This window comes from Schleiferilactobacillus perolens DSM 12744 (assembly GCF_001435585.1).
Classification (GTDB): domain Bacteria; phylum Bacillota; class Bacilli; order Lactobacillales; family Lactobacillaceae; genus Schleiferilactobacillus; species Schleiferilactobacillus perolens.
Genome location: NZ_AZEC01000011.1, coordinates 1 through 57671 on the forward strand (window position 1 = coordinate 1; position 57671 = coordinate 57671).

The 57671-nt window shown below is 50.2% G+C and carries 57 protein-coding genes (1 of these 57 running past the window's edge); 13 read left to right on the plus strand and 44 right to left on the minus strand.

Going from position 1 to position 57671, the window contains the following annotated elements; translation table 11 throughout:
* Nucleotides 1-19 precede the first annotated feature (19 nt).
* The 4 genes from FD09_RS11005 to FD09_RS11020 all read right to left on the minus strand — a co-directional run bounded on the left by FD09_RS11005 (nucleotide 20) and on the right by FD09_RS11020 (nucleotide 1533).
* Complete coding sequence (locus FD09_RS11005) at nucleotides 20-289, minus strand: hypothetical protein (protein ID WP_057821310.1); 270 nt, start codon at nucleotides 287-289, stop codon at nucleotides 20-22.
* A gap of 19 nt (nucleotides 290-308) precedes the next feature.
* On the minus strand, nucleotides 309-686 hold the full coding sequence (locus FD09_RS11010; protein WP_057821312.1) for a hypothetical protein: 378 nt from the start codon (nucleotides 684-686) through the stop codon (nucleotides 309-311).
* The gene (locus tag FD09_RS11015; protein ID WP_057821314.1) at nucleotides 686-1084 is read right to left on the minus strand and encodes a DUF4176 domain-containing protein; all 399 of its coding nucleotides are present in this window, start codon (nucleotides 1082-1084) and stop codon (nucleotides 686-688) included. Before FD09_RS11015 ends, FD09_RS11010 begins: the two co-directional genes overlap by 1 nt.
* Nucleotides 1085-1239: 155 nt before the next feature.
* Nucleotides 1240-1533: a WXG100 family type VII secretion target gene (locus tag FD09_RS11020; RefSeq protein ID WP_057821316.1), complete on the minus strand. Its 294-nt coding sequence runs from the start codon at nucleotides 1531-1533 to the stop codon at nucleotides 1240-1242.
* Between the two features lie 412 nt (nucleotides 1534-1945).
* Between FD09_RS11020 and FD09_RS11025 the strand changes: the two genes are divergently transcribed.
* Complete coding sequence (locus FD09_RS11025) at nucleotides 1946-3310, plus strand: HD domain-containing protein (protein ID WP_057821318.1); 1365 nt, start codon at nucleotides 1946-1948, stop codon at nucleotides 3308-3310.
* Entirely contained in the window at nucleotides 3303-4118 is an 816-nt protein-coding gene (yidA, locus tag FD09_RS11030) for a sugar-phosphatase (RefSeq protein WP_057821488.1), read from the plus strand. Before FD09_RS11025 ends, yidA begins: the two co-directional genes overlap by 8 nt.
* Nucleotides 4119-4121: 3 nt before the next feature.
* On the opposite strand, the gene FD09_RS11035 is transcribed toward yidA, so the two are convergent.
* From FD09_RS11035 to FD09_RS11050, 4 genes are read right to left on the minus strand one after another with little or no spacing between them, the layout of a single operon-like run.
* Nucleotides 4122-4580, minus strand: coding sequence for an NUDIX domain-containing protein (locus FD09_RS11035; protein ID WP_057821490.1), 459 nt, complete (start codon nucleotides 4578-4580; stop codon nucleotides 4122-4124).
* Between the two features lie 5 nt (nucleotides 4581-4585).
* Nucleotides 4586-6841, minus strand: coding sequence for a transglutaminase TgpA family protein (locus FD09_RS11040; RefSeq protein ID WP_057821320.1), 2256 nt, complete (start codon nucleotides 6839-6841; stop codon nucleotides 4586-4588).
* Entirely contained in the window at nucleotides 6838-7872 is a 1035-nt protein-coding gene (locus FD09_RS11045) for a DUF58 domain-containing protein (protein WP_057821322.1), read from the minus strand. Before FD09_RS11045 ends, FD09_RS11040 begins: the two co-directional genes overlap by 4 nt.
* A gap of 5 nt (nucleotides 7873-7877) precedes the next feature.
* Entirely contained in the window at nucleotides 7878-8825 is a 948-nt protein-coding gene (locus tag FD09_RS11050) for an AAA family ATPase (protein ID WP_057821493.1), read from the minus strand.
* A 145-nt stretch (nucleotides 8826-8970) separates the two neighbouring features.
* Here FD09_RS11050 and mscL point away from each other — a divergent pair, with 145 nt between their 5' ends.
* Entirely contained in the window at nucleotides 8971-9354 is a 384-nt protein-coding gene (gene mscL, locus FD09_RS11055) for a large conductance mechanosensitive channel protein MscL (protein ID WP_057821323.1), read from the plus strand.
* 64 nt (nucleotides 9355-9418) lie between these two features.
* Here mscL and FD09_RS11060 read toward each other — a convergent pair whose 3' ends face one another.
* The 11 genes from FD09_RS11060 to metG all read right to left on the minus strand — a co-directional run bounded on the left by FD09_RS11060 (nucleotide 9419) and on the right by metG (nucleotide 21327).
* Nucleotides 9419-10402: a ribose-phosphate diphosphokinase gene (locus FD09_RS11060; protein WP_057821325.1), complete on the minus strand. Its 984-nt coding sequence runs from the start codon at nucleotides 10400-10402 to the stop codon at nucleotides 9419-9421.
* 29 nt (nucleotides 10403-10431) lie between these two features.
* Complete coding sequence (gene glmU / locus FD09_RS11065) at nucleotides 10432-11820, minus strand: bifunctional UDP-N-acetylglucosamine diphosphorylase/glucosamine-1-phosphate N-acetyltransferase GlmU (protein ID WP_057821326.1); 1389 nt, start codon at nucleotides 11818-11820, stop codon at nucleotides 10432-10434.
* Between the two features lie 426 nt (nucleotides 11821-12246).
* Nucleotides 12247-13110, minus strand: a complete 864-nt coding sequence (gene purR, locus FD09_RS11070) for a pur operon repressor (protein ID WP_057821328.1) — start codon at nucleotides 13108-13110, stop codon at nucleotides 12247-12249.
* A gap of 248 nt (nucleotides 13111-13358) precedes the next feature.
* Nucleotides 13359-14903, minus strand: coding sequence for a multicopper oxidase family protein (locus FD09_RS11075; RefSeq protein ID WP_057821330.1), 1545 nt, complete (start codon nucleotides 14901-14903; stop codon nucleotides 13359-13361).
* A gap of 174 nt (nucleotides 14904-15077) precedes the next feature.
* Nucleotides 15078-15449 (minus strand): ArsR/SmtB family transcription factor, encoded by a 372-nt coding sequence (locus FD09_RS11080; RefSeq protein WP_057821331.1) that lies wholly within the window; start codon nucleotides 15447-15449, stop codon nucleotides 15078-15080.
* Entirely contained in the window at nucleotides 15439-16332 is an 894-nt protein-coding gene (ispE, locus tag FD09_RS11085) for a 4-(cytidine 5'-diphospho)-2-C-methyl-D-erythritol kinase (protein WP_057821333.1), read from the minus strand. The genes FD09_RS11080 and ispE overlap by 11 nt, the downstream gene beginning before the upstream one ends.
* Nucleotides 16333-16683: 351 nt before the next feature.
* Nucleotides 16684-16935, minus strand: coding sequence for a Veg family protein (locus FD09_RS11090; protein WP_057821335.1), 252 nt, complete (start codon nucleotides 16933-16935; stop codon nucleotides 16684-16686).
* A 101-nt stretch (nucleotides 16936-17036) separates the two neighbouring features.
* Nucleotides 17037-17915 carry a 16S rRNA (adenine(1518)-N(6)/adenine(1519)-N(6))-dimethyltransferase RsmA gene (gene rsmA, locus FD09_RS11095; protein WP_057821337.1) on the minus strand — a complete coding sequence of 293 codons (879 nt, stop codon included), beginning with the start codon at nucleotides 17913-17915 and terminating at the stop codon, nucleotides 17037-17039.
* Between the two features lie 5 nt (nucleotides 17916-17920).
* Nucleotides 17921-18487, minus strand: coding sequence for a ribonuclease M5 (gene rnmV, locus FD09_RS11100; RefSeq protein ID WP_057821339.1), 567 nt, complete (start codon nucleotides 18485-18487; stop codon nucleotides 17921-17923).
* Nucleotides 18480-19268, minus strand: coding sequence for a TatD family hydrolase (locus FD09_RS11105; RefSeq protein WP_057821341.1), 789 nt, complete (start codon nucleotides 19266-19268; stop codon nucleotides 18480-18482). The genes rnmV and FD09_RS11105 overlap by 8 nt, the downstream gene beginning before the upstream one ends.
* A 22-nt stretch (nucleotides 19269-19290) precedes the next feature.
* Nucleotides 19291-21327: a methionine--tRNA ligase gene (gene metG, locus FD09_RS11110; RefSeq protein ID WP_057821343.1), complete on the minus strand. Its 2037-nt coding sequence runs from the start codon at nucleotides 21325-21327 to the stop codon at nucleotides 19291-19293.
* A 241-nt stretch (nucleotides 21328-21568) separates the two neighbouring features.
* Here metG and FD09_RS11115 point away from each other — a divergent pair, with 241 nt between their 5' ends.
* A complete protein-coding gene (locus tag FD09_RS11115) occupies nucleotides 21569-21964 on the plus strand; it encodes a type II toxin-antitoxin system HicB family antitoxin (RefSeq protein ID WP_057821344.1) in 396 nt (131 codons plus the stop codon).
* A 52-nt stretch (nucleotides 21965-22016) separates the two neighbouring features.
* Here the strand turns inward: FD09_RS11115 and FD09_RS11120 are convergent, their stop codons facing one another.
* Genes FD09_RS11120 through FD09_RS11130 form a run of 3 tightly spaced genes read right to left on the minus strand, consistent with a single transcriptional unit; the run spans nucleotide 22017 to nucleotide 23637 of the window.
* Nucleotides 22017-22253: a cytochrome b5 domain-containing protein gene (locus FD09_RS11120; RefSeq protein WP_057821346.1), complete on the minus strand. Its 237-nt coding sequence runs from the start codon at nucleotides 22251-22253 to the stop codon at nucleotides 22017-22019.
* A gap of 15 nt (nucleotides 22254-22268) precedes the next feature.
* Nucleotides 22269-23105, minus strand: coding sequence for a DUF72 domain-containing protein (locus FD09_RS11125; RefSeq protein WP_235812273.1), 837 nt, complete (start codon nucleotides 23103-23105; stop codon nucleotides 22269-22271).
* Between the two features lie 13 nt (nucleotides 23106-23118).
* Complete coding sequence (locus FD09_RS11130; RefSeq protein WP_057821348.1) at nucleotides 23119-23637, minus strand: NUDIX domain-containing protein; 519 nt, start codon at nucleotides 23635-23637, stop codon at nucleotides 23119-23121.
* Nucleotides 23638-23802: 165 nt separating this feature from the next.
* Here FD09_RS11130 and FD09_RS11135 point away from each other — a divergent pair, with 165 nt between their 5' ends.
* Nucleotides 23803-24927, plus strand: coding sequence for an ABC transporter ATP-binding protein (locus tag FD09_RS11135; protein WP_057821349.1), 1125 nt, complete (start codon nucleotides 23803-23805; stop codon nucleotides 24925-24927).
* A 354-nt stretch (nucleotides 24928-25281) separates the two neighbouring features.
* On the opposite strand, the gene FD09_RS11140 is transcribed toward FD09_RS11135, so the two are convergent.
* Nucleotides 25282-26538: an IS110 family RNA-guided transposase gene (locus tag FD09_RS11140; protein WP_057821351.1), complete on the minus strand. Its 1257-nt coding sequence runs from the start codon at nucleotides 26536-26538 to the stop codon at nucleotides 25282-25284.
* Between the two features lie 691 nt (nucleotides 26539-27229).
* On the opposite strand from FD09_RS11140, the gene FD09_RS11145 reads away from it, so the two are divergent.
* Nucleotides 27230-28117 carry an Rgg family transcriptional regulator gene (locus FD09_RS11145; protein ID WP_057821353.1) on the plus strand — a complete coding sequence of 296 codons (888 nt, stop codon included), beginning with the start codon at nucleotides 27230-27232 and terminating at the stop codon, nucleotides 28115-28117.
* Nucleotides 28117-28944 (plus strand): helix-turn-helix domain-containing protein, encoded by an 828-nt coding sequence (locus FD09_RS11150; RefSeq protein WP_057821355.1) that lies wholly within the window; start codon nucleotides 28117-28119, stop codon nucleotides 28942-28944. The genes FD09_RS11145 and FD09_RS11150 overlap by 1 nt, the downstream gene beginning before the upstream one ends.
* Nucleotides 28945-29041: 97 nt before the next feature.
* On the opposite strand, the gene FD09_RS11155 is transcribed toward FD09_RS11150, so the two are convergent.
* The 5 genes from FD09_RS11155 to FD09_RS11175 all read right to left on the minus strand — a co-directional run bounded on the left by FD09_RS11155 (nucleotide 29042) and on the right by FD09_RS11175 (nucleotide 35941).
* Entirely contained in the window at nucleotides 29042-31105 is a 2064-nt protein-coding gene (locus tag FD09_RS11155; RefSeq protein ID WP_057821357.1) for an immunoglobulin-like domain-containing protein, read from the minus strand.
* A 66-nt stretch (nucleotides 31106-31171) separates the two neighbouring features.
* On the minus strand, nucleotides 31172-31561 hold the full coding sequence (locus FD09_RS11160; RefSeq protein WP_057821359.1) for a hypothetical protein: 390 nt from the start codon (nucleotides 31559-31561) through the stop codon (nucleotides 31172-31174).
* A 402-nt stretch (nucleotides 31562-31963) separates the two neighbouring features.
* Complete coding sequence (locus FD09_RS11165; RefSeq protein ID WP_057821361.1) at nucleotides 31964-34558, minus strand: immunoglobulin-like domain-containing protein; 2595 nt, start codon at nucleotides 34556-34558, stop codon at nucleotides 31964-31966.
* A 367-nt stretch (nucleotides 34559-34925) separates the two neighbouring features.
* The gene (locus FD09_RS11170; protein WP_057821363.1) at nucleotides 34926-35234 is read right to left on the minus strand and encodes a chorismate mutase; all 309 of its coding nucleotides are present in this window, start codon (nucleotides 35232-35234) and stop codon (nucleotides 34926-34928) included.
* Nucleotides 35235-35248: 14 nt separating this feature from the next.
* Nucleotides 35249-35941, minus strand: coding sequence for an NAD-dependent protein deacylase (locus FD09_RS11175; protein WP_057821365.1), 693 nt, complete (start codon nucleotides 35939-35941; stop codon nucleotides 35249-35251).
* Nucleotides 35942-36029: 88 nt separating this feature from the next.
* On the opposite strand from FD09_RS11175, the gene FD09_RS16345 reads away from it, so the two are divergent.
* Entirely contained in the window at nucleotides 36030-36173 is a 144-nt protein-coding gene (locus FD09_RS16345; RefSeq protein WP_157053781.1) for a hypothetical protein, read from the plus strand.
* Here the strand turns inward: FD09_RS16345 and FD09_RS11180 are convergent.
* Nucleotides 36170-37126: a hypothetical protein gene (locus FD09_RS11180; protein WP_057821368.1), complete on the minus strand. Its 957-nt coding sequence runs from the start codon at nucleotides 37124-37126 to the stop codon at nucleotides 36170-36172. The two genes, FD09_RS16345 and FD09_RS11180, sit on opposite strands and share 4 nt — an antisense overlap.
* A 131-nt stretch (nucleotides 37127-37257) precedes the next feature.
* On the opposite strand from FD09_RS11180, the gene FD09_RS11185 reads away from it, so the two are divergent.
* Nucleotides 37258-37767 (plus strand): YbhB/YbcL family Raf kinase inhibitor-like protein, encoded by a 510-nt coding sequence (locus tag FD09_RS11185; RefSeq protein ID WP_057821370.1) that lies wholly within the window; start codon nucleotides 37258-37260, stop codon nucleotides 37765-37767.
* 57 nt (nucleotides 37768-37824) lie between these two features.
* A complete protein-coding gene (locus FD09_RS11190; RefSeq protein WP_057821372.1) occupies nucleotides 37825-38385 on the plus strand; it encodes a dihydrofolate reductase family protein in 561 nt (186 codons plus the stop codon).
* 52 nt (nucleotides 38386-38437) lie between these two features.
* Here FD09_RS11190 and FD09_RS11195 read toward each other — a convergent pair whose 3' ends face one another.
* Nucleotides 38438-38881 (minus strand): MarR family winged helix-turn-helix transcriptional regulator, encoded by a 444-nt coding sequence (locus FD09_RS11195; protein WP_057821374.1) that lies wholly within the window; start codon nucleotides 38879-38881, stop codon nucleotides 38438-38440.
* A gap of 101 nt (nucleotides 38882-38982) precedes the next feature.
* Here FD09_RS11195 and FD09_RS11200 point away from each other — a divergent pair, with 101 nt between their 5' ends.
* Nucleotides 38983-39549, plus strand: coding sequence for an NADPH-dependent FMN reductase (locus tag FD09_RS11200; protein WP_235812274.1), 567 nt, complete (start codon nucleotides 38983-38985; stop codon nucleotides 39547-39549).
* Nucleotides 39550-39815: 266 nt separating this feature from the next.
* Here the strand turns inward: FD09_RS11200 and FD09_RS11205 are convergent, their stop codons facing one another.
* From FD09_RS11205 to FD09_RS11245, 9 genes are all read right to left on the minus strand, one after another.
* On the minus strand, nucleotides 39816-40397 hold the full coding sequence (locus FD09_RS11205; protein WP_162261511.1) for a Fic family protein: 582 nt from the start codon (nucleotides 40395-40397) through the stop codon (nucleotides 39816-39818).
* A 90-nt stretch (nucleotides 40398-40487) separates the two neighbouring features.
* A complete protein-coding gene (locus tag FD09_RS11210; RefSeq protein WP_057821378.1) occupies nucleotides 40488-41744 on the minus strand; it encodes a hypothetical protein in 1257 nt (418 codons plus the stop codon).
* A complete protein-coding gene (locus tag FD09_RS11215; protein ID WP_057821379.1) occupies nucleotides 41741-42652 on the minus strand; it encodes a hypothetical protein in 912 nt (303 codons plus the stop codon). The genes FD09_RS11210 and FD09_RS11215 overlap by 4 nt, the downstream gene beginning before the upstream one ends.
* Entirely contained in the window at nucleotides 42649-43335 is a 687-nt protein-coding gene (locus FD09_RS11220; protein WP_057821381.1) for an ABC transporter ATP-binding protein, read from the minus strand. Before FD09_RS11220 ends, FD09_RS11215 begins: the two co-directional genes overlap by 4 nt.
* Before the next feature lie 25 nt (nucleotides 43336-43360).
* Nucleotides 43361-44287 carry a Ppx/GppA family phosphatase gene (locus FD09_RS11225; RefSeq protein ID WP_057821383.1) on the minus strand — a complete coding sequence of 309 codons (927 nt, stop codon included), beginning with the start codon at nucleotides 44285-44287 and terminating at the stop codon, nucleotides 43361-43363.
* A gap of 4 nt (nucleotides 44288-44291) precedes the next feature.
* Complete coding sequence (locus FD09_RS11230) at nucleotides 44292-46463, minus strand: RNA degradosome polyphosphate kinase (protein ID WP_057821386.1); 2172 nt, start codon at nucleotides 46461-46463, stop codon at nucleotides 44292-44294.
* The gene (locus FD09_RS11235; protein WP_057821389.1) at nucleotides 46450-47991 is read right to left on the minus strand and encodes a Ppx/GppA phosphatase family protein; all 1542 of its coding nucleotides are present in this window, start codon (nucleotides 47989-47991) and stop codon (nucleotides 46450-46452) included. Before FD09_RS11235 ends, FD09_RS11230 begins: the two co-directional genes overlap by 14 nt.
* A 102-nt stretch (nucleotides 47992-48093) precedes the next feature.
* Nucleotides 48094-50499, minus strand: coding sequence for a glycoside hydrolase family 3 C-terminal domain-containing protein (locus FD09_RS11240; protein WP_057821391.1), 2406 nt, complete (start codon nucleotides 50497-50499; stop codon nucleotides 48094-48096).
* 22 nt (nucleotides 50500-50521) lie between these two features.
* A complete protein-coding gene (locus FD09_RS11245) occupies nucleotides 50522-51991 on the minus strand; it encodes an alpha-L-fucosidase (protein WP_057821392.1) in 1470 nt (489 codons plus the stop codon).
* Between the two features lie 118 nt (nucleotides 51992-52109).
* Here FD09_RS11245 and FD09_RS11250 point away from each other — a divergent pair, with 118 nt between their 5' ends.
* Nucleotides 52110-53186, plus strand: coding sequence for a hypothetical protein (locus FD09_RS11250; protein WP_057821394.1), 1077 nt, complete (start codon nucleotides 52110-52112; stop codon nucleotides 53184-53186).
* A gap of 54 nt (nucleotides 53187-53240) precedes the next feature.
* On the plus strand, nucleotides 53241-54158 hold the full coding sequence (locus FD09_RS11255) for an aldo/keto reductase (protein ID WP_057821396.1): 918 nt from the start codon (nucleotides 53241-53243) through the stop codon (nucleotides 54156-54158).
* Between the two features lie 168 nt (nucleotides 54159-54326).
* Here the strand turns inward: FD09_RS11255 and FD09_RS11260 are convergent, their stop codons facing one another.
* The 5 genes from FD09_RS11260 to trpS all read right to left on the minus strand — a co-directional run.
* Nucleotides 54327-54932 (minus strand): hypothetical protein, encoded by a 606-nt coding sequence (locus FD09_RS11260; protein WP_057821398.1) that lies wholly within the window; start codon nucleotides 54930-54932, stop codon nucleotides 54327-54329.
* Nucleotides 54933-54934: 2 nt separating this feature from the next.
* Complete coding sequence (locus FD09_RS11265) at nucleotides 54935-55708, minus strand: TPM domain-containing protein (protein ID WP_057821401.1); 774 nt, start codon at nucleotides 55706-55708, stop codon at nucleotides 54935-54937.
* On the minus strand, nucleotides 55683-56297 hold the full coding sequence (locus FD09_RS11270) for a LemA family protein (protein ID WP_057821403.1): 615 nt from the start codon (nucleotides 56295-56297) through the stop codon (nucleotides 55683-55685). Before FD09_RS11270 ends, FD09_RS11265 begins: the two co-directional genes overlap by 26 nt.
* 80 nt (nucleotides 56298-56377) lie before the next feature.
* Nucleotides 56378-57241, minus strand: coding sequence for an SAM hydrolase/SAM-dependent halogenase family protein (locus tag FD09_RS11275; protein WP_057821405.1), 864 nt, complete (start codon nucleotides 57239-57241; stop codon nucleotides 56378-56380).
* A 15-nt stretch (nucleotides 57242-57256) separates the two neighbouring features.
* Nucleotides 57257-57671, minus strand: partial view of a tryptophan--tRNA ligase gene (gene trpS, locus FD09_RS11280; protein WP_057821407.1) — the 3' end only. The gene runs 608 nt beyond the window's last position; the window shows 415 of its 1023 coding nt (coding positions 609-1023); its start codon lies beyond the right edge, outside the window; its stop codon occupies nucleotides 57257-57259.

A 57671-nucleotide genomic window follows, 5' to 3' on the forward strand; every position in this document is an offset into this window, starting at 1 on the left:
TTGCCATGTCATCACCCTCTTATTTGGCGTACTGCGTGTCCAATTCAACTTTGTTTTGGCCGACTTGATCAACCCGCTTCAAGTCGCCTAGCAAAAGCGACTCCAGCGCATTGATTTGGTTAGTCAGTTGATCGTAGGTAGCCCAAATGTTCTTGACCTCTGGGACCTGCAAACCGGTAGATGATTTCTGCATGCCATTCTTGGAGTGGAGTCCACTCGCAGCCGCTTTCGCCAACGATAATTGACTCCCAAATTCGCCTTGATCAATACTGATTGGTCCAACACCCATGGCAATTTCCTCCCCTCAGTTAAAACGGTAATAACACATGTGTCTCGTTCTGGGACTGTAATGTCACAATGGCATCCTGAATGTCGTACTGCACCGCGCTAATATCTTGGGTGGTGGTCTGCTGATGATCTTCCGTGTTATGCAATGCTTGCAAGTAGTCTTGCTGATAATGATCTCCCGCCCAGACATTTGGACTGGCATGATCCAGACTGCTAATCTTGACGGCATTCCATTCGCCAAATAACTCGTTGATTTGACTCAGGGCTGCCTCTAATCGGGCAATCTTTTCGGCACGAATAGCATTGCGCCGGTCAATAGCCGCATTTTCGTCACTGACATCTTGCATCCTTTTCGCCAAATCCTTGGCGGCAGCTTCAACGCCTTCTAATAACCCCATTACTCATCATCCTCTCGTACTGCCGCAAAGGGATCATCATCGTTGTTTGGCTTTGGTGTTGTTGCCGCTTGACCGTTTTTTTCAGGGACTTGACCATCAAGTGAACCTTTTCCCGCATCAGCTAAAACAGCCAATGCCTCATTTAGCTGTTCAACCATGATTGTATCGTCATCGTCACTAAACCCTTTAAAGATTAAGCGGCTAATGTCTTCCTGATTGAAATAGACCAACTGATCTTCAACCAGCCCCTCTGGGTAAAGAATCGCGCCGTAATCATAATACTTGGTGCCGCCGTCTTCTTGGTTCAATTCAATCGCTCGTTGGACGATCACGATCCGCTTGATAACACCTGTTAACATCACCACAGAGCCTAGTGGCAAAAATTCTGTCTTCTCCATTTTTTGTTCCCCCATTTTTTCCTTCGGTAAGTGGATTCAACCAAATGTGCAACCGTAATTGGTATCGCTTTTACTGGGACTTTTAAAAAATGCCGATGCGGGTCTTATACCGCACCGGCATTTCAGCCCACCGTTAAAACGGTACCATTCGAATCTTATAAGTGAAACGACTGGGCATCCTGGGCATCGCGTTCTGCAACAGTCTGTGCGTATTTCACAAGCTGTTGATTGATCGATGCCAGCAACTCTTCAAATTTCTTCACTTCGCCCTCGAGTTGTGCATATTGCTCCAGGTATGCCTGGAAGGCTTGGCCCTTCCATTCTTCGGCAATTGTGTTGTTCATGTTGCCGACTTTTTGCAATGCCTGTTCAATTTCATCACGTGCTTGAAGGTAAACCTGAGCCTGCTGTGTGAGCTCTTCGGGTGTCACGGAAATTTGTCCGGCCATACTTGTACCTCTTCCCTTCATATTTCTAAGCAGTTTCCCCAAAAGTTCTCCTGAAAGTTGATTACGCCAACCGGATATCACAAGTGATTCAGTGAACATCCTCGAAATCATTCTATTCCAAATCCAGGAATATATAAAGCGCTTTTTTAACCCTTTTAGATTCTATTTTTACAAGTTATTTTTACAAAAAATGAATCATCTTATTGCCTATCCACGTCAGGTTTTCGGATAACGTATCGATCGTCGCTCCGGTCTAGTCCAAAGTATATTTTCAAATCGTTTTTACATATTTATAAAAAGGTCCGGACCATTTTCACAAGGTAATGATGATTTTTGCAAGGCAAAAAACCGTTTCCCGCTCGTGCTATAATAAACTAAGTATTTATCGTCCAATGTTTAAGGAAGGAAAACTATGTATACTTCGCCTTTGCTGCCCCGGGAAAAAGTATTCAGAGACCCGGTGCATAATTATATTCATGTCGAGCACAAAGTTATTCTCGACCTCATCAATACCACGGAATTCCAGCGGCTGCGCCGGATTAAGCAGTTGGGCACCAGCTCCTTCACGTTCCATGGTGCTGAGCACACGCGATTCACTCATTCTTTGGGTGTTTACGAATTAACCCGCCAGATCTGCAACAATTTCCAACAGAATTACCCGTCAAAGCACCCTGGTGACGGGTTGTGGAATGACGACGAAAATCGCTTAGTCGCGCTGTGTGCTGCCTTGCTCCACGATATCGGTCATGGGGCTTATTCGCATACCTTTGAGCATATCTTCGGGACGAACCATGAACATATCACGACGGAGATCCTCACTTCTCCGGAAACTGAAGTGAACCAGGTGCTTTCTTCCGTCGCCCCTGATTTCCCAGAAGCAGTAGCCAGTGTGATCGATCATACGTATCCCAATCCCCAAGTCGTCCAAATGATTTCCAGTCAAATTGATGCGGATCGAATGGACTATTTGCTGCGGGACGCTTATAACACGGGCACCAAATATGGTCTATTTGACGTGACGCGAATCTTGCGGGTAATGCGACCTTATGCCCAGGGTATTGCCTTTGAAAGTGACGGGATGCACGCGGTGGAAGACTATATCATTTGCCGCTTCCAGATGTATCAGCAGGTTTACTTCCATCCGGTTTCCCGGGGAATGGAGGTTGTCTTGGCCCACTTGCTGCAACGGGCTAAATATCTGTATGAACACCATCAGCTGGGTGAGCTGACCCCGACGCTGTTGATTCCGTTCTTTGAGAGCAACTTTAGTTTGCATGATTATCTCAATTTGGATGACGGTGTGCTTAATACCTACTTTATCTATTGGCGGGAAGATCCCGATGATGCGCTGCGGGATTTGGCCCATCGCTTCTTGGACCGTAAACCCTTCAAGTCCGTCACGTATTCCCAAGAGACGCGGGAGCTGATCCCCAAGATGCGCGAATTGATCGGGGCCGCTGGTTTCAATCCGGACTATTACTCGGCGCTCAATGACAGTTATGATTTACCCTATGATGCCTATGATCCGTCATCCAAAGAGCCAAAGACCCAGATTGAAATCATGGCGGAGGACGGCACGTTGAATGAGCTGTCCACCTTGAGTATGCTGGTGGCGGCCATCGCGGGCCGGTCCACGGGTGATGAGCGTTTCTACTTCCCTAAAGAGATGCTGGCGAAACAAGACGACAGCCTCTTCTCCCCCATTTATGACCAATTCCAGCGCTACATCCATAACGGTGCGCTGTCTTTTCCCAGAAAGGATGCTGATGATGAGTAAGTACCAAATCGTGGCCGTTGATCTGGACGGTACCTTGTTGAATGAACATAGTCAATTGAATCCGCGGACCATTGCCGCCGTGAAGGCTGCCAAGGAGCAAGGGGTCCATGTGGTCGTCTGCACTGGCCGGCCGCTCGCCGGGGTGCGGGACTTTCTGGCGCAATTGGATCTGCTTGATCCGGATGATTATGTGATCACCTTCAATGGGTCGTTGGTGCAAAAGACCAGCGATGAGGCCGTCTTGGTACGCCACACAATCTCCTTTACCGATTTCTTTGACCTGGAATATTTGGGCCGCAAGATGGGCGTGCACATGCACGCGGAGGACGACCATCATATGTACACCACCAATAAGAACATTTCTCCTTATTCTGTGGGTGAGAGCTACCTGACCCATATGCCGATTCGGTATCGGGCCATTGACGATTTCCCGGCCAGCAAACGTTTCTCGAAGGTCATGTTCATTGACGATCCGAAGCTGCTGGACGCCATGCAGGGTCAGATCCCGCAGAAATACTTAGATCGCTTCCGCTTTGTGCGCAGCGAGCCCTTCTTCCTGGAAGTCATCAACCCCAATGCCAGTAAAGGCAATGCCCTACGTGATCTAGCCAAACGGTTAGGGGTCGCCAAGGAAGCCGTCATGGCCTTCGGGGACCAGGGTAACGATATTAGTATGTTAGAGTTTGCCGGCACCGGGGTCGCTATGGCCAACGCCATTCCAGAGGTCAAAGAAACAGCCCAGATCACCACCGCCTCCAACATTGAAGACGGGGTGGCCCAGGCCATTGAAAAGTATGTGCTCAATTAATTATCATGAGGGCCGCACGCCCTGGGTTTGTAACCACTGATCCAGTGCCCAGCGGTGGGATGCCCGTTTTAACGCAAACTGTGCCGTAATAATCGGCTGCCACGTCAGTATATTAAAGTCCTCCAACGGGGGGGCTATTTTTTTATACCCGGTTGTGGCAAAAAAGTAGCCAGGATTGTAAAAAGCGGTGCGCCGATGGCGGGAATAGTAGTAATCCGCCGCCTCGCCCAAGTAAGTTGCGGGCGGGATGGCAATGCCGAATTCCTCCCGTAATTCCCGGGTCAATGTTGCCTGCTGGTCTTCCCCGGCCTCCATGCCGCCGCCGGGTAAAATCAATGCGCCGTTGGGCGCAATCAACACCAGAATCCGCTGCCGATCGGCGTCGGGAATCACCACATAAGCACCGGTCCGGGTGGCATAAGACATGCCCGCTGGCAACTGGCCAAAAGTCGGTATCGCCATCTGCATCACTTTCCTTTCTTCGTCCGCAAACTGGTCTGGAGAATCCGCAACACTTGTTGCAGTTTCTCCAGTGTGGACTGATCCACCATTTGTTTTGCCCCGTTTTGTCCACTGTAAAGCAGGTCATTCACATTTTCAACTAACCCGGTCAAACTATCCGGCGGCAGATCATAGGTCGTGGTGAACCGCTGGTAATAGGCGGTGATTGTCTCGCCGACTGGGCGGGGCAAGAAGGCCGTGACGACCCGGTCAAAGAGACGGAAAACGCGGGCCAAATCGCCATTTGTCAGGTGGCGCAACCGCCAGCTGGTCCACATGATCAACACCCGCCGCCGCTGCCAGAACAAGAGCCCCGCACTGAGGGCCGCTACTCCCGCCGCAATCCCGGCGATGAGCCAGCCAGAATAATCATTGGTGGTCGTGGTGGTGTCACTGGTACTGCTGACGCTGCTGCGGGCGGCCTGTGAGACGCTGCGACTGACTGAACTGGTACTGCTGCTGGAGCTGGCTGAACTGGCGGTACTGCTGCTGCTGGCCGATGGTGTATCAGATTCATTCGCTGTTTGCTTCCGCTCGTCAGGATTGGTGAATCCGGGGGTCGGCTCAAAGGGCACCCAGCCGATATCGGTAAAGTAAACCTCTGGCCAGGAATGGGCGGCAGAATTGAGAATTTGATACTGGGAGCGGCCGCCGCTGGCGATACCCACCGGATTGCCGCCGTTAAACCCTTTGGCCCATCTTGCCGGAATCCCGAGACTGCGCAGCATCACGATCATGGCCGTAGAATAGTTGTCGCAGTACCCAGTTTTACTATCGAACAGAAAATAGTCCACATAATCTCGCCCACTGGGCGTTCGCGGGGTATCCACTTTGGAATATAGCAGATCCATATTATCCCGCAGGTAATCGCGGATCGCCGTCACTTGACTATAATAAGTTGTCTTATTCCGCACAATCCGGGCCGCCAGATCCTTAGTGCGTTTCGTCACACTACGGGGCAGTTCCAGATCTCGGGAAAAAGCACTGGTTCCTTGGTCAATCGTAGGGTTCGGCGCATTGACGAGCTGGCTGGTGGTGTAATTGTATTTTTCATAGGTGGCAGTAATACGATTCACCGCCGCAAACGACCGACTGCGCCCGCCGGTGAACAATCGATTGCGGTTCCCTGCCCAGCCGACAAACACATTGGTGGTTTGCCGATCAACAGAATTCAGCGTAATGGCGCCATAGGGCAGCGGGACAAAATCGCTGGCGTCGGTGAACGTCATGGATAAGTTGTGTTTGGTGGCGGCCGTCTTCGACGTCATCCCGGCAATCGGCAATTGCGCCGGTAACCCCCGCAACCGCTCATAATCAGTCAGCACGCTGGTTTCCCAGCCCTTCCCGGTGTAGTCGTCCTTGGTCTCCACTCGCCAATAATGATCTTCATAATCCACTGCGGTGAAGACCACTGAATTATCATCAAATAGCGGGCCGCCTAAAGTTGTATCGTTCTCGCTGAAACCGGTCCGGGCTGAACCGGCACCAAACCGTTCCAACGATTGGAAAAAGCCGGCGGTGTTCAATCGATCCCGCAAAGCGCTGGTGTTATTCACCAGCGGCGCCGTGACGTTGGCCAAATAAGTATTTTGATTGGCCGCCAGCTGCATCAGCCCCACTGCCGCTAGCGCCGTGACCACCCCGGCAATGGTGACCGGCCAGCGGGGCCGATCTGCCATCAACTGGCGCACCACGGCCAGGACACTGGCCACAGTCATTAATAACATCACCGTGGTCGTCAAGTCATCGCCGTTGAACACATTCACGGCCACAAGATAGGCCACCAACGCTAACGCCGTGACCAACCAGATATCGTAACGCACATAGAGAATCGTGAGTGCGGCAATGGCCAGTAAAATGAGCACTAAACTCAACAGTGACGGCACTGTCGCGGCGGTCGCCCCAAGATAACTGGCAATACTGTCACTCAGCCGGTTAATCGTTTGCTCGGCCCAGGCCACTGTGATGCCGCCCCGGCCGGGAAACAACGCGTACACAATGCCGATCATGGCCAGGGGCAGCGTCAGGAAAGTGAGCGGCCACCACCGTCGGCCCAATCGCCACGGCAGGACGCAGACAATCGCCACCAGAACAAAGAGCATGAGCGGCCACTCGGCGCGCAAGTGATTGACCCGGACAAATGTCGGCATGGTGATCATAATCATCGCCGCATGTAAAAGAATGCCCCCGACGACTAAGAAAGGCTGGCGTAATTGTCTCATACCGCACTCACCTGCTTTCTCCGATCTGGCCAAACCAGCGTGCCATCAGTCCCAATTTGAATTTGCACAGGGTGGACGCCGGCCGGCAGTTCGGGGCGTCTTGACCCCAGTGTAACCACTTTGGCCCCCTGCATTTGGCCCGTACCGGCTCCTGCCCAGGCAGCCAATTTTTCCGCCGGCTGATAAGCCGCCGCAACAGCCGGGGCCAGGCGATGGGCTGTTTGCCACACTCCCTGGTCATCCGGCCACCAATATTGGACATTGGTCCAATTGGCCGTGGCTTGTTGGAGGGTATAAAACAACGCCCAGGTTTGTTCATCAAAGTGAGGACGATCCTGACTGAACAAAATGTGGATAAAAGGCGTCGGTTCCGGCAGCAGTTCCCGAATCATCGGATGGCCGGTGCGGGCAGTGATCTGCCAATCAATGACCCCCAACGGATCACCAGGGACATAGGGTCGAAACCCTTTTAAACTATACGGGTCTGCTAGCCCGCTTTGCTGCCGGGCGCGTAATGCATTCAAAGCGGGCAATACCTTGGCAGCTAAAGCCGGCTCGGCGGCCGGGACGACCATAATATCCACCGGTACCCGCAATCGCCGGCCGCGGCGCAACAGGCCAAACAGATCGCTGGCGGCAGTATCCACCGTTAAATGACTGAAGACCCCCCGGGGCAACTGGGCGTGCCACTGATCCGGTACCGGTCGTTTACCCAGTAGCAACAATGGGGACTGCCACCCCTGCTGATCCCGGACTTGCACTTGAGTCAGCCACTGCCACCAATGCTTCATGCGCACCTGCGCCGTGAGTTGGAAGGGCTGATTAGCCACAGCTTGGCGCGGGGCCACCTGCCAATGAATGCTCCCCAGCGGCCACACCATCTGACTAACGCAGAGGATAAAAATGAACACCATGCCATACCAGATGGCCCACACCATGGCCGAGTTAAAAATAGCCGCCAAAAAGAAGCTGGCGACCACGACCAGGATAAAAAATATGTTGCCGAGCCAGTGCTTGATTCGATTCCTCATGGCATTCACTCCACTGGGACAGTGGTGGTACGCAGAATATCCTGCAAAATTGCGGGCACCGGATCGACCTCGCCATTACTGCCTTGGTTGAGGATCAACCGGTGATGGAAAGTCGGCGCCAAAACGGCCTGCACGTCATCCGGCAGGACATACTCCCGCCCCATGCAAAGCGCGTACGCCTTAGCGGCACTGACCAGGGCCATGCCGCCCCGGGGAGAGATTCCCAGGCGGACCCGGGGATCTTGGCGGGTGGCATCAATCAGCCGCCAAATGTAGTCGATCAATGCATCGCTCACATGGACCGTCGCCGCCATTTGCTTCAAATTCTTCAGATCATCGGTGGCAATCACCGGTGCAATATCGTGAATGTGGGCGGCCGGATCGGCGCCGATAAGCAGCTGCTGCTCCGCACGGCGATCGGGGTAACCCAATGACAGACGGAACAAGAACCGGTCGATTTGGGCTTCCGGCAATGGATAAGTACCCTCATAATCTGTGGGATTCTGGGTCGCCAGCACAAAGAAGTCCGGGCTTAAATCATACGTGGTCCCATCCACCGTCACCCGCCGCTCCGCCATAGCTTCCAGCAAGGCCGCTTGTGCACGGGGCGTGGCCCGATTAATTTCATCCGCTAAGAGGACCGTGGTAAACACAGGTCCCTCGCGGAAGGAAAAGTCGTGGCGGCTCTCATCGTAAATGGTGACCCCAATGATGTCGCTGGGCAGTAAATCCGGTGTAAATTGAATCCGCTGAAAAGGGAGCTGGAGGGCATTGGCCAAGGAGCGCACCAGCGTGGTCTTTCCCACCCCGGGAATATCTTCAAACAACACATGTCCGCCCGCCAGCATCGCCGCAATGGTCAACATAATTTCATGGGGTTTGCCAATGACCGTCTCGGCCACGTTGGCGGCAATTTGATCGATACACTGCTTTGCACTGACACTATCTGAAATAATCACGGCCCGCACTTCGCTTTCTGATAAATTCTCTTCGATACTCTTATTGTACCGGATTTATTTAAAAATGTGGCATTTACGGATGCGCCATCCCCGCTCGACTCGATATACTATAGATATACAATAGAAGGAGGCAAAATAAATGATCAAGGAATTCAAAGAATTCATTTCCCGAGGCAGTGTGATCGATCTGGCCATCGGGGTATTAATCGGCGGTGCGTTCAATGCCGTCGTCGCCGCATTGAATACGACATTACTGTCACCGCTAATTGGCTTGTTTTTAGGCGGCGTTAACTTACAAAACAGCTTAATTTTCAAGGTGGGATCGGCCCAATTCAAAGTCGGAGCCTTCCTGCAATCCGCCATCACCTTTTTAATCACTGCTTTCGTCATCTTCCTGATCGTCAAAGCGATGAATAAGTTGCGACCACCTAAAGAGGCCGCTCCGGTTGGACCCACCGAAACAGATTATCTCAAAGAAATCCGCGATCTGCTGGCCACCAAAGAAACCAATCAGCCAGAATAAAAAACAGCCTCTTCCCAGCAAATAATTTGCTTGAAAGAGGCTGTTTTCATATCCCAGATTCAAATTAGGACTGATTTTGCAACTGGTGCTGAATCCCAAACAACGGGCTGACCGGTTCATTTTCGTAAATGCGGACAATGGCTTCGCCGAGCAGCTTAGCGACAGAAACAATGACCATCTTGTCGATCATCTTTTCTGGCGGCAACTGAATGGAGTCTGTGACGACCAAGCGCTTAATCGCTGAGTTCTTGATCCGCTCAATGGCTGGGCCGGACAGTACCGGGTGGGTACAGCTGGCATACACTTCAGTCGCACCGGCATCGGCCAGTGCTTGGGAAGCTAAGGTGATTGTCCCGGCGGTATCAATCATATCGTCGATAATGATTGCTCGCTTACCTTCGACATGGCCGATGATATTCATGACTTCGGCCACATTGGCCCGGGGCCGGCGTTTATCAATAATTGCCAGCGGTGTCTTCAAGAATTCGGCCACTTTCCGGGCCCGGGTCACACCACCATGATCCGGTGAAACAACGACCGCATTCTCATTCAGATGATGCTGCAAGAAGTAGTTCGCTAACAGCGGGGCGCCCATCATGTGGTCCACTGGAATATCGAAGAACCCTTGGATTTGAGCAGCATGCAGGTCCAGTGCCAAAATTCGATCGGCCCCCGCCCGTTGCAGCATGTTGGCCACCAATTTGGCGGTAATCGGCTCCCGGGCGCGGGACTTGCGGTCCTGGCGGGCATAACCATAATACGGGATGACCGCATTGATGGTGCGGGCACTGGCCCGGCGTAATGCATCAATCATGATCAACAATTCCATCAAATTATCATTGACCGGACCAGAGGTGGACTGAATCAAGAAAACGTCCGCACCTCGGATACTCTCATCGATGTTGATTTGGATCTCCCCATCTGAAAAACGATTGACAGATGATTTACCCAACTGGACACCCACGGCCTTGGCAATTTTTTCTGCCAATGGCTTATTGGAGTTCAATGCAAAGATCTTTAACTTCTCACCGAAGCGATTCGTAACCATGTTAGCCTCCATACATTTTGTCAACGCTGCTACTTCCACTCGTCACTCTGGCTGAGCGGCAACTTATCCCAGTAGTTATCTTTGTTTACTTGCCGCGCCCGGGCAATGCCCATGGCGTGGTATGGTAAGTCTTTGGTAATGGTCGAGCCGGCGGCGATAAACGAGTGGTCGGCAATGTCCACCGGCGCCACCACGTTAGAGTTACTGCCAATAAAGGCTTTATCGCCCACCTTGGAATGCCACTTCTTGACCCCATCGTAGTTCACGAAGACCACACCGCAACCAATGTTAATGTCTGTCCCGAGAGTTGCGTCACCGACATAGGACAAGTGACCCATCTTGGTGCGGGCCCCCAGGGTCGCATTCTTCACTTCGCAGAAGTTGCCGATGTGCACATCCTCACCGATGTCGGCTTGGGGCCGCAAGTGTGAATGCGGTCCAATGTCGCTGCCCTTGCGCATAATGGCATGTTCGATCGTGGAGCTAGTGATTTTTACATTATCCTCAATGGTGGCATCAATCAGTAGAGAGTGCGCACCCACCACACAGTGACTGCCAATGGTGGTATTTCCTTGAATTTGGACACCGGGTTCAATGATGGTATCCTGGCCGATTTTAGCCCCCACATCAATGTAGGTGGTATCGGGGTCGATCATGGACACACCAGCCATCATGAATTCAGTGTTGATCCGATGCTGCATCACCTTAGTGGCGTTAGCTAATGCCACCCGGTCGTTAACACCCATGGACTCTTCAAAGTCTTTCATGCGGTAAGCGGCAATAATCCCGCCCGCCTGACGAATGATACTGATCACATCGGTCAAGTAATATTCACCCTGAGCGTTATTATTTTTCACCTGGCGCAGTGCTTCGAAAAGAGCCTGGTTGTCAAAACAGTAGACCCCGGTATTGATTTCTTGGATGGCGGCTTCTTCGTGGTTGGTATCTTTTTGTTCCACGATACGTTCAACGATACCCAAATCATTCCGAATGATCCGGCCATAGCCAGTCGGATCAGGGGCGGTGGCGGTCAAAATGGTCGCCTTGGCCCCCTTTTCCGTGTGGTACTGCAGCAGTTTGTTAAATGTCGCCGCCGTGAGGAGCGGTGTATCACCGCTGACCACGAGTGTCACGCCGTGTTTGTCGGCGAGCACCGGCGCTGTTTGCAATACCGCGTGGCCGGTCCCGAGCTGTTCCGGTTGATCGACATATTCTGTCCGATCGCCCAGTGTGTCTTTGACTGCTTGGGCGCCGTGGCCAACAACTGTAATGATCTTCTTCGGTTGGACTTGGCTCACTTGTGTAAGCACGTGTTCGACCATCGTCCGGCCGCAAATCTTATGCAGCACTTTGTGGACATCCGACTTCATGCGAGTGCCCATACCTGCGGCTAAGATGACGACATACCTTGGTTCCATTAAGAAACCCCCTAAATTTAGAAAGAGTGTGGCGTTGAGGCAAAAGTTGGTATCCCGAGTGCCGTGTCAATGCTGCGCAAGCTCCGGTGAAATGGGGCTGCGACGCGCAGCTAGTGCGTAGCCGCAGGCGTAGCAAGTGGTGACGGCGGTTTGAGCCCGCAAAGTGCGCGGTCTCAAACACGCCTAACAGCATATAATCTTGGCCAAAACCGGGCCAAGATTATATGCTGTTTCCACCACTGAGCCCCATTTCACCTCCGATTGCTCCGCATTGCCACTAATCTTGTTGGGATTCCTACTTTTGTCGCAACTCCGATACTAGTTTGGACATACATCCTTATAATACAGGAAAACTGAGTGGTCTGCCATACGAAGCAGGCTCTGTCAACGGTTTCCTGAATGGAAAACATCGGCAGAGCCTGGTGATTATGAATGAGTGGCGACTGGTTGGGCTAATTCATCTAAGAAAGTTGTGTTGTCCAAATAATTACCAGGATTGGCCACAATGGTTTGTTCTTGGGTGTTCACATCATCGACCCGTAAGAGTGACGAATAGTTGGAGACCATTGGTTTGCCGGAGAAAATGGCTTCGGCAAAGACAGCAATGCCCACTAATTCGGCGTCGAATTCATTGATTAGGGTGCGCATTCCGTTGACGGTGCCGCCGCCCTTCATGAAATCGTCCACGACCAAGACTTTGGCACCCTCGCGTAATGACCGTTTGGACAATTCCATTTTTTCAATCCGATTGCTGGAGCCGGAGACATAATTGACACTAACGGTGGATCCTTCAGTGACTTTGGAGTCCCGGCGAACGATGACGAAAGGAATATTCAAGTAGCTAGCGGTGGCTTGGGCGATGGGAATTCCCTTGGTGGCCACGGTCATGACGACGTCCACAGGTTTGCGGACGTATTGGGTGGCGATTAATCGACCAATATCATTTAAAATAGTGGGCTGGCCCAGTAGGTCAGAGAGATACACATAGCCACCAGGCAGCAGCCGTTCTTTCTCGGCTAAGCGTTGGGCCGCGTTTTGTAAGAATGTTTCCGCAAACTCCCGGGTCACTGCGGGAATGTAGCGGACACCGCCAGCAGCACCGGGAACGGTTTGGAGAATGCCGGTACCGCGCGCAGCGAAGGTGCGTTTGACGATAGCGAGGTCTTCACTGATGGATGACTTGGCAGACTCGTAACGGGCGGCGAAGAAAGTCAGGGGGATCAGCGTCCGGGGGCGGCTCATGAGGTACTGGGTGATGTCGATTAATCGTTCACTACGTTTTACTTTCATTATGCAATTCCTTTCGGTCTCAATTCCGAGTGTTTGCTCTATTTTCCATGTAAACGTTCGGAATGTCAAGAGTGAACGTGAGATTGGACACAAAAACTGGGACAAAAGTTGAGCGTCCCCTGCCGTGCCAAGTGCTACTCACTTGGCACTAGTAATGTCAGACTTCATACTTTTATTCCAGTTTTTTATGCAGAATATCTTTCTCACTAGCAATATGGGCAGTGATTCGTTAACATTCGGGACCGGAATTACATGTGCATGCCCATCTTTTTGTACGAGTTCATAGCGCCGATCCACATGTCGTCCATGCTGACACCGCGTTCTTTGGCGAAAGCGGTCATGAGGGTGTGGTGGTCCATGAGCTTGTATTTAGGCCGTGGTTTGCTGGGGTCGATGACTTCGATTTGGGCCATCATGCCGCCGTCTTCGTGTTCAAGAATATGGCAGTGATACATATATACGCCAGCAAAATCAAATTTCATCGCAAAGCGGACGTGTTCACCAGGATTGACGCCGACGGTATCTTTCCACCCGTATTCATTGGGATACGGATCGTGACCGTCACGGGAAATGATTTGGAATTGACCACCGTGGATATGGAACGGGTGAATCATGCCGCCCTTCATGTCGTTGGTATTGGTCACATCCCAAACCTGGGTGACGCCTAAGTCTTGGGTTCTATCGATGCGTTGCATGTCGAACTTTTTCCAGTCCATTTCGACTTCTTCGTCCATGCCGGACATAACCACTTCTTGCACGGGCAGATCCGGTGTCGGTTGCAACCGTGGAATATCCACCAGTTTCTCAGGTAATGGATCGTGCCCGTTGTCTTGCTTGTCCTTGATCCGGAATGTCAGTAACGGCACATCGTCGGAATACAGAACCACCTGATCGCCAATTTCATATTTGCTGAAATCAACGATGACTTCGGCCCGTTCGGCACAAGATAACATTAAGTGGGTGAAATAAACGGGACTGGGCATGATACCGCCGTCTGAAGCAATTTGGGCAAACTCTAGGTCATCGGAAAAATGCAGGCGCCATTCACGGCGATTGGCCCCATCCAGCAAGCGTAACCGTAACCGGCGGGTAGTCACGTCAAAATAAGGATTGACCGTCCCATTGATTACTGCGGTCGGGCCTTGGACACCATCAGGATCATAATCTGCCTGATAGTCCCACTGATTGTCTTCGTTGAAGTGCCGATCCTGTAAAATGACCGGAATATCATCCACCCCATAGTGCCGTGGGAAGGGCAGTTTTTCTTCCTGCTTATCCTGCACGAGGACCATCGCCGCTAAGCCCTTATAAACTTGTACGGCGGTTTCTGGACAGGGATGGGCGTGCAGCCACAATGTTGCGGCGGGTTGCACGACATCAAACTCGATATCCTTGGTTTCGCCAGGATAAACGGGGGCATGACAGCCGCCGTCCACATAAGGCCCGGGAACATTCAATCCATGCCAGTGGAATGTGGTCAATTCAGGTAAGTCGTTTTTGAGATGAATGGTGACGTGCTGCCCTTCTTTGAAGACAATCGTTTGACCCAGTACATTGGCATCGTATCCCCATGTCTTCGTGGGTTTCCCCGGCAACATTTGTACTTCCCCAGCACGGGCGGTGACAGTGTACTCCACACTCTGCTCATCCTCGTGATCAACGGGATGCAGTGCTGGAATGGCCAATGGTTTGGCCGGCGCCTCCTGATTGACGGTCAGCGGAATGTAGCCGCCATCCAGGGTATTAAACGCGGATTTGTCGAAAAAGTAATCCGTATAAGTTTGATGTGCCATGAAATTCTTCCTTTCCCAGGAACTTTTCTTTACACCTATGATTATATGGTAATTGTTATCGATTGTTTAGAGCAAAAATCGAATCTCAACGGGCCGTGCCAAAGCTGAGCCACCTCCGATTGCTCCGCATTGGCACTAACTCGCCGGGATTCGATATTATTTCAGTCCATTCTTTTACTGATGAAGATCGTGTGGTTGGGGAATACTTTTGACGCGTTCCTGCAGTGCAGCCAGAATGCGGGCTAAGCGATCGATGGTGTCGTTGAGTGTCAGGTAATAAAATACCTTGTTCTTGCGGCGGTATGAATCGATCATGCCGATGTCTTTTAAGATCTTGAGATGGTGGGACGTGGCCGGCTGGGACATCTGGATCTTGTCGGCTAATTCGTTCACGGTCAAGCCGGAATCGTCTTTGTTCCCCAATAATAATAGCAATTGCTGACGAGCGGGACTGGCTAGGGCATTAAGATGACCAATGTCACTTAAGAATTCTTGGCGAGTCCGTTCTTGGGCTCTTTGGGCCGCTGTTGTTGGATTAGATACCATGTTTCATTTCTTGCTCCTTTAGTTGGTTTTTGAGTGGTCGAACCACATAAACCTCCGGGCAAAACCCCCGTAATCCATTGTAAATTCGCTGTGCACGACTGTGGGTAGCCGCAATCCCAAATACGGTCGGTCCACTGCCGGTCATTTGCGCAGTGATGGCGCCGAATTGTTTCATCTTCTGCCGAATCCGGCGAATTTCTCCAATTCGGTTCTCCGTGATCGCTTCCAAAGAGTTCCCCATTCCAGAAGCCATCAGTGTTAAATCTTGATTCTGAATCCCCGCAATCACCGTTTCCGTGTTTGGATGCGGCAATTCTTCAGGCGTCGAGGCGGCACTGAGAATCCGTGGCGTGGACACGGCTACCGGCGGCTTGGCAATGACAAACCAGCAATCCGGGGTCGCCTGCAACGGGGTTACAATTTCTCCACGACCGGTCACCAACGCCGTTTCGCTGTACACACAAAACGGGACATCAGAATCTAAGACTAGAGCCCGCTGGGCCAGTTCCGCCCGACTTAAATTAAGCTGCCATAACCGATTGAGGGCACGCAAAACCGCGGCGGCATCTGCTGAGCCGCCGCCCATCCCAGCGGATACCGGGATGTGTTTTTCAATGTCAATGGTGACCCCTTGGTTGGGGGCAAATTCCTGCTGCAAAAGGGTTGCGGCTTGGAAGGCAAGATTGCGCTGATCGTCGGGTAGAAACATACTGTCCGTGCGGACACAGATCCGTGCATCACGACGGGTCGTTATCCGCACGGTGTCGTGAAGATCCACGCAAGTCATCACCATTTTCCATTCATGCAATCCGTCTGGGTGGACGTACAGGGCGTCCAGGGAGAGATTGATCTTGGCGGCTGCCCGCTCCATGATTTCTGTCATAATGATTCCACCGATGCGTGTTTTGTATTAATTATAACGAATAAGTGGGGCGGAGGCCAACTTAAAGGATAGGAACGATGCCGTGCCAATGCTGCGCAATCTCCGGTGGCAGGGGGCTGCGAAGCGCAGCAAGTGCGAAACCACAGGCGTAGCAAGCTGTGACGGCGGTTTGAGCCCGCAAAACCCGCGGTCTCAAACGCGCCTAACCACATCCGATTGCTCCGTATTGTCACTGGACTCGGCACGATTCATAATTTTGTCTGATAATCACGTGTCACTTATAGAGAGCAAAAAAAACACCAAAAAACGGCGGACCCTGATTGAGTCGCGCCGCTGATTGATTGCAGATTACTAATTTGTGATTGTGCCGTCATCGAATTTGATTTCTATGGATTTAGTCAAGAGATCCGTATAACTGTAAGATACGCGCTTGAACGCATTGGTTGACGGGTCTAGATCAACAACAAACACCGCTGGGTACGTTTCTTTCAGTACTCCATGCCGGCGTGTGACCTTTTTCCGTCCTGCCTGAGCCACAACGGTCAAGTTGTCGCCCAAACGCTCATCCAAACGATGTTTGATATTCGCGATTGTAATTGGCATTGACTCACCCCTCAATGGTACCCATTATACCTGTTTAATGAAAAGAAGTCAATCTATTCACAAAAATATGAGGCGGGTCGAAAAATAACGTTATTTTTATCTCATTTTTTCTCGGAAAGTTCTCGGCTAATTGTGATAAATTCGGGAATGGAAACTGTTTCAGCCCGATCAGTGGGCGCCACCCCTGCTTTAGATAATACATCGGTTAAAATAACACGCTTAGCTGGCGTGCGGCCGTACCAATTCAATAAATTATTCATGATTTGTTTACGCCGCTGGGCAAAACTGGCCCGCACGACTTGGTTAAAGAATGCTTGGTCCCCAGCAGGCACGTTGGGCGTCTCCAAAAAGTCAAAGACCACCACCGCAGAATCTACTTTGGGCGGCGGATTGAAGGCCGTGTGTGAAACGGTAAAGGCCACTTTGGCCGCTGTTCGAATTTGGACGGCGACACTCAAAGAACCGTAATCCTTGCCCCCGGGACCGGCAGTGATCCGATCGGCCACTTCTTTTTGCATCATCATAACCATCCGCTCAATGGGCAAGCCGCTTTCCAAAAAGTGCATCAAGATCGGGGTAGTGACGTAATAAGGAAGGTTCGCTACGACTTTAAGACCATGATCCGCTGGGGCCAACGCGGCCAAGGCGGCGGGATCAGCTTGTAAGATGTCTTGGTGAATGACAGTCACATTGGGATAAGGGGCCAAGGTGTCCGCCAGCACCGGCAACAGCCGATCATCCAGTTCGTATGCCACCACATGACCAGCCGCGCGAGCCAGGTATTCGGTCAACGCGCCGATCCCTGGGCCAATTTCAATCACTGTATCGTCTTTGGTTAAGTCAGCAGCTTCGACGATGTCTGCCAACACATTCTGGTTCGTTAAAAAGTTTTGACCCAAGCTCTTCTTCGGCCGCAGATGGTACTGGGCCATTATTTCGCGAGTCCGTTCTGGATCGGCAATCATTGGTTGTTCAGGCATTGGCGTTATCCTTCTTTCTGATCGTTCTGCCACTGGCGCACCACATTACCTAACTGCAGCGGTGTGATCGCAAAAGCATGCAGGCGTTTGAGTAACTGTTTACCATTGACGTGGCCTAAATGTAACGTCTCGGCCACATATTCGCGCAAGCGGGCGGCATGGGGCGTACCGGTCAAGCCGAGGCGGATGAGATCTTCCTCAGTGACCTGAGGACCGCCAATAGGCGCAGACACGGGTGTATAGACTTGCGCTAAAGCCGCTTTAATCGTGGCATTGCTGGCATGTTCCACGCCCAATGTCCCCTGCTTCACCGGCACTCCAGCCGTGCGCGGGAGAAAGGCCTGTTTGGCATCTGGCACGACGGCCAAAATTTCCCGGCGAATCTTTTCACCCGGATGATCCGGATCGGTGAAAATGATTATCCCGCGGCGCTTCTGGGCTTCGACAATGGCCGCCAAGATATCATCCGGCAAAGCAAAACCGTGAGTCTCTATCGTATCGACGGGGCCCAGGGCTTCTTGCAGCCGTTTCGTATCGTCTCGGCCCTCCACAACGATCACTTCTTTAATCATCGGTAACCTCCTGAATCCGGAATGCCCGCAGCGTGTTGGCAAATGTGCCGGCCGCCAACTCGTCGAGGGAAACACCCCGCAATTGTGCGATAAATGCTGCTGTATCCCGAGTGAAGGCAGGTTCGTTGCGGCTGCCGCGGTGGGGAATTGGAGCCAAATACGGCGCGTCTGTCTCCACCAATAAACGATCCGCTGGGACAACTTGGGCACTGGCTTGGACATCTGCAGATTTCTTATACGTCACCACGCCGCTGAACGAGACATACATGCCCAGGTCTAAAAACTTCGTGACCCACTCTGGCCCGCCATTGAAGCTGTGCATGACACCACCAAAAGTGCGCACCTGGCTTTCCCGCAAAATATCATAGGTATCCTGGAGTGCTTCCCGAGTGTGGATCACCACGGGCATGCTGAGCTCAGCGGCAATCTCCAACTGCCGGGCGAAGACCCGCCGTTGCACAGGTCGTGGGCTGGAATCCCAGTGATAATCCAAGCCAATTTCACCAATGGCGACGGTTTTGGGCTGGGCTAATTGTTCTTTCAAGACTGCCTCTGCGGCCGCTGTGTATAGTCGGGCGCTCTCTGGATGCCACCCGACCACCGCGTATAGATGGGAAAAACGCCGAGCTAAAACCAGGGCACCCTGGTTTAACTCGGCGTCACTCCCCACGATTGCCATATGGGTGACGCCGCACTCTGCCGCACGGGCGACATACTCCGCTTCGCGCCAGGCAAAAGCCGTATCATTCAAATGGGTATGGGAATCAAATAATTCAGTAATCGTGTGTGCCTACTTTCTTCGTTTAACCAATGACCGAACCGTTGGCCAAATTAGCCGGCACCGTCAGCAACTGGATCTGGTCGTCCTTCTCAGCAGACAGCAGCATACCTTGACTCATTTCACCCCGCAATTTGCGCGGTTTAAGGTTAGTTACGGCCAACACCTTTTTCCCGATCAAAGACTTGAAGTCGGGATAATACTTGGCAATGCCGGAAATGATCTGCCGATGGGTAGGGTCGCCCGCGTCCAATTCAAACTTCAGTAACTTATCGGCATGGGCCACTTTATCCACGTTAATAATTTCTGCCACCCGAATCTCGGTCTTATCGAAGGTGTCGAAATCAATTTCATCCTTCGTGTTGTGCAAGTCTGTGGCGCGCACATCAAACGGCGTGTGCTTGTCGGCGTTCAGATCTTCCTCTACGACCTGGGGATGCTTTTGTTCTTTCTTCATCTCACCCTGGATATAGGCCACTTCTTCTTTGGCATCCAGCCGCGGGAATAGCGGTTCAGCGTGATCCGTGACGGTAATGCCGCTGGGGAATGCGCCCCATTCCGGCTTATCAGCCACGGCGGGGTCAGCATCAGTGAGACCCAATTGGGCAAACATTTTTTCCGGTGATTGGGTCATCACGGGGGCAATCAGCACAGCCACCAACCGTAAAGATTCCGCCAAGTGGGCCAGCACACTATCCAATGCTTTCGCCTTGTCAGGATTCTTGGCCAGTGTCCACGGCTCAGTTTCATCAATATACTTGTTGGCCCGATTGACTAAGCGCCAAACTTCATCCAAAGCATTGGGGAAACGGAAATGATTCATGTCATCATCGTAGGCGACCAGTACATCGCTGGCGGTGGCCACTAAATCATCATCAAATTCGGTTTGACTGGTTAATTCAGTGGGTACATGCCCATCCCGGTACTTGTTGATCATGGCAATCGTTCGGTTGAGCAAGTTGCCCAAGTCATTGGCCAAGTCATAATTGATTCGATCAATGAAGTCTTCGGGGGTGAAGACGCCGTCACTGCCAAACGGGAAGGCCCGCATCAGGTAATAACGAAGTGCATCCAGACCGTAGCGTTTCACCAGCATCTCGGGATAAACCACGTTCCCCTTGGACTTGGACATCTTGCCATCCTTCATCAGCAACCAGCCATGGCCGTATACCTGCTTCGGTAACGGCAAGCCTAGCGCATGAAGAATGATCGGCCAGTAAATCGTGTGGAACCGGACGATTTCCTTCCCGACGAACTGCACATCGGCCGGCCAGTATTTCTTGAACAGGGAATCATCGTCACTGCCGTAACCCAGCGCGGTGATATAGTTCAGCAACGCGTCAACCCATACATAAACCACATGCTTCGGATTAGACGGAATGGGCACACCCCAGCTGAAACTGGTCCGGGACATGGCTAAGTCTTCCAGACCCGGTTTGATAAAGTTGTTGATCATTTCGTTCTTACGGGACTCCGGTTGGATGAAATGCGGATGATCTTTATAGTATTGCAGCAACCAGTCTGCATATTTGCTCATCCGGAAGAAATAGGATTCTTCTTTCACCAGTTGCACATCGTGACCAGAAGGTGCTTTCCCCCCGATCACCTTGCCGTCTTTATCCCGATATACTTCGGCCAATTGGGTTTCAGTGAAGTACTCTTCATCGTCCACAGAATACCAGCCGACGTATTCGCCAAGATACACGTCGCCTTGTTTGATCAACTGTTCAACGATCTTTTGGACCGCTTTGACATGGTAATCATCCGTGGTGCGGATAAACTTGTCGTTGGAAATGTCCAGCATCTTCCACAGCTTCTTGATATCGGCCGCCATGCCATCCACGTATTCCTTCGGTGACATGTGCAATGCTTCTGCCTTCTGCTCGATCTTCAGCCCGTGTTCGTCGGTCCCGGTCAGGAAGAAGACATCGTAACCGCGCATGCGCTTATACCGTGCCAATGTGTCAGCTGCGATTGTGGTATATGAATTACCAATGTGTAATTGCCCAGATGGATAGTAAATGGGCGTCGTGATATAGAAAGTGGGTTTTGCCTCAGACATTAAAAAAGCCTCCAAATACGGTTGCCGCCGACTGGGAAATGAGCCCAGCCCGGTCTACCTTTTTACGCTACGAAAATAGCGATACTTGGGAATAGTATAGCATAATTTGGATATCGAGCTTGATTTCAGAAAGTGGAATACGGATTTCGCGTGGGTAACTTGTTTCACTGTTAAACGCCTTGGTGGACACGTGTAGATGTACGTGTTAAGTTAATGAAAAAGTGGGCTGGAGATGATCTTAATGAAATACATGTATTTCGCCAAATTTGCAAAGAACACCCAAAGCCAATACGAAGTCGAATTTCCAGACTTCACGCCTGCCGTTGCGACGTATGGCGATAATCTGCAAGAAGCGCTCCACATGGCCCACGATGCGTTAGAAGGCTATCTTCTGGTCGCTGAAGATAGTCATGACGCAGTGCCCGCACCCAAAAATGCCGAGGAAATCTCCGTCACTCCCCATGTTTTGTTAATTCCGATTGAAGTGGACACGACCTTGGCCAGAGAGCGTGAGGAAAACAAATTAGTCAAAAAAACGCTCACGATCCCGGCCTATCTCAACACACTAGGCAAGGAACGCGGCGTCAATTTCTCAGCGACGCTCACAACGGCACTGAAGGAAAAATTGGAACGATAAAGTACGGGAACAAATATCTGAACCCTGACGGATACAGCATCAAGGCTGCGAATTAACCGATATATTTGCCCACCGCAGTCAAGTGCGCAATCACTATCCGCTTATGCGGCGCAGAATCAATTTCTGCACTGAGATCGCGTCCAGCCACATGACCGTGGTGTTCGCCACCTTGCCACGGTCCGATATTGCTCATGTCGTAGACGATCCCATCAATGGCCACGTATGGCTTGCGCCCGTCTTTGCCGTCGTATTGGGCCAATTGTTCTTTGGTAAAAGTTTGTTCTGCCATATCAATCTCTCCTTCTTAGATATCAAAATCAAGTTGTTGGGGATTCAAGTCCGTAAACTCCAGGCCTAATATTTTCTGTAGGCCTAAGGCATTATCCGCCGCGTCGCCGCCAGCATTATTGTTAAAAATAATGGTGGTATCTTTGGCTTGGGCAGCAACCCGCTTCACGGCATCCGCAATCTGGTTTAATTCTACTTCATTATACCGATACAGCGTCCGCTTTTTGCGCCACCCTGCCCCCGGGTTTTGCCACCCGGCCAGATTACGCCCATGGAGCCGGAAGAAAGCCCGCTCCGAATTAGTCACCGCCGGATAGAACGGCACGCTATTGCCCTGCGTCGCTGGTTCATCCGCAATGGTCAGACTCATATCCAACTCCTGCAGAAGCAGCATATTTTCCTTCACTAACGCCGGCCGATACCAGCTATTATTCCGCCACTCCACCGTCAACGGCCAATCCCCAAACAATTCACGCAGTTTTCGCAGATAGAGAATATTTTCTCGACTGACCGTAAAAAACGGCGGCATCTGCAGAAGCACTGCTTGTAATTGATGATACTGCTTCAGCTCGGCAAAAGCTTGCTTAAAAGTCTGCACCGTCGTGGGCAGATCATATTCCGTGGATTGCTCGTGTTTGGTAATCACGGCATTGGCTTTAATAATAAACTGGAAGCCCGCCGGTACCTGTGCCCGCCAGCGATGAACAGTGCTGGCTTGCGGAATGGCATAAAACGCCGTGTCCACTTCCACCACTGGGAAAAATTCGGCGTATTCTGCCAGGGTCAGCTTCCGATTCACGCCCAATAATGTGGGATGTTCCGTCCATGTCGTCGCCCCAATGCGAATCACCATTTACTCACCTCGACTACAATAGATTGCCATCAGTATCCCGCATCACCTGTACCGGATCAAGTAAGGCAAAATGGGTCAAACGCTCTGCTTCAAAGTTTGTCTCCACATAAAGTTGATCCGCCGCTAAGATCTCTGGAATGATCCGCTGCACATCCGGCACCACACCTGTATTATCACTCCGGGTCAACCAGTCGGCTCGATATGGTTGCAAAATTCCCTCTCGCATCCACTGGGGATACCGGGAATGGCTGATCGGAGTGTGGAGCAGTGCCCGAAATAAGTAAATACCATCGCGAAATTCGCCATTGACGTACCAGTCAATGACGCCCAACTGCGCCATGGTGTATTCATCTGCTGTGATTGTTGTTTCTTCCATAATTTCTCGGCAACCCGCGGCCAGCGGTGTTTCACCAGTCTCCACTTTGCCACCGATGCCATTCCACAACCCCGGATAAGGGGGCTTGAACCGGTTGAACATCAAGATCTGCCGACCGTCTGTAATCAATGCCAGGGTGTACTTATACTTTGCCATTTGCCCACTCCTCGTCACGAATTATCACCCTTATCTTCGCAATTTTTGGGTCCTTATGCAATGTGCACAAAAAGCAGGGGGAAACTTTGAGCAGTTTAGCCGTTGTCCCTGCAACCGATTTCAATTATGCTGTAAACGTAATCAAGTAAAGGAGACGTAAATAAAATGGTTAAAGTTGATTTGGACCACATTTATAAGGAATACCCTGATGCAGCGGAAGGGACCTATGCTGTTGCAGATTTTGACCTCCACATTGATGACCACGAATTCATCGTATTCGTTGGCCCCTCTGGGTGTGGTAAGTCCACGACACTGCGGATGATCGCCGGGTTGGAAGACATCACGAAAGGTGACCTGAAGATCGGGGGCCAAATCATGAACGACGTGGCACCCAAGGATCGGGACATTGCCATGGTCTTCCAGAACTACGCGCTGTATCCGCATATGACCGTGTTTGATAACATGGCATTTGGTTTGAAACTGCGGAAATACGAAAAAGACGATATCAAGAAACGGGTAGACGAAGCCGCAGAAATTCTGGGCTTGACCGATTACTTGGATCGTAAACCGGCTGCTCTTTCCGGTGGTCAACGGCAGCGTGTCGCGCTAGGCCGGGCAATCGTTCGGGATGCGCCAATCTTCCTGATGGATGAACCCTTGTCCAACTTGGATGCCAAGTTGCGGGTCACCATGCGGGCAGAGATCGCCAAATTGCACCAGCGGTTAAAGACCACTACCATTTACGTGACCCACGACCAAACCGAAGCGATGACCATGGCGGACCGGATCGTTGTCATGTCCATGGGTAAGGTGCAGCAAATTGGTACGCCAGCCGAAGTCTATGACACACCGAAGAACGAATTCGTGGCTGGTTTCATTGGCTCCCCTGCGATGAACTTCTTCAATGTTCATCTGAGCGACGGCCACATCACCGACGGCAAGGGCCTGAACCTGAAGGTGCCCCAGGGCCGCTTGAAGGTCTTGGTTGACAAGGGCTATGACGGTAAGGATCTGGTTGTCGGTGTTCGTCCTGAAGACATCCACGCCGAGGAAGCGTTCATTGAAACCTTCCCTGAAGCAGTCGCTAAGACCACCGTGGTTGTTTCCGAATTACTTGGTAGTGAATCCATGCTCTACGCTAAGGTAGATGCCACTGAATTCGTTGCCCGGGTTGATGCCCGTGATTACCACAAGCCTGGCGATACTGTCGAAATGGCCTTTGACTTGAACAAAGCCCACTTCTTCGACAAAGAGACTACTGATGCCATCTACGCTGATGACGAAGCGTAGTCTGTAACCAACCGCTAATCGAGGCCAGTTACTCCTCCTCGCTGGCCCATTAAAAAAGTTCCGACCCAAGATAACGTGGTCGGAACTTTTTTTGTCCAGAGGGCGGAGCCGACCGGTTAGAAGCGGCGTCAGAAGGCAGGGCAGGCAGAAAAACCCGCACTTTCTACCTAAAGTCAAGTCTATCAAGGAATTAATTTTGCTGAGATGATATAAAGTCCTGGATAAGTAGTGCTTTGGGTCTTGAAAAGGAGGGAATGATGCTTTTTTGGAGTTCTTAGGGTACACCAAACAGCACCTTGCTCTTTAGTTTTTTGAACAAAGCTCATAGAATGGAGTTGTGTATGACGGCTTTGCTTACCTGCCTACCGTGGCTTTCTGGTAATCATAAGTCTGATTATGCATGATAAGGTAGTAAATCGTTCTGATGAGGCGAGAGATCGCCGCAATGGCAATCTTCTTGGTTCCTCTGGACTGGGAAGATTGCTTTCTTTTTTCGTAGTAATCAACGATGTGGTTGGAATGGTTGGGGTTTCTGGCTACTGAATCCATCGTGCCGATCATCTTGAATAGAATCTTGCGAGCATACGGATCTCCTCGCTTAGATATGTGATCAGAGGCCACAAAGCGGCCCGATTCATAGTGGCGCAGATCGATCTCAATATAGGCGTTGATCTGGGTTGTCTTGCGGAAACGGTGGAGATCGCCCAACTCAGCCAGTAAGGTCACTGCCGAAGTGGCCGCTGCTCCTGGTAACGATTCGAGAATGGGTAATTCCGGCAAGTCTTTAGCCAGCTCAACCATTTCACTGATGATGTGCTGCTTATGGGCTGAGAGACGAATCAAATCACCGGCAAGGTATTGTACCTGTTCAGTCTCAAGCGGTGTTGCCGGTACCGCTGGAGCGGCCACAGAAGCACTGTCTACTAGCTTTTGTGCGACATATTCGGCTCTCTTCACAGACAAAGTCTTGGGTGTCAGGTGTTGGATCGTATTGATCAAAGTGCCAAACGACTTTTCGGACTTCAACACCAAGTCTGGATGCGGAAAAGTCTGCACCAGACGCCAATAGAAATCACCAGTCGCCGTGCTCATGATTCCTTCTAATTCAGGGAATGTGAGCTGTAAGGCGCGGTGGAGCCGGTTCTTGTCCGCTACTAGGTCACTGTTAGCCTCTTGGTAGAAACGTTCCTCATCTTTCAGCTCAATGTACACCGGATCTTGCACGTAAGCCTTGGCTCGTTTGAGGATCAGTTGGCTCTGGGCAAGGCCAAGCGCATCCATGCGATCCGTCTTTCGTCGATGTAGGTCACTGACTGCCTCTAGGTCCTTCTTAGCCTTCAACGGATTAAGCTGCGTGTAAGAAATTGCATTAGTCTGCAGGAAGTATCTTAACCGGCGTGAATAAACGCCGGTGGCCTCAAATACCACCTCAGGCAACTTACCATCACGGGTATCGCTGTACTTATGGATTATTTTCAGCAGACGGCCAAACCCCAGCAAGTCGTTACTAAGCTTGCCATGTTCAGCTTCTCGGAGCTGCTGGTCATCATTGACGACTACTGAAAAGTCAGTCGTCTTTGAACTGACGTCCAAACCAATTGCAATACGCATAATACTTACCACCTTATCTTTTTGAAGTTCCCCACTGTGTTCTGGAAATCTTCTTTTCAATACTCGACGTCAAAGCGTCCATCAGACTACGACCAGACTCAGCAGAAACAGTGAAGCCGCCATTTTAGGTTACGGCATGGAATGCCACGTGCGGGGTGCGACGTCGACTTCACAATCACTTTACCAGAAAAGGAAAAGTGATGAACATCAATCCCGTCGGATCAATATCCATCACTTAAGTTAGTCTGTTTAGTTTTTTTGCCTGCCCTGCCTTCTGACATAGCTTCTGGTCGGCGCAGCCCGTTTACGGAGAGAGGGCGAGCACCCCGGTTAGGCCCCGACCGCTAAGAACAGCCTGGGCACAAATCTCCCGGTCTTGAAGATTTTGACCAGGATGGGCTTAGCGCGAGGGGCCTGGGGTGCGCAGCCCGTTTCCGCAAAGAAGGCTAGCTTCCCCCGTTTCCGTCGAATGTAGAACACATACAATACAGCCACAAAACATTTGTTATTTTATTGCCACCTTTTCCATACGGTACACAAGAGCAGGCTACTTATAGTATGTATCGCCATTACACATTAGAAACATTTAACCCGATAAGATATACAATATTGCATATTCGGAATAATCCACGAACCCTCCAGATTAAGCTTTAAAATTTGCTCATATATCAATATGGGGGGTTGACATAGTATGGGGAAAGAAAATCAGCCAATGATTGGGTTTTTTTATCGAAGAGAGCGGTTGGCCAACGACTTGTCCTTAAGTCAAGCAACCAGTCAGATCACCACCGCTGCCACTTTATCCAGATTCGAACGCGGGCAAACCCAAATTGCCGCCAGTACCTTCTTCAAGCTGATGGCAGTATTACCAAACACACTTGAATCACTGCAACAGTCGTATTTTACACTGTATGATGACACTTTTCAGCAAAAAATGGCTTATGCGGCCAGTCTTGAAGACAAAACCGAACAGAATCATTATTTACTGACCTTATTGGCCCACCAACAGGCCAAGTTTTCTCAAACGGGACTCATTTATTATCAACTTAATGCATTCAACCTAATCGTTCGCTTCAATATTCCCGGTATTTTGACGGCAACGGAAATTGCTGGGCCGGTCTTGAAATACCTCAAAGGAATTGATCATTTTGGCCTCTATGAACTCGATTTATTGACCACCATGGTGCAGGTATTGCCTGATGAGTCTGTCACGGTCTTAGTGCAGCGCAGCTTGCTGGACATGCCGCGCATTTATCAGGATCGTCTGCGTGATCGGTATCTCTGGCGGATCATCAACAATGCGTTAGATGCGGTGATTGAACATCAAGATTTCGTCATCGCCGATCGCTTAATGGCGTTTGCCAGTCGGTTGCATATACCTAACGACGATATTGAAGCGCAGGTGTGTCAATACTTTCATCAACTGCAAATTGACTACCATTATGGTGACCACACCACTGCCCAAAAACGCGCGGCCGAACTATTCGCTGGTCTCGAGCTGATTGGAGTACCCTTCTATGCGCATTTTTTCGAAACACGCTGGCACAAGTTGCTCGTGCGCGAAGGAAGTGAACAGTAATGCATATTGGCCGGCGATTCAAGGAATTACGCAAACAACGGAATGTGACATTATCCGAAGCAGTGGGAAATGAATGCTCCGTCGCAGCATTGTCTAAATTTGAAAATGAGCTTTCGGAAATTTCGTCTGAAACTTTTATTCATCTCGTCAATCGGTTGCACATCGATTGGCGCGAATTTCAATCAGACAAGAAGCCAGCGCCCTTCCTACCTCGATACCAGCAAGCGGTGGATCAGGAAAGTCCTTATCAATTGCTTTCGCTGCAATATGAGTTGGTCGCGACACATAAAGGTAATCCAGAAAACAATATTGCTTACTGTATCGTTCAGTTGACATTGATGCGCGACTATCCAGCGACGACGACACCCAACCATCTGGTCAAGAAGCAGGCGGTGGATTACCTTATTCGTGTCGATCATTGGAACCAGGAGGGCTTCATCATGGCCACTCTGCTGGTCGGTTTAGTTCCTTTGAGTGTGGTGGATCTGCTCATCCAACATGTCCTGTATCAAATCGAAAGTGCCGATACGCCCCAAAGCAAGCTGGATCTGGCCAATACATTTATCGCCGATGCCGCTTTACGGGAGTCCCGCGAAGGCAATATTGAGAATGCGAAAAAGATACTGCTGCTGTCTCGCCAAAATACACTCCCCGATTTATTGGTCGCCACCCATTTAAAATACGTGGATTGTCTGATTCGCCAACAAGCCGGTGATCCGCATGCAAGCGGCCAGCTCACTCAGTTGCGGCACTTCATGAATATGATTAATGCCGGCAAAATTGCTAAACGTTGGGAAAAAGCAGCACCCGGTGATCCAACATTTTAACCGGAAACGCAAAAAGAGATTGGTTCTTCACTGATATTCAGTGGATCCCCAATCTCTTTTTTGATGCGCTTAATTGTTAAAAGTTAACAACCAATGATTAATAGACCCGGACAAATTGGTTTGTGGCCACTTGATAGTACACGTGACCTTGGTGCGAATATACGCTGCTGACTTTCCAGCTCGTACGGGCACCTAAGACACTACCAATGGCGTTGCCATCCCGGTTGAACAATTGTACCGGTTGGTTACCAGTCGTATAAACTTGTGCACCAGCCGCAGCCTTCACATAAAGGTGAGTCGCAACTTGATAGTAAGCTTGGCCGCCAATGTACTTCAGACCATTCACTTTCCATGCGGTGTTAGCACCTAATGTCCGACCAGCTGCGTTACCCGCTTCGTCGTAAAGAGCGGCACCATTATTGCCCGCCTTGAATGTGCCTTGAGCAGCCACTGCGACTGTTCTTACGTCGTCGCCCTTAACCCATTCGTTGTTGGCCACCAGATAGTAACCGTTAGCAGAAGCAAAGTACTTCCAAGCAGAACCGCTGTTTAAGGTCTTAACGGATTTACCATCGGCTGCATTGTTGACAGTTTGTGCACCAGCACCATTAGTCACTGACAAAATGCCAGCTTCTTCAACCATGCGAGCAGTGGTGACATCAATACCGTTCAACCAGCCATTGGCACCAACTTGATAGTATGTCACACCGTCAACAGTGATGGCTTGACGACCTGTCTTCCAACCAGAAGCCATTGCTAAGCTGGCCAATGCATCACTCTTGGAGAACTTGCCAGTGTTGGCATCGTAACTATATTGAGAAGCGTTAGAAGCTTGGACATAAATCACTTTATCAATATCGTTGAACTTGATACCAGTAGATTCACCAGCCTTAACTGTAATGGTACGAGTCAAAGTGGCCGTTTGGTTATACCCGTTCTTGATCGTGTAAGTGAGGGTATAAGTGCCTGGCTTGTTCACATCAACGCTGCCAGTGACAGTCCAATCAGCGGCCGGAATGGCTGTTGTCTTGGAGCTGTCAGTCCAAGCGCTGATACCAGCATTCGGATCGAAGGTTGCGCCTTGGTTGATGGTCGGATCTTTGACGAAGCCACCAGCGTAGTCGAATTCAGGTGTGGGATAAGTGACTGGCGGTGTGACAGGAGTGCCTGGTTTTTTGGCCAATGCTGAAATTGCATTATTAATTACAGTAGTCGCGTCAGTCAAAGCCTTAGTTGTCGCATCAGCATTGTCGAGAACGCCTTGACCTGCAGTGACAGCTTGTTGCAACTTAGCAATAGAGTCAGCAGTGTATTCACCCGCATGATTCTGAATTAAATCTTTGCCTTTATTGATTGCTGTTTGTAAATCTGTACGAGCACTTTCTGCCTTTTGAGCTGCATAGCCAAGATGATAAGTCCCCTTATAATCTGAAGAACCGTCAATCGCTGAATCATCTTTCTCAGGATTGCCAGCCTTGGCGTCTGCAACCCCTACATCGTATCCAGCCAATTGATCTTGAGCTTTGGCTAAGTCAACCTGGGTTGCCGACTTTTGGTCCATTAAGCCACCTTCAGCCTGGATCTTATTAGTTGCGTCAGTATGGGCATCTTCACCTTGGGCAATTGTATCCATGATTGACTGCCGTGCACTCTTGGCTTGATCAAGTGCATTTTTCGCGTAATCAACCGCTCCCTGCATCTTGCCAAAGGCGTCATTTGCACTGGTAATATCCTTATTGGCCTGGTCAATTTTTGGTTGTTGTATGCTGACTTCGTGATTATAGTCATTGGTTGCATTAGTCACCGCATCCTGCTTTGTTGTCTGATTAGCTTTTGCATCATCAAATGCAGGATCTAGTTTCGTGACAATGTCCTGATTAATCGCGTCTTCTTGATCAGTAATCTTTTTGATTTGATCATTCAGCGCAAACGGCGCAGTGATTTGTTGCATAGCCAATTCGGCGTTGTGATTCCGGTCGTTCCACATAGCCGAACCTTCAGGATAAGTATCGCGTTCTTTAATAAGATCGTTGTAATGCTTCAAGACAGCTTCTTTTTTGATGAGAAGAGGCTTAGCCTGATTAGCAAGGACGTCGAGTTTGGCAGTAGCATCCTCAATCGCTTTGTTGGCTTCAGCGAAGGCCTCATTTGCGGCCGTCAAATCTTGATTGGCAGCATCCTTGATGCTCTGTTTATGATTAATCCAGCCCTGTGCATCAGACTTCTTTTACATTGCATCAGCAACTGCTTTTTCTAACACCGATGTAACTTGTTTCAGGCCTTGTTCTGCCTTGTCTGACGCATCCTGAGCCTTTGTCACTTTATCGTCAGCAGCTGGATATGCATCTTGTGCTGCTTGCACTTTCTCAGTGGTGTCGTCAATTGTCCTCTGAGCAGCTTGAATCTGTTGATCCAAGTCTCCGAGTTTACCCTTTAACGTATCAACCGCGCTTTGGTAATCATCATGCGTTAGAGCAGCCTTTTGTGCTTGATTATCTGCTGTGGTAGCCGCATAGACTGGTGTTTGTGTTGCGGAAATACTAGACGCCAAAATTGGTGCAGCGGCTAACAATGCGGCAGCGACCGCACCAATATACTTGATCTGCTTTTTCTTCATTGATGAATTCCTCCCGATTAGGATGATTAATCCTCATCCAATAATATCAATAACAAACAAGTTCCCAACTACATCACACAACAGCCAGAAACGACGGCACTTACTAAACTCTCCCATAGATGCCACTTGTATGTATATCACATTCAGTTCCAAGGCTGCGTGCGTTTACATTAAGGAAATAATCGTGCTTTTTCTTCTTTGGCTTTTTCACTTCACAACGAATGCATGATGGCTAAAAGTCTCACCATTGTGAATTCGTTACTAAAATTACAGTGACATTGATCATTACCTTTAAAAAGTCCGCTGATGTGCTTTTCTGACCGAAAATTAAAAAGACTGGCTTTCACTAATACCAGTGAAACCCAGTCTTGGTTGCATAAATGTGATTTATTCCGTCATAACTTAATAGATCCGCACAAATTGGTTAGTAGCCACTTGATAATACAGACGGCCTTGGTGAACATATACGCTGTTGACCTTCCAACTAGTCCGTGCACCCAGAACGCTGCCAATGGCATTGCCATCACGGTTGTACAATTGTACCGGTTGGTTGCCAGTCGTGTAAACCTGTGTGCCAGCCGTGGCCTTCACATAAAGGTGAGTCGCGACTTGGTAGTAAGCTTGACCATCAATGTACTTCAGGCCAGTCACTTTCCAAGCGGTGTTGACAGCTAATGTCCGACCGGCTGCATTACCCGCTTCGTCGTACAAAGCTGCACCATTATTGCCCGCCTTAAATGTGCCCTGAGCAGCCACTGCGACTGTTCTCACGTCGTCGGCCTTGACCCATTCGTTATTAGCCACCAGGTAATAGCCATTAGCGTAGGCAAAATACTTCCAGGCTGTTTCGTTAGCCAATGTTTTGACAGACTGACCATCGACCGCATTATTCACCGTCTTGGTGCCCACACCATTCGTCACGCTGACGATACCGGCTGCTTCAACCATGCGAGCGGTGGTGACATTAATACCATTTAACCAGCCATTGGCACCGACTTGGTAATAAGTCACACCATCAACCGTGATAGCCTGGCGACCGGTCTTCCAACCAGACGCCATCGCTAAGCTGGCCAACGTGTCGTTCTTCGTAAATTTGCCCGTGTTGGCATCATAGCTGTATTGATCGGCACTATTTGCTTGAACATAGATAACCCTATCAGTATCACTAAATTTGACACCAGTGGTAGTACCAGCAGTCACGGTAATTGTCCGAGTCAATGTGGCTGTTTGGCCGTAGCTGTTCCTGATTGTGTAGGTGAGGGCATAAGTGCCTGGCTTGTTAGCATCTACACTACCAGTCACTGTCCAGTCAGCAGCGGGAATCGACGTTGTCTTGGAACTGTCTGTCCAAGCACTAATACCTGCGTTGGGATCAAAGGTTGATCCTTGATTGATGGTCGGGTTCTGTACAAATCCACTCACATAATCAAATTCAGGAGCAGGATAAGTAACCGGCGGGGTGACCGAACCACCTTTATTTGCTGCATAGGCATCATGATATGCTTTAATGTAGTAGCTAGAATGATCGTCTAATTGGGCATCTGACTTTTCAGCTCTGCCTGCCATGGCATCAGACTCGCCCGCGGTAGCACCGGCTTTATTTTCTGCCTCAATAGCTGCCTGCCGAGCAGGAGTATATGCGCTGTCATAAGCATTTTGATATACCTGAGATTTGCCAGAGTTGTCAGCATGATCCTTCAGTGAATAACCATCAGCCATACCATATGCTTTCCCCGTGGCAGCATCAAATTCACCTTGTCGCGCTGCCTCAGCTGTAGCGTAAGCTTGAGCATATGCCGCTGAGTAAGCATCCTTATATGCTTGTGTTTTACCGGCATTATCAGCGTGTTCCTTCAGTGAGTATCCGTCTCCGAGTCCTTGTGCTCTACCATTGACAGCGCCATAAACATCAGCAGTCTTAGCTGCATTATACCCATCGTTGAAGCCTTTATTGTATGGCGTGGTAGGAAGTACAGTATTGGGTTGACCGGAATTGTATGCGGCTGAACCATCCGCTGTCCCTTTTTCATAATCAGCTTCAGCAGCCTGATAACCTGCATGATAGTTATCTAGTGCCAGTTGACTATATCCTTGATCTTTCAGATCTGAATCAGTTTGCGGTTCGCCTTTGGTAACTAAGTCTGAAAGGGCAGTGTCGTAGGCAGTATTATCAAATTGGGTTGGATCAGAGACTCCGTGCCATGCGCGTTTATAGAAACGAGCATAAGTTTCTGTCGCACCAGTTAAATCTTTGAGCGGTTTTTTGGCAGTCGCATCGTCTGTACCATCTTTAGTGCCTTGGAGTTGGTCATAATAACCGTTGTAGTATGCAATTGCCACAGCATCAGCCCCTTTTGCTGTGAGTGCCTCCTCGGATTCACGTGTTCCTGCAGCGAAATCATTCTCCGCCATTTCCTTAATTTGCGGCAATAAATCCTTGCTCACGTAATCCATCATTGTTGAGAAACCATCGTGATAAGCTGCATTCTCGGATGCAGAACCAGTCAGTTCTTGGTCTGGCTTTTCAGCTTTGCCGGTCAATGCATCTTGAGTGCCTGCCTCAAATCCTGCCAGGTTATTTTGAGCGTTTTGCAGATTCTGTTGTTGGGTCTTCTGCGTGGCTGTGGCAGCATCAATCTGATCCTGTAATCGTTGAAGAGAATCTTTCTCCGAGACAATTTTCCCCTCCAATTGTGTTCGCGCATCACCTTCCGTTGTGGGCAATGCAAGTTGATCCGCGTTCAATTGTGTATTGATTGATTCTTGGTCAGCCTTATACTGATCAATTGTTTGACCTGTCTGAGTAAGTGCTCGCTGCGCATCATCAATAGTCTGTTGATAAGCCTGCTTTTTAGCCTCTAACTCTGATGATTGTTCTGCTGCTGTCGCTGCATACACTGGTGTCTGAACCGCTGATACACCAGTCGCCAAAATTGGTGCTGCAGCCAATAACGCAGCTGCAACTGCGCCAATGTACTTAATCTGTTTCTTCTTCATTGGTTTATTCCCCCGAATTGAATGAATATTCAACACCCAAATAACAGTCCAAATAATTTCAAGCCTTACTGCTTGAGTAGTTTGAGTAGATTGAGCAGTGAAAGATAACGGTACTCTTTAACTCTCTCAGAGTAACCGAGAAATATATCGCATGTTTACTTTTAACGAAACCAGCATTTACATTATTGAAATTTGTAAGGCACAAAGAGGAAATATATTTTCTAAGAAAAACCACCGTCAGATTGAATTAATCAATTTCGACAGCGGCTTCAATTTACATAAAATCATTTTTTACCATACGACAAAAAAGCTGCGGCACCACTGATAAGTACTCAGCAACGCCACAGTTTGGGTGTGAAACCCTGTCTTACTTTTCTTGATCCTGTAATTCTTTAATCACTTTAGCCTGATACTGCTTGGAAACTAGAAATACATCCTGATAAAGTTCCCGGATGTAGGGCGCCAAAGTCTCGTCATTCACCGAACTCGCCAGTGTCTCCAAGATTTCTTTCTCTCGCCCGCGGTTGGTCAATGCCAGCTGATGGGTGTGTTTAATCTGGGCGATCTGCTTCGCCGCGGCTAAGCGTTTTTCTAACAGCGGTACGATCTGTGCATCCACTGCATTGATCTGATCGCGCCACTTCTTTAATTCTTTATTGGTTTCTTCTTCAGCCATGCGTCAAACTCCTTCTATGCCTGCAACTTTTCAAAAACGGTCAATGCATCCGCCTGAATCATATGAATGTCGTCGCCAGCAGCGATGTTTTCCTTGTTCACGGCGACCAATGTGGCACTCGGCTGCGCGTATTGGATCAGGCCAGCAAACGGATAGACCCGGAAGCTTGTCCCCACGACCACGATCAGATCCGCGGACTGGACGGCTTGCACTGCCGCAATGAGGGTATCTTGATTAATCCCCTCGCCGTACAACACAATGTCTGGCCGTAAGATCCCGCCGTCCTCTTGATGATGCATATCCTTTAAGTAATCCTGCCAGGGGACCTGTTTACCGCATTTTTGGCAATGCACCTGATACAACGTGCCATGGAATTGCACGACATGGTGGGCGCCGGCCTTGGTATCTAAGCCATCCACATTTTGTGTGACAATCGTACCTTTCTTGTTTGTGATGGCGGCCATTTTCTCATGAATGACATTGGGCTTAGCATCAGGATAGTACATGCGGGTTTTAACAAAATCGTAAAAACTGGCTGGATGGTCCCGCAAGTTATCGGCGCTGAGCAAATATTCCGGGTCTGCACTATTGGCGTACAGGCCGCCCTTGGAGCGATAGTCAGGGATGCCCGAATGGGTAGAGACACCCGCACCGGTCATGAAAGTGACGTGGTGAGCGTTATCAATTGCTGTCTGAAGGTCGAACATGGTCGTGTCTTCCTTTCTAAAGGCGTTATAATATAGGTGCAAAGATTGTGGGAAAGTAACATTTTTCCCAGTACAAGGGGGCATTGATATGTCTATTAAATTCACACATACGGTATCCTATATCTTCCTAGGATTGGTACTGGCAGTATTTCTGTTTGTGGTCTACCACATGGCACTACTGTTGAGCCAACAATTGCCGAATATCTTCATCCTGAACTTCGGCGGGCGTTAACGCGTCGTGTACGAAATGCCGTAATGTTCTAATACATCCGCGGTCGTTTGACCGTAAACAGCAAGTGCGTGGTCTTGATCTAATTCTTTTTCCGGTATTGCAAAAGCCAATTGACGATCGTTTTTTCCGATTGCCAAGAAGGCTTTTTCTTTTGTCTGCCGATTCAAATAATCGGAGTGCAAAATGTCGAAAACTTGGCGGAATTCAAGCTTTAATTGGCGCTTGCTGAGAACTGGCGAAACCGCCGCAAATTGATCGTGGGGCATGGGGACATACCCTAGTTTATCCAACCATGCATCAAACGCGCGCAATGTCTTGACAATGGACCGGCGAATCGCAAACGGCGAGTCGATGACTTTCTCGGTCATCACCGCATACAACTGTTGGGCTGCTTGGAACGCAATGGGATACATCTGCAGCCATTCTGCTGGCACTTCGTCTTCATGGTCCGCAAAAAATGCCAGTCCATCCAACAGGGACAGGACGCGGTAGATAATTTTTGGATCCTCTGCGTCCCCTTCTTCTGCTGGCACGACATCACTGATGCCCCGGATAAAGGCTTGGACCGTGTCCTTGGTAATGATGCCGTTACGCCGCTGTTCTGCGCCAATGATTAAATGGAGCGCGCTGTTATAAATGGACACCGCCGTCGCGCCGAGTTGATCGTCCAGCCTGGGGTCGGTGGTGGTCAGTGGGAAACTCATCGTCGGGAAGCCCTTGAGGTACATTTCAATATGCAGTAATTCGTGGGAAATGGTGTAGTTAATATCAGTTTTGTCGTAAACATGCAGCAGGATCGAACCATCTTGTTGCGGCTCTTGCTGCGCGGATTCATGGGAAATACGGCCACTTTCTTGGTCGTCCACCTGAATGTTTAACTGGTTTGGAAAATGGTCCCGGACTTCTTTCAATAATGTTTCAACTGCGGGTGATAATGTCGGATCAGTTGTCATGGATAACACTGCCTTTCTTTGCTGTTCTTTACCTTCTATCTTACCACGAAGGCCAATGTGAATGGGTTTTCACAAAATGTCAATGCTATACTGGAGGTAGTGTCATTCAATTATATGGAAGGAGCTTCATAATGGAAATTCATTTGCCTTGGTCCGGTGATCAGATGCCGGACAAATATGCGAAGTATGCCCCCGCAGTCAACATGCGCGGCGGTTATCCAATTCTGTCGTTCCCATTTAGCATTAGCGATGTACCGGTCAACACCAAGTATTTTGCTTGGTCCCTGCTGGATTATGATGCGGTGCCTGTGGGTGGTTTCATCTGGATTCATTGGCTGGCGACAGATCTTGCTGCCAGTACCACGGAAATCCCTGAAAACGCCAGTCAAAGCGGCGCGGTGCATTTCATCCAGGGTCGTAATTCCAATGCTGGCCGAATGGTGAATGTTCAAGACCCCTTGATTAATCAACGCTATGTCGGTCCCCAGCCGCCGGATCAAACCCATGATTACACATTGACAGTTTATGCTTTGAATGCGCCGTTAGAACTAGAAAACGGCTTTTGGTACAACGCTTTTCGCCGAGAACTGCAGGGCAAAGTCCTGGCTCAGGCCCAGGTAGAAATTCCAAGTCAATCGTAGACGTGAAGCGCTTTCGTGCTACAATAGAACTGTAGTTTAGAAAGGTGGATGAACAATATGACAGGTGAAAAAGAAAAGGTGCCCAAGCGGCGCGTTATTTTACAAATCGCCCAGAGTCTGGACGGCTTCATCGCAGAACGTAACGGCAGCACAGAATGGTTAACCAAACTGGATTCGACAGAGGCAGATAATGCCTATCAGCGTTTCTATGCTTCCATTGATACCGTCATCATGGGCCGCAAGACCTATCAGCGGGCTTTGAAACTGGCTGGCAGCTATCCTTATCAGGATAAGCAGAGCTACGTGTTCTCCACAACACTGCACGATACGGATGATCCCACCACGGTAGTTGCTGGGAATGTCGCCGGCTTCGTGCAATCCTTGAAAGAAAAGAAAGGTAAAGACATCTGGCTGGTCGGCGGGGCTGATATTTTCACAGACTTGCTGCAAGCTGGTTTGATTGATGAGATCATGGTCACTGTCGCTCCGGTGTTGCTGGGTGATGGCGTTTCCTTGGTCAGTCATGACTTACCTGATATTCCATTAACACTCAAGGAAGGCCGGCAGTTAGGTCAGTTCATTCAATTGACTTATACCGTGGGCAATGTGAAAAACTAAACCGAAATTGAGTCATTAAAAATACAGCCTGTCCCGGTCTGGGATGGGCTGTTTATTTGGCCTGATTCAATAGGGCGGCGATCTGTTGGAGACGCTTAAGGATGGCTTGCTGCTCGGTGGCAGAAACTGATCCCAGCACTTGCTGGATCTTTTCGGCTCGGACTGTCGCGATGCGGTCATACAATTGTTGTCCGGCCGCAGTGAGGGCCACTGCCCGGGCACGGCGATCATCGGGTGCCGCCACGGTTTGCACCAAGCCTTGCCGCTCAAACTTGGCGATCTGGCGGCTCGTGGATGAATGATCCTTACCTAATTGGTTGGCTAGTTTTCCCACTCGAATATTGGGCTGCAACCCTATCCGCACGATAATCGGCAATAAATTTGGATCCTGACTGGCCCCTGCGGCCTTCAGGATTTTTTCATCATTGGCCGGTTGATTGAAAAACGTCACGATTTGCATTAGGGCAGTAAAGATGTCATTTTCCATTGTTTTCATGTTTCGAATCCTCCTCACCAAAAGTCCATGCTTGCATTATACGGCAAATGGGTTTATCTTAATAGGTGCAAATTGCACATGTTAAGAAAGAAGGATCTTGAATGATGAACACGAACTCTCTCCCTAAAATTGGCATTATCCTGGGCACCAACCGGCCGCACCGGATCGGCGGCGACATTGCCCAATGGGTTCAGGCACACATGACCAGTCCGGCATTTACCACCGACATTATTGACTTGGCACAGGTCAACTTGCCGTTCTTGGACGAACCGGAAATCCCGGCAGCCGCCCATTACACCCAGCCCCACACCAAGGCCTGGAGCAACCAAGTTCAACAATATGCTGGCTTCGTCCTACTTTTCCCTCAATACAACTGGGGTTATCCAGCCGTGTTGAAGAACGCATTGGATTATCTTTACCGGGAATGGGCGCACAAACCCGTATCGACGATCGTTTACGGCAACCACGGGGGAATGCAAGCAGAAATTGCCATGCGTTTTGTCACCAGCGGTCTGCACATGAATGCCCTGGCGGTGAACCCGGAGCTAGTTGTGACGCCAGATATGGTGAACGATCAAGGGCAGTTTCAAGATGTTAACCAGGCGCTGAGCCGGTCTGCAGACGATATGGCATTGTTGGTCACTGAGTTTAACAATGTGCTGAAATGATCATCAGTTGCTTGTAACAAATGGGGGGGACAAAATCCTTGCTAATGAGCCGTGCCAATGCTGCGCAATCTACGGCTGAAATGGGCTGGAACGCTGTGACGGCGGTTTGAGCCCGCAAAGTGCGCGGTCTCAAACACGCCTAACCACATCCGCGCAAAAAGCGCACGGTGTGGTTTCCACAGCTGAGCCCATTTCAGCCTACGATTGCTCCGCATTGGTACTACATCCATCAGAGTTCAGAATTTTGTCCCACCCCTTTTGTGTGCCTAGGCATTGATTCCAAAAACAGCATTATCTGCCAGCCACTGCTTGAGTGGTTGCATGTTATCCGATCGGTAATACTTGGTTAATTGCCACGAATACCAATGTAGTTTATCTTCCGGGATAGCGATCAGGCCCCGTTTATCCGCGAACATCAAAGCGCTGGCTGCGACGATAGCTGTGCGTTTATTACCATCCATAAACGGTTGCATGCGAGACAGGGTCAACATCAGTGTGAGTGCTTTATCCGTTGTGGTCGTGGTGTCACTCATTATATTGGTCACCAGTTTCTGGACTTGGGCTTCATTGGGGATTGGCGGCTGGTACGTTTCGTTTGTCAGCGGTACGATCACATCTGTTGTTCGGATCTGACCAGCGTCTTGAGCTCTCGCACCCTTAACCAGGAGATTGATTTCCAAAACATTGGTGAGGGAAAAATCGGTAACGTTATTGATTGTTGCCGCATATTGATACGCATCTCTCAAGTTCAATATCACTTGAATCTCACTGGGTTTAATGTCGGGTACGTACTGATCTTTGAGTATTGACTCGACTTCTGAATATTGCAGCGTAAGGTGTTCAAACAAGCTTGTCAAAAAAACAAGCTTCGATAAATCATAAATTGTGCCTGATTAGTTGTTGTTCTTGATGATCCGTTAGCTCAAATCGATCCGCAATCACTTCTGTAACTCCTTTGCAGGATTGAGAGAATTCATTTTCCCTGGTAGGTTAAGCTTTTGCAGGCACTGACTCAGCATCAACAATCCTAAACAAAAAACCGACCATACAAGTAATGTCAGGATTCCTTGTTGAAAGGTGAATTGAGGATCATTTAAGCTTTGACCAATTGAACCGGTAACTACGCCGTCCAAGTGGAAATAAGTCAGCGGTGACCACACCATCGGCGGGGCGATCAAGCTGAGCAGGACAACCAGCCAGGATAGAATCGTGACGATCCAACTATTTTTGAACCAGGTGGCCAGGAGTAAATTCAAAACGGTCATGAATATGATCAGCAAAAGGGCCAGGATTATCGATTCCAGTAAATATTGACTTAACGGCATCATCACACTGCCAATCCCGAATCCGGTATTGCGAAAGGCCAGGACGTGATATCGTAGATCGCCGAACCCCCGGAGTAAGCCAGCAGCCACTAAAGCGATGGCTAGTGGGCCAAAAATAACCTGAATAAAGGTGTAGGCAATCACACCACCCTGGGTGAGCATTTGGCGACCTGTGCTCACCCCTTGCAATGATAACCAATCACTGTGCGCTCGTTTATTGACCAACTCTTTAGCCATCTGGCGACCGGTAATCAAACAGGCAATCAGCATCAGAATGATGACTGCATTTTGCTGAATTAAGAACCACACGTAATACCAACCATGTAAGTAATAGCGCCGATTGTCGGTTTGAAGCGATGCCGCCATTGTCGGATCAGCACGATCCACCTCTTCTTTAGACAGTAAGAGTGTATCCGGGAACATTGAGGCAATGTGCTGCTGGTTGAGATAATGATACTCCTGATAGGTCCACCCGACACTGGTCGTGAGGGATGACCCGTTGCTTCGAATATCGAAAACTACGCGGCTACTATTGAGCAGTTCTCCAGGGCGCTGATTCCCCTTCACTTTCACCTGAACCACCCGATAAAACCATCTTTGGTAGGCGGCTGGATCCTTGAGCCGTTTCAACTCATTCGTATCAAACCCACTGAGTGTTTTCGCTAGTTCTGGATGTGCCTTGACCAGGCGGTTGGTCTGTGCCACATGCGCTCTGACCTTTGCCGTGTATTGCGCCAGATAAGTCTGCTGGGCATGCATCTGCCAAAAGAAACCGCCAATGAGCAATAATCCGCAAAAAATGATGATTAGTCCCACCGGCCATACGCGCCGCCGTTTCTTGAGTTCAAAACGCCAATACGTCGCTCTCATTGCCGCCGCCTCCTTTGCTGAACCAATTGCGTCAATGCTAGCCAGATAAAATATCCTAAACTAAAACTCAACCAGCTTTGACCACAGTAGCGCAGCCACATCGTGAGGTAGCTTTGATTCGTGCCTGGATACTGCGCCAGCCAATTGATCTGGCCGCTGAGCAATGGTTGACCCCACAAAACGCTCACCAACAGCGCAATAGCATTGGTGAACACCATCCAGCCGAACCACGACATCACCATGACTAACCCGTTCGCCATCAGCCAACGACAACTTGGGAACACATTCAACTGCATCCATGCACCATTTGTCGTAAACTGTGCCATCACCCAGATTGTGGAGAACAATAACACGGCGAGGATTAACGTCACTGGATTGGCCAACAAGTGCTGCCAGTTCACGAGAAAAATTGGCGCTTGCAAAGACGTGTGAAGATTTTCAAAAGCCTGGTCATGGGTTAATCGTGCTTGATATTCGGTAATGACCGCGCGGTTTTGTTTTGGATCGGCCAATAACCCGTTTTGAAACTGGCGGGCATAGCGAATGTCTTCCTGCCGGGCATGAATACCACCCCGTAAAAAGGGCGCACTTTGGCGGCGTTGAATTGCTTCAATTTGCGCCATCAAACCATCGTCAATGCGCCCCGCTTGGTTAAATTCGGCCTTCAATTGTTTTTTCTCGGCAGGCTGGTCACTGGTCTTGATTTGTTCGCGCAATAAACCAATCTCACCGCCGACAGTTTCTTCCGTGTGGGTCACAGTGCGCAACAATTCTTGGCGATACTGACCCACCCCAACCTTTGTGAACCAGAAAAATAAAAGGCTTAGCAAAACGGCGAGTCCCAAAAGACCCGCCGCCAAATGACTGCGGTATAAGCGCCGCCATTCAAATGCCACAACTTTATTCATGATCGCTTCCCGTACAACTCATTGTACCGGGCCTCCGCCGTTTCACCGGCTGCTAAATGATAAAATTCGATCTGATGATCGACCAGGAAAAAGATATCTCGAGTGATACGCATCATTTCATCCAAATTATGGGAAGAAATAAGGGCAGTGGTGCCCTTTTTCCCTAAATCAAGCAATGTTTCTCGCACAATGCTTAAACTTGTCGGATCTAAGCCATTCAATGGCTCATCCAGCAGCATTAACGGCCGATCCACTAACAACGCCATAGCCAGTAACAACCGTTGCTTCATGCCCAATGAATATTTCTTAACGCGCCGATCCAGGTAGTCCACCATGTCTAACTGGTCCGCCACGGATTCAATGGCCGTAATCGGAATCTGGTGTGTTTCTGCCACAAAGCGCAGATGTTCACGTCCTGACAAGTACCCATACAATACAGAATTATCTTGGAGAAAGGCGACTTGATCAAACACCTGCTGCGGTGAATTCGGTTGACCCTGGATCATAATCTGACCACTTTGCGGAGTGCGTAAATGAGCAATCAAATTCAATAAAGTGGTTTTGCCTGCCCCATTAGGTGCGACCAGCCCATATAACCCGGGCTGTTCAATTTGCATGCTGGCGTGGGCAAAAATTGGCTGCTGGCGCCACCCAAACGACATATCGGCCACTTGCAGAATCATGATCTGCCCCCTCCCCGACTAAAGTTTACCGCTTCATTTCATGCAATCGTTCGTACAGCACGCCTTCCCGCAATCCGCTCTGGGAGAACGTGATGCGATCGGAGTCCAAGAAGCGCATAAGATTGACGATTGGTACCATGCCGCCGACAATGATGTCGGCGCGGTCCTTGCTTAATCCTGGAATTTCTTTACGTTCCGTCAAATCAGCTCCGATGACGGTGGAAAATACCCGATTGACTTGATCCGTGCTCATCCGGAAGCCGTGGATGTTTTCAAAGTGCGGTGTTTTGGCACGTCGCCGTTCGATCTTGGCCAATGTCCGGTTGGAACCGCCCAAGGCCACGATCGGTAAATTGCGGGCCTTATCCAACCACCAGATATCGTTATAGAGCCGATCCATCGCAGTCGTCAGCTTAAACAGTGCCGGCGCGGTGATATGTTCCGGGTCCAAATAGGTTTCAGTCAAGCTGACCGATCCCATGGGGATACTAATCAAGTTTTGAATCCGCCGCTGGAGCATGAAAATCAGTTCAATGCTGGCACCACCGGTATCCATGATGACGGCGTTGACCACCGGCAAAGTGTTGGTGACGCCCAAGTAGTCGTAGTAGGCCTCTTGTTCACCGCTAATGACCTTGACCTCCACACCAGTCGCATCTTTCAAATTAGTCAAAAATTCTGACTGATTTTTGGCCTGCCGGGTGGCTGCCGTGGCCACGGCATGCAAATGGACATTGGGTAATGATTTAAACGTTTTGACAAACTTCTTCATGGCTTCAATGGTGCGGGCCATGGCATCGTCTTGTAAAATCTTTTCTGGTCCCATGTCTTCGGACAATCGGACCATGTCTTTTTCTTGGGCCACGACTTTCGTGGTCCCATCGTCGTGAACCTCTGTAATTGTCATCCGGACTGAGTTAGAGCCCAAGTCGATGACCACAAGGTTTTCCATCCAGTCACTCCTTCTCGTTATTGGTATCGTTCAACGGATTACTCATCAATGGAATGAACTTGCGGGGCGAGCTGCCGTCCATCTCTTTGTCGGCCTTCGCCACTTCTGGCCACAAGGTATCCGCAATATCTTTGGCATGGGCCAAGAGGTATTCCTGGGCATTCAGCCGGGGCAGGCCGCGGCCGTCGATATGTTCCCAGCTGCCATCATTTTGCAGGATTCGGGTCTTCACGGTATCTTCCCAAAGAATGTTATAGATGTTGATCACCTGTTGGCGAATGGCGTCGCTCAGTAACGGGAACAATAACTCCACTCGGCGAGACAAGTTGCGATTCATCAGATCGGCACTGGACAGGAAGACGTGCTCTTCACCGTCGGCATAGAAATAATAGATCCGGGAGTGTTCCAGAAAGCGGCCGACGATGGAATGAACAGTAATGTTTTCGCTGACGCCGGGAATACCTGGCCGCAGGTTACAAATACCCCGGACCAGTAAATGAATTTCGACACCCGCTGCGCTCGCTTCATACAGTTTCTCAATCATATCGGTATCTGACAAGGAATTCATTTTCATCTGGATGAAGCCGCGCTTGCCAGCTTGCACATTGGCGATTTCATTATCGATTTGTTCATGCAAGAATTTGCGAATACCCAAGGGGGCAATCACGAGTTTGTGAAAATACGGCGGTTCGGAGAAGCCAGAAAGCATGTTAAAGATGTTGGAAGCATCTAGCCCCATATCCACATCAGCGGTGAATAAGCCCATATCGGTGTAAAGGCGCGCGGTGACATCGTTATAGTTCCCAGTAGCCATGTGCATGTAACGGCGAATGCCATTTTCTTCTTGGCGAATGATCAATGTCAACTTACAGTGGGTCTTCAAGCCAACCAAGCCATAAATAACGTGACAGCCGGCTTTTTCCAATTCATTAGCCCAATGAACGTTGTTTTCTTCATCAAAACGGGCCTTGAGTTCCACTAAGACGGTGACTTGCTTGCCATTTTCAGCCGCCCGTTTCAAATACGTGATAATCGGCGACTTGGATGATACTCGGTACAGCGTCATCTTAATGGCCAATGTCTGCGGATCCACAGCCGCCTGCTTAATGAGGTTCACGACTGGATTGAATGAATCATAGGGATGGTCCACAAAAATGTCGTGTTGAGCAATCAGATCGAACATGCTTTGTTCCTGCAAAGGCGCAGGTTCATACGGTGTAAACGGCGGGAAGACCAGATCTGGGTGGCCTTGGACATGTTTCACCAGTTGCGCCAGGAACTTCAGATTGATCGGGCCATTTACCCGGTAGATGCTGTCGGGTGTGAGGTGCAATTCTTTCGTTAGCCGTTTCACCAGACGCTCATCCATGTCGGCCTCGATCTCGATCCGCATCACTCCGCCGCGTTCCCGCTGCTTAAGCTGCTTCTCGATTTCTTTCATCAAATCTGAGGCATCTTCTTCTTCGACGTCCAAATCCATGTCCCGGGTGACCCGGAATACGGCCATGGCCTTCACGGAGAAGCCTAAGAATAATTCGGCGATGAAATGCTTGATGACCTCTTCTAACAGAATGAAAATATTGTCGCCGCCGGGCAATTTCACGACGCGAGGAAACACATCGGGGACCGGCACTAGCGCAAAGGATTTATCTGTTTTGTCTTTCTTGCCGTTTTTCCGGGCCAAGCGCAGCGCAATGTTTAACGTGTTATTCGCCACGAATGGGAATGGCCGAGAAACATCTACTGCCATCGGGGTCAACACTGGCATCACGGTTTGGTGGAAATAGTTGTCCAGGTAATCCGCTTGCTGCGGACGCAGGTGGGCGAAGTCGACCAAATGAATGTCGGCCTCTTCCAGCCGCGGCAGTAGCGAGCGGTTCAGCGTGGTGTATTGTTTATCCACCATCGCGTGGGTTTTTTCAGAAATCTTGCCCAACTGCACCTCGGGGGTCAAGCCGGCCGCGTCCGTTCCGGTGTAACCGACCCGCACCATTTTGTGCAAGGAAGCCACCCGAATGTTGAAAAATTCATCCAGGTTGCTTTGGGTGATTCCCAAGAAACGCACCCGTTCCAGGAGCGGGTTGTTATTATCCCGGGCCTCTTCCAAGACCCGGTTATTGAAGTCCAGCCATGATAGTTCACGGTTGAAGAAATATTCCGGTTTAGTGAAGTCCATATTGTCCTTTTCCTTTCAATTCGGGCATGACACCATATACTTCGGCAAAGAAGCCCGCCCGCCGGTTGAACGACCATTTCTCAAGTTCAATATCGTCCTGGCTGGTGGCAGTGATCAATACTTTATCGTGTTTTTGCGAAACTGTAATCTTACTTATTTTTTGCTGGCGGGATACATCCAGCGCGTCAGCCAAGCGTAATATTGCGGCGAGTTTAGCGACCACCATGCGCTTGTCGTTAGGCAGATCCGACTCCTGCAACTCTTCAATGTTTGGCGAATCTGTGCTGTGGAATCGGGAAATTGTCCCCACCATTTGTTGCTCTTGAGTAGATAAGCCCAAGATCTCAGATGCCTGAATTAAGTAATCGGAGTGGCGATAGTGTTCATGAATGTCGACAAAGTTACCGATATCATTGAGAATCGCGGCAATCTGCAACAACAGTCGCTCGCGTTTACCTAAACTGTGCAGCTTGCGCAGCCGATCAAATAATTGCACAGCAAAATTGACCACCGTATCCCGGTGGGCTTTATCCACTTGATAGCGATCCGAAAGGGCCAGCGCTGATCGTAATATTTGGTCCTCCGGCTTAATCAACAAGTTATCGTTGTTTTGCCGCAATGCATACGCCACGGTCAATCCATCGATCAATTTCAAATTGGTAATGTCCATTTGCTGCGAACCAAAGAAGTTCAGCAATTGATGGACTAGGACCAATACTGGCTGCACCTGGACCACATCGGATTCCGGCATCTGATAGTGCGCCTGGATATACTGGTCACTGCTGTGTAAGATCTTATCGAATAGATCGGCAAAGGCCTGTTTGTCCAAGATCACGTGTCGTTTTTCAGCGGGAATCAATTGTTCCATGATCGACAACGCCGAACCCATCACGATCATCGTCGGATACTGCTCATCCACCGGCAGCATGCGTTTGAAGTCCCGCAGCTGACTGGCAAGATAATCGGCCAGCACCTCACTGTAATTGGGGACATTGCGTTTGACATCCCGCATGGCTTCAAACACCCGCAGCGGTCCAAGTTTCAATGTCCGTGAAAAAATGAACTGCCGCTTTTTATAGAACGTTAATTCCACGCTGCCAGAGGAAATATCCACCAGAATGGCTGCCGTATTAATGATATTACGGAAATTGGGGAGGAAGGCATCTGTCGCCAAATTGCGATACAATGCTTCCTGACTTTGATTGACCCAAGTAATATCATAACCGGTGCGATCCTGCAGCTGTTCCCGGACAAATTCCGAATTGGCCGCCTCGGCCATGGAATGGGTAGCCACCACATGCACTGGGTCGGCACCCACACCGGCGAAGAGCAACCTGGCCTGGCCCAATATTTCCGTCACCCGGTTAACTGTATCCGGGCTGATGCGTTTACTGGTAAAAATATCCTCACCAATATCGACATCCGTTGAGGCACTCTCAATGGTGTGTATCTTGCGGTCCACTGCGCGCACAAATACATTCTGTGCACCAATCACCACAAATCCAATAATTCCTGTGTTTTTTGCCATCGTGTCCCGCTCCCTACTTGTGACTTGCAAACTAATTATAACCCACGAAAGGCCGAAAAAGGCGGGTGATGCCCGGATTGGTCCACCCGCCAGTGTAAAAAGTTAGTATCGATTCCGGATTGCCCGCCAATAACGGCGATTCGCAATTCCCACTAAACGATTGACCACCGCTAACGGCAGCATGCCGCTGGACTGCTGTGCCAAGCGAATAATCGGCGTATCCATGATGATTTTCTCCATGAAACGGTCCGCCGGTGTGGTGGGATTTTTCGTACCAATCATCTTTTCTCTAGCCAAATCCATGATGTGCCGATTCGTCCAAGAGTATTCGCTTAATTCCTGCGGGGTGCTCAGCGGTGTATACATACCAGGCACTGGCGCACGATCGACAGGCACATGCAAGCCACTCATTTCTTCAAACGCTGCCATAGACGGATGGCCCTGGAGACGAATATACCAATCCGGCACTTTGACAGGCCGGACACTGGTATTTTCTCCTGCCAGCGTGATGGGCAAGACAAGACCAGCCGCATTGCTGCTGGTGGCTACCCGGATTTGGCGTTGACCGGTGGGCAGCAGCCAGCGTTGATCGTGATCATCCCATTCTTTGAAGGCCTGGGCGGGCAGTGTGATGGTGACGATTTGACTCGTCCCTGCCGCCAAGAACACTTTAGCGAAACCCTGCAGTGTCTGCTTGGGCGTCAATGCCTTAGTGTCCGCCGCGGCATCGCCGACATACACCTGGACCACTTCCGCACCGTCGGTTGTGCCGTTGTTCGTCACCGTCACATTGACCTGCACCTGACCATCCGGGGTAATCTGTGCTGCTGACAAAGCGGCATTCTGTAACGTGAAGTCCGTGTAGCTGAGGCCAAACCCAAACGGAAAACGCACTGGTACGGCAGCTTTATCATAATAGCGATAACCCACATAGACACTTTCAGCGTATCCGACTGACCCATTATTTTTGCCATACAACTGACTGGAAGGCACATCTTGATACTGCATTGGGTAGGTTTCTGCCAATTTCCCACTAGGATTCACAATACCGTAGAGGAGCCGAGAAGCCGCGTTACCCACAGACTCACCGCCGAGATACAGATTAAGCAGGCCCTGAACATGATCCGTCCAAGGCAGCTCGACGGGTGCACCGGCGATCAAGAGCACTACGATGTGCGGATTGACTGCGGCAATGGCTTCAATCAGCTTGTTTTGCACTGCCGGCAAAGCCATGGTAGTACGATCAAAGCCTTCCGATTCATCAATTTCCGGCAAGCCAGCCACAAAAATGACTTTATCAGCGTCCCGGGCGGCGGCCACAGCCGCGGCCGCATCAACGCCTGTATCATCAGTCAACCGGTAGCCAGGTTCGTAATGATAGGCCACATGGGCATTATCCAATCCCTCTAAAATGGATACCTGGGTGGGCGGATTGATGTGGGATGACCCGGCCCCTTGGAACCGGGTCTGCTCCGCCATCTCGCCCACCACCACGATGTTGTCTGTCTCCTTGAGAGGCAAAATGTGGTCATCGTTTTTCAACAACACTGCTGCGTTTTCTTCGATTTTTTGGGCCAACTGGGCATTGTCGGTCAATAGTTTTTGCCGATCGCCCTGGAATGCTGGCCGCTTCTTTTGGGCCAACTGCGCAATTTTTGCTACCGCCCGAGTAAGGGCCGTGGGCGCTAATCGGCCATCGGCTAACCCTTGCAATGCTTGCTGATCGAACATATGACCATCGCCAGGCATTTCTAAATCCGTCCCGGCATTGAGACTAGCCACTTTGTCATTCAGCGCGCCCCAGTCGGTAATGACTGCGCCATTGAATCCCCACGTCTTACGCAGGACATCGCTCAACAAATACCGGTTATCGCTGGCGTAAGTCCCGTTGATGCGATTGTAAGAACACATTACTCCCTCTGGCTGAGCAGCTTTGACGGCAATGCGAAAGGCAGTGAGATACAGCTCATGCAGGGCAATCGGATCGACGATGGAATTGGACCGCAGCCGATCATTTTCCTGATTGTTGGCGGCAAAATGTTTCACACAGGCGCCAACACCGGTGGATTGAATACCCTTGACCCATCCCGCCGCCAAGTGGCCAGTTAATACAGGATCTTCTGAGAAATACTCAAAATTACGGCCGCACAGTGGGTTGCGTTTGATATTCAGTCCCGGACCCAGGACCATGTCCACATCCAGACTGCGGGCTTCCTGACCGATAGCCGCCCCCATAGCGGCCACTAACGCCGGATCCCAAGTACAGGCCAGGGCACTGCCAGTGGGAAAAGCCGTACTTGGTTCACTGTGGTTGATCCCCAAGGCATCCCCGGCACCGGCCTGATAGCGCAGCCCATGGGGGCCGTCACTCATCCGGAAGCGGGGAATATTCGCCGCGGGAAATGCCTCGGTCCCCCAGAAGTCGGCCCCACTGGTCAATTTAACCTGTTCCTCCGGGGTCAATCCATAAGCATTCGGCACATTATATTGTTTTTGTTTTTTCAACATACTCTCTCCTTCCCCAAAAGGGTCACGCCAGTGCCAGCTTGAATACCATTGGCATGTTGCCAGCTACAGGCTGAGTCGTCGTTAAAGTCAGTGCGGTGTCATCTTGATGGGTCGCCACCGGTGCCCCATCGGCGAGGATCGTGGCCTTCTTGATCGGGGCCACCAAACCATCATTGTCTTTCTTTAACGCCGCAATCGTGAACGTGGTTCGATTATTTGGCGCTAACGCAAACACGTACAGTGCCCCAGGCCGATACGTGAACCGATAATCGTCATCACCATAATGATAGTCTTCTGAAAAAGTCCCTGCTTGCTGTTGGGTTCCCTGGCCAAAGAACTTGTACGGACCCGTGCCCCAGATTGCCTCTTGGTTGGCGTGATTCCACTGCCCCAAGTGCTGCAAAATCGCGACATCTTCCGGTGCCAGCGTACCGTCACTCTTGGGGCCAATATTCAGGCAGAAGACACCATTCTTACTAATCACATCCGCAAACACTTGGGCAATCTCTGCTGGGGATTTGTATTCATTGTTTTCAGTGTACCCCCATGAATGACGGGCTGTCGCCGTTTCGGCTTGCCACAAGCGTGGGGCGATATTGCCCAAGGTGCCCCGCTCTTGCACCAGTGTCCCCGTCCCATACATCAAGGCGTCGTATTTGTAATTGATTGTCGCGTCCATACCCCATTCCCGGGCACGGTTGTAACAATAGGCGGCAAAACGCTGGACGTGGGAACGAAAAGCTGGTTCCGAAATCCACCAATCAAAATACATCGTCGCCGGATGGAAGCGATCCACCATTTCCGCTGAATTCACCAACCAATCATCCAACCAGGCGGCAGTGGGCACAATACCCTGTTCACCTAGCAGATAGGCCTGTTCGTTATTCTTCGTCGTGTTGGTGACCGCCGGACCATAGAAATCGCGGTATTGATCGTCTTGTACTTCGGTGGGAAAACCCACTGTGCGCCCACCATTGAAGAACCAGAAGTGCTCCGCGCGGTGACTGGAAATGCTGAAATGAATTCCCTGATGGTCAGCCGCTTGGTGTAATGCCGCCATCACATCCCGGTGCGGACCCATTTGGGCGGCGTTATACGGGCTGAAATCACTGGCGTACATTTTGAAGCCGTCATGATGCTCGCCCACCGGCAAGATAAACCGGGCGCCGCTTTCTTTGATTAGCTGCAACCAAGCTGCTGGGTCAAAGTTTTCCGCTTTGAACATCGGAATGAAATCCCGATAGTTAAACTCCGGGCCATATGTTTTCTGATGGTGATCAAATACCTTCGTTCCCCGGTAATACATTAACCGCGGATACCACTCACTGCCAAATGCCGGCACACTATAAACGCCCCAATGGATGAAAATCCCGAGTTTGGCATCCTGATACCAGGCGGGTTGGGGCATGGTCGCCAGGCTTTCCCATGTGGGCCGAAATGGTCCTTGAGCATTGACCTGATCAATTTGCGTCAGATAGTCCTGCTGATTCATCGCTTTTCACCTATTTCCTTGTCGTTTTCGAAAACAAGATCCACAGTTTCAATTATACGTCAGAAAAGCGGTTACATGGTACAATACAATTAATCATAAGTGGGAGGGGTTGGTTGTTGTGATATCTGATTTAGTCCTCACAATTCAAGCAGTATATGGTGCCCCGGAGGAATTGCATGCCGTCATCACACCTGCGGCCGTGACCGTCAGCATGACCAGTCTGACTAGTCGGCCGCGCACGACGATCAGCCAGACCCTCCAAGGCGCGGATGCGGCGGAGTGGCATAATCGGTTGGCCAAGCTGGGCATCGCCAAGTGGGAGGATCATTACGCCCCGGCCGCCGATGCGGTGATTTTGGCCGGGACGAAGTGGCAACTGGTCATCACGCAAACGAGTGGTGAAACCCGGACGATGACCGGTGATACTGCATTTCCCCCGGGCTGGGAGGAGTTAATCACCCTTCTGCGCCAATCTGCACTGGCGGTGAATGGTCATATCGTCCAACCCATCCGTTGGCAATTTGATTACGTTCGGTTTGCAGATCTGCGCTTTCCACAGTTTCATGGGCCCAGTGACGCCTTGCATCACGTGGCTATTTTCCAGCGCACATTGGCCATCGATCCCGGCCAAGGCGCCGTGGTGGTGCACACGACCTTCAGCGATAATCGGCGCAACCATACCGAGCAATATACTGATCCGGCCCTGACCCAGTGGCTGGTCCTACGCATTGGTGAGGCATTGGCCGAGCTGGGCGACCTGCAAACCATGAAGCTGGATACCTTGGATTATCCCGATGCCATTTTCGGTGTCATTTTGACGTACCCCGGCGATGAGCAAATTGTGGTGCAAGTGGATGCTGATGATCCGGATATGCGCGATTTTTGGCGGGTACTGAATCAGCTGTTGACCCAGGGGTTGAATTTGGCCGACCAAAGTGCCGCTGCGGAGTGGCGCAAGCTGGGACCAGTGCTGGAATACTTCGTGGCGGTCACCTTTGATGACAGCGGCAAGGCGTATTATTATCGTTCCGACTTAACGGATTTAGCCATCGATGATCGGGTCATTGTGCCAGTAGGCCAGAGCAACCACCTGTTAACCGGCACGATCGTGGACATCACGACGGACCTGCCCGCCAATTTGCCGATCCCGCCAGAAGACATCAAATCCGTCATCCGCAAAAAAGAAGTGCTTTAGCCTGTTGGAATATGCTACGGTGAATATAGAAAATAAATTAAGGAAGTGGACTTTTTGCAATATGTGAATATTGGTCACAGTGGTCTCAACGCTTCAGCGATTGGTTTAGGGTTAATGCGCGTTACCAAAAAGAGCGACGCCGATGCGGCGCAGTTGGTGGCGACGGCCATCGATCATGGCATTAATTTCTTCGACAACGCTGATGCATACGGTCAGGGCAAAGCTGAAGAAAAGTTCGGTGCCGCCTTGAAAATTGCCGCGATTCCTCGGGATCGCATGGTGATCCAAACCAAAGTCGGAATTGTGGATAAGCGTTACGATTTTTCTAAAGAACACATCATCGAGGCTGTGAACGGTTCGTTAGAGCGCATGGGTGTGGATTATATTGATTCCTTGCTGCTGCACCGACCGGATCCGTTGATGGAGCCTGATGAAATTGCCGAGGCCTTCCTGCAATTACATAATCAGGGCAAGGTGCGGCAATTTGGTGTGTCGAATTTCAATCCGATGCAAGTGGCACTAGTCCAACAGGCGCTGCCGATGAAGCTGATTGCGAATCAGTTGCAGTTGAGCATTATGCACACTGGGATGATTGATTTCGGGATGCACACGAACATGACTGATTCCCACAGTGTCGATCATGACGGCGGTATTCTGGAATACAGTCGGCTGCACGATATGACGATTCAGGCATGGTCCCCTTATCAGTATGGTTTCTTCGAAGGGGTCTTCATCGATAATCCGAAGTTCCCAGAACTGAACCGGAAACTACATGACATTGCGGCGAAATACGGCAGCAATGTGAATGCGCTGGCGGCGGCTTGGATCTTGCGGATTCCGGCGAACATGCAGGTGATCGTGGGAACAATGAATCCAGAGCGGTTGGCGGAGATCGCGGATATCGACCGGATCAAGCTGACGCGGCAGGAATGGTATGATATTTACTTTGCGGCGGGGAATAATTTGCCGTAACACATTAAAAAAGCGATGACCGAATTTGTCATCGCTAACCACCGTGCCAAGCTGCGCAATCTCCAGCTCATTTCAGCCTCCGATTGCTCCGCATTGACACTGTATCCATTGGGACCAGACGCTTGTTGTGGTCCCTTTTTTGTGTAGTAATTTGCACCAAATAATCTCTTACTTCAACACCACACCTTGGATGGCGTGGTCATATGTCCACTGTTTGATCTCGGTCATGGCGCCACTGTGATAATAGGCATTGATTAACTCATTCCAGTGGGGCCAAAGATTCAGCGGTACGTTGATCAAACCGGCGCCGTGGTCGATCATGATTTTATTTGCCGCCAGGGTCGCGGTGCGCTTGTTGCCGTCCCAGAAGAGTTGTTGGCGCATGTTGTGATAGAGGAGGGTTAATGCCTTGTCGGTGGCACTCCACTGGGTGTCTTGCATCAGTGCGGTCAAGAAGTTGCTTTCTTTTTCCGCAAGTTCTGTAGAATTACGACCCGTGACGATTGCGTTAATTTGTCTTTCAAAATCAAGGGTTGGCGGCTCATCTGAGGCCGTGATAAACTGCCAGCCCCTTTTGAGTCGAACCATTATGTTGATGTCATCAATAGGAATACCATCCACCCCCAAGCCATCCATGATGGTTTGCGTTTGCGGTAGGGTCATGGTGATGTCTTCAAACCGGGAATTAGTGTGGATTAAATTGACGAAGTTTTGTCTAGCAAAGCGGCGATTTTGATTTTTTGTTAAATGATAGCGATCAGGATAAGTTGCCATGATTAATCCTTCTTTTCGTCTTGTTCTTCATCATTATCTGGATCAGGTTGGTCCAGTTTAGTCCCGGCCCACCACGGCCGCAGCCGGCCGGAAGCATCGCGGCGCCGCCCAGGAAACAGAAACAGCACCGCCATTACGGCCACGAGGACCAGCATTCCTCGGGGGGTAAACAGGTTATCCCGCCGTCCGTAAAGCAATTCGTTGACTTTCTTCTGACTGACATTTTGCTGGTCAACTGGATACCGATAATGCTGATCGATCAAGGTCGACAAGGAATTAACCACTTTGAGGAAACCAGTGTTGAGCTTGTCTGGTTGACGGCTGCGCAGTTGAGGAATGGCATCGGTAAGCACCCGGTCTAGAACGGCCCTGCTCAGAAACGATGTCATCGCGCCGCTGGGTACGATCCGGGCCGCTGGTTTACCGTTGTTCACAGCATAAAGCAAAGCAATGCGATGGCTGTGGGCCGGTAAATAATGTTGGGTCACAAAGGCTTGTGTCTTTTTCAGCGAGGCATCTTTTGGTACAGTGACCAGCAAGATCTGCACTTTAGCCGACCGGCGGGCATACACGGCGTTTTTATCTGTCAACCGCTTAGTCACAGGTGCTGTCACAATATCAGCGGTATCCACCACGCCGTTGGCCGGTGCAGTCGTCGGTAACGCGGCTGCCTGCACAGTATGAATCCCACCGATGAAAAAAAGCAGGGCGGCCAGCCCTAACCAGACTGCCCGCCACCGCTTGTGTGTATTATTTACTGCTGGAACTGGAATCATCTAAATCCACCTTCGGCACTTTGCTGGCGTTAGCATCCGCCTTGAAGTACGGCTTCTTCCCCATCCCGGTCATGTTCGCAAAGATGTTGCGCGGGAAGGTGACCACACTGTTGTTGTAATCCTGGACCACCGTGTTATAACGTCGGCGCTCAACGGCAATCCGGTTTTCAGTCCCCTCCAGCTCAGTCATTAATGTTTTGACGTTGCTGTTGGATTCCAACTGGGGATAGTTTTCATGGATCGCCGAGATCAGGGTCCCAACAGATTGATCGATCTGCGTATTGGCCTTCATCTTATCGGACGCTGTATTGGCTTTGGAATAGTTGCTCCGGGCTGCGGCAATGTCGCCGAAGACCTTTTGCTCTTGGGTCATGGACCCTTTCACCGCGCTAACCAGATTTGGAATCAAATCAGCTCGGCGCTGCATCACAGTGTCTACATTGGCGAATTGGTTATCCACCGCCTGGCTCTGTTTCGCCAACCCATTATAGGTGGTGATCCCGAAAATCCCGAAAATGACCACCACGGCGGCCACAATCAGCCAAGGCAGGTAGCTCCTGTGCTGTTTATTTTCATTCCCATTCTGCATTGCGTGTACTCCTTTATCCTTCACTTAATATCCCCATTGTATCATGTTGGTTGGGCACGGCGTCCGTCGCAAGACGGATATCATACTCCGGGAAATGCTTGGGGTTGGCTGGGTGTCATCGTGACCACCCAATCTATACCCGCATGAATATGGTATAGATGGGCAAAGGAGGCTTGGTTGATGGCAATCCCTAGGTTCAATAAGGAATTGACGTACACCAACGGCTCGCCCACCACGACTGACGAAAAGGAGCGGGTAAAGCGCATCGTATTTTGGTACCGTAACGAATCATGAAAATAAATCGACACATTCACGGAATCACCGGTATGCAGGCCCAACTTATCTAATGCAGTGACAGGAATGTTCGTCCAGACAGAGCCAAAGCGCGGATCAGTGATATCCACGGCCCCGGTGACACTGTTTGCTTCGGTTTTGACCGGTGCCAAGGCCAGCTGCACCAATTCATCCGGCGTGGTTAAAGGGCCCACATCGTCAAACGCCATTTGGTTGCTGGCCAGCATGGCGCCAATATAAGTGTACAGATCCCGACCGCGGAAGGTGTGCTCTTCGTTGAAGGCGTCCAGCGCTTCTCGGGGCGACGTGTTAATCATCCGCACCGCGCGCAAGCCCTGATGGTGCGCCAGATGCGTAATTGTACCGTTATCCGGAGTGATAATGAACTTGTGGTCCATGGTTTCCACCGCAATGGGTTGGGAATCATTGCTCACCCCAGGATCCACCACTGAGACGAAGACGGTCCCTGCCGGCCAAAACCGCACTGTTTGGTAAAGCCGATAGGAGGCCGCAAAAATATCGTAGGGCGGAATGTTATGGGTCAAGTCGTGCACGGCCACACTGGGTGCTACGGAATAGGCAATTCCGTACATTGCACTGACCGAACCGTCCATTAAGCCGAAGTCAGTTTGTAAAACTAAATGTGCCATTGAAAATCTTTCTCTCTAATAATGGGTGAAATAGTTCAAACCAATTGCATCCCGGGCTTCTTGCAGTGTCTTTTCAGCCACTTCCCGAGCGTGGTCGGAGCCCTTCTTGAGCATGGCCAATACGGCGGCTGGATCCTTGGCGTATTCTGCACGACGGGTGCGAATCGGGCCAAACTCTGCTTCCAACACTTCGTTCAAGTACCGCTTCAGCTTCACATCGCCCAAACCGCCATGTTGATATTCTGCCTTCAATTCGGCTACTTTAGCCTGATCCGGATCAAAAGCATCCAGATAAGTGAAGACGGTATTACCTTCCACCTGACCAGGATCTTCGACGTGAATATGGTTCGGGTCCGTGTACATCTGCATAACCTTTTTCTTCATTGTATCTGCATCGTCGGTCAGATAGATGGCATTGCCCAGGGACTTG

What these genes read in the sequence shown, in the direction of transcription:
- FD09_RS11005 (WP_057821310.1), bottom strand. Translation starts at nt 289, where the DNA reads ATGGGTGTTGGACCAATCAGTATTGATCAAGGCGAATTTGGGAGTCAA.
- FD09_RS11010 (WP_057821312.1), bottom strand. Translation starts at nt 686, where the DNA reads ATGGGGTTATTAGAAGGCGTTGAAGCTGCCGCCAAGGATTTGGCGAAA.
- FD09_RS11015 (WP_057821314.1), bottom strand. Translation starts at nt 1,084, where the DNA reads ATGGAGAAGACAGAATTTTTGCCACTAGGCTCTGTGGTGATGTTAACA.
- FD09_RS11020 (WP_057821316.1), bottom strand. Translation starts at nt 1,533, where the DNA reads ATGGCCGGACAAATTTCCGTGACACCCGAAGAGCTCACACAGCAGGCT.
- FD09_RS11025 (WP_057821318.1), top strand. Translation starts at nt 1,946, where the DNA reads ATGTATACTTCGCCTTTGCTGCCCCGGGAAAAAGTATTCAGAGACCCG.
- yidA (WP_057821488.1), top strand. Translation starts at nt 3,303, where the DNA reads ATGAGTAAGTACCAAATCGTGGCCGTTGATCTGGACGGTACCTTGTTG.
- FD09_RS11035 (WP_057821490.1), bottom strand. Translation starts at nt 4,580, where the DNA reads ATGGCGATACCGACTTTTGGCCAGTTGCCAGCGGGCATGTCTTATGCC.
- FD09_RS11040 (WP_057821320.1), bottom strand. Translation starts at nt 6,841, where the DNA reads ATGAGACAATTACGCCAGCCTTTCTTAGTCGTCGGGGGCATTCTTTTA.
- FD09_RS11045 (WP_057821322.1), bottom strand. Translation starts at nt 7,872, where the DNA reads ATGAGGAATCGAATCAAGCACTGGCTCGGCAACATATTTTTTATCCTG.
- mscL (WP_057821323.1), top strand. Translation starts at nt 8,971, where the DNA reads ATGATCAAGGAATTCAAAGAATTCATTTCCCGAGGCAGTGTGATCGAT.
- FD09_RS11060 (WP_057821325.1), bottom strand. Translation starts at nt 10,402, where the DNA reads ATGGTTACGAATCGCTTCGGTGAGAAGTTAAAGATCTTTGCATTGAAC.
- glmU (WP_057821326.1), bottom strand. Translation starts at nt 11,820, where the DNA reads ATGGAACCAAGGTATGTCGTCATCTTAGCCGCAGGTATGGGCACTCGC.
- purR (WP_057821328.1), bottom strand. Translation starts at nt 13,110, where the DNA reads ATGAAAGTAAAACGTAGTGAACGATTAATCGACATCACCCAGTACCTC.
- FD09_RS11075 (WP_057821330.1), bottom strand. Translation starts at nt 14,903, where the DNA reads ATGGCACATCAAACTTATACGGATTACTTTTTCGACAAATCCGCGTTT.
- FD09_RS11080 (WP_057821331.1), bottom strand. Translation starts at nt 15,449, where the DNA reads ATGGTATCTAATCCAACAACAGCGGCCCAAAGAGCCCAAGAACGGACT.
- ispE (WP_057821333.1), bottom strand. Translation starts at nt 16,332, where the DNA reads ATGACAGAAATCATGGAGCGGGCAGCCGCCAAGATCAATCTCTCCCTG.
- FD09_RS11090 (WP_057821335.1), bottom strand. Translation starts at nt 16,935, where the DNA reads ATGCCAATTACAATCGCGAATATCAAACATCGTTTGGATGAGCGTTTG.
- rsmA (WP_057821337.1), bottom strand. Translation starts at nt 17,915, where the DNA reads ATGCCTGAACAACCAATGATTGCCGATCCAGAACGGACTCGCGAAATA.
- rnmV (WP_057821339.1), bottom strand. Translation starts at nt 18,487, where the DNA reads ATGATTAAAGAAGTGATCGTTGTGGAGGGCCGAGACGATACGAAACGG.
- metG (WP_057821343.1), bottom strand. Translation starts at nt 21,327, where the DNA reads ATGTCTGAGGCAAAACCCACTTTCTATATCACGACGCCCATTTACTAT.
- FD09_RS11115 (WP_057821344.1), top strand. Translation starts at nt 21,569, where the DNA reads ATGAAATACATGTATTTCGCCAAATTTGCAAAGAACACCCAAAGCCAA.
- FD09_RS11120 (WP_057821346.1), bottom strand. Translation starts at nt 22,253, where the DNA reads ATGGCAGAACAAACTTTTACCAAAGAACAATTGGCCCAATACGACGGC.
- FD09_RS11125 (WP_235812273.1), bottom strand. Translation starts at nt 23,105, where the DNA reads ATGGTGATTCGCATTGGGGCGACGACATGGACGGAACATCCCACATTA.
- FD09_RS11130 (WP_057821348.1), bottom strand. Translation starts at nt 23,637, where the DNA reads ATGGCAAAGTATAAGTACACCCTGGCATTGATTACAGACGGTCGGCAG.
- FD09_RS11135 (WP_057821349.1), top strand. Translation starts at nt 23,803, where the DNA reads ATGGTTAAAGTTGATTTGGACCACATTTATAAGGAATACCCTGATGCA.
- FD09_RS11140 (WP_057821351.1), bottom strand. Translation starts at nt 26,538, where the DNA reads ATGCGTATTGCAATTGGTTTGGACGTCAGTTCAAAGACGACTGACTTT.
- FD09_RS11145 (WP_057821353.1), top strand. Translation starts at nt 27,230, where the DNA reads ATGGGGAAAGAAAATCAGCCAATGATTGGGTTTTTTTATCGAAGAGAG.
- FD09_RS11150 (WP_057821355.1), top strand. Translation starts at nt 28,117, where the DNA reads ATGCATATTGGCCGGCGATTCAAGGAATTACGCAAACAACGGAATGTG.
- FD09_RS11160 (WP_057821359.1), bottom strand. Translation starts at nt 31,561, where the DNA reads ATGAAGAAAAAGCAGATCAAGTATATTGGTGCGGTCGCTGCCGCATTG.
- FD09_RS11165 (WP_057821361.1), bottom strand. Translation starts at nt 34,558, where the DNA reads ATGAAGAAGAAACAGATTAAGTACATTGGCGCAGTTGCAGCTGCGTTA.
- FD09_RS11170 (WP_057821363.1), bottom strand. Translation starts at nt 35,234, where the DNA reads ATGGCTGAAGAAGAAACCAATAAAGAATTAAAGAAGTGGCGCGATCAG.
- FD09_RS11175 (WP_057821365.1), bottom strand. Translation starts at nt 35,941, where the DNA reads ATGTTCGACCTTCAGACAGCAATTGATAACGCTCACCACGTCACTTTC.
- FD09_RS16345 (WP_157053781.1), top strand. Translation starts at nt 36,030, where the DNA reads ATGTCTATTAAATTCACACATACGGTATCCTATATCTTCCTAGGATTG.
- FD09_RS11180 (WP_057821368.1), bottom strand. Translation starts at nt 37,126, where the DNA reads ATGACAACTGATCCGACATTATCACCCGCAGTTGAAACATTATTGAAA.
- FD09_RS11185 (WP_057821370.1), top strand. Translation starts at nt 37,258, where the DNA reads ATGGAAATTCATTTGCCTTGGTCCGGTGATCAGATGCCGGACAAATAT.
- FD09_RS11190 (WP_057821372.1), top strand. Translation starts at nt 37,825, where the DNA reads ATGACAGGTGAAAAAGAAAAGGTGCCCAAGCGGCGCGTTATTTTACAA.
- FD09_RS11195 (WP_057821374.1), bottom strand. Translation starts at nt 38,881, where the DNA reads ATGAAAACAATGGAAAATGACATCTTTACTGCCCTAATGCAAATCGTG.
- FD09_RS11200 (WP_235812274.1), top strand. Translation starts at nt 38,983, where the DNA reads ATGATGAACACGAACTCTCTCCCTAAAATTGGCATTATCCTGGGCACC.
- FD09_RS11210 (WP_057821378.1), bottom strand. Translation starts at nt 41,744, where the DNA reads ATGAGAGCGACGTATTGGCGTTTTGAACTCAAGAAACGGCGGCGCGTA.
- FD09_RS11215 (WP_057821379.1), bottom strand. Translation starts at nt 42,652, where the DNA reads ATGAATAAAGTTGTGGCATTTGAATGGCGGCGCTTATACCGCAGTCAT.
- FD09_RS11220 (WP_057821381.1), bottom strand. Translation starts at nt 43,335, where the DNA reads ATGATTCTGCAAGTGGCCGATATGTCGTTTGGGTGGCGCCAGCAGCCA.
- FD09_RS11225 (WP_057821383.1), bottom strand. Translation starts at nt 44,287, where the DNA reads ATGGAAAACCTTGTGGTCATCGACTTGGGCTCTAACTCAGTCCGGATG.
- FD09_RS11230 (WP_057821386.1), bottom strand. Translation starts at nt 46,463, where the DNA reads ATGGACTTCACTAAACCGGAATATTTCTTCAACCGTGAACTATCATGG.
- FD09_RS11235 (WP_057821389.1), bottom strand. Translation starts at nt 47,991, where the DNA reads ATGGCAAAAAACACAGGAATTATTGGATTTGTGGTGATTGGTGCACAG.
- FD09_RS11240 (WP_057821391.1), bottom strand. Translation starts at nt 50,499, where the DNA reads ATGTTGAAAAAACAAAAACAATATAATGTGCCGAATGCTTATGGATTG.
- FD09_RS11245 (WP_057821392.1), bottom strand. Translation starts at nt 51,991, where the DNA reads ATGAATCAGCAGGACTATCTGACGCAAATTGATCAGGTCAATGCTCAA.
- FD09_RS11260 (WP_057821398.1), bottom strand. Translation starts at nt 54,932, where the DNA reads ATGGCAACTTATCCTGATCGCTATCATTTAACAAAAAATCAAAATCGC.
- FD09_RS11265 (WP_057821401.1), bottom strand. Translation starts at nt 55,708, where the DNA reads ATGATTCCAGTTCCAGCAGTAAATAATACACACAAGCGGTGGCGGGCA.
- FD09_RS11270 (WP_057821403.1), bottom strand. Translation starts at nt 56,297, where the DNA reads ATGCAGAATGGGAATGAAAATAAACAGCACAGGAGCTACCTGCCTTGG.
- FD09_RS11275 (WP_057821405.1), bottom strand. Translation starts at nt 57,241, where the DNA reads ATGGCACATTTAGTTTTACAAACTGACTTCGGCTTAATGGACGGTTCG.